This window comes from Agrobacterium cavarae, assembly GCF_004310285.1.
GTDB classification, from domain to species: domain Bacteria; phylum Pseudomonadota; class Alphaproteobacteria; order Rhizobiales; family Rhizobiaceae; genus Agrobacterium; species Agrobacterium cavarae.
In genome coordinates, this window is the sequence record NZ_SISF01000032.1 from 172,279 (window position 1) to 229,949 (window position 57,671).

A 57,671-nucleotide genomic window follows, 5' to 3' on the forward strand; every position below is an offset into this window, starting at 1 on the left:
TTGTTTCGGGCCGGATACCGGAGGGTTCCCTTCTCCCCAACGATGCCGAACTCTCGCTTCGCTTCGGCGTATCGAGGACCGTTCTCAGAGAGACGATGAAAACGCTGGCCGCAAAGCGGCTGGTGGAAGCCAAAGCGAAAGTCGGGACACGCGTTCTCGACAAATCGAGCTGGAACTTCTTTGACCCGGATGTGCTGGGATGGCGTTGCGAGGCAGGGCTCGATCCGGAGTTCATCGAGCATCTGGCCGAAATTCGCCTGGCGCTTGAGCCGGCTGCTGCGGCAGCGGCTGCTCGGCATGCGTCCAGCGAAGATATTGTCGCGCTCTACGCGATCGCGGCGAAATTCGACAACCCTGCCCATACCGCCGAAAGCATTGCCAAGATCGATCTGGAATTCCATCTGGCCGTTGCCAGCATTTCCGGCAATCCCTTCATGCGTTCGGCAAGTGGTCTGATCGAGGCGGCACTAGCCATCTCCTTCAAGCTCTCGTCGCCTGCCTCGGCTCCAGCCACCATCGCGGAGATTGCCGCCAACCATTTGCGCATTGTGCACGCCATTGCCGCGCGAGATGAGGCCGCCGCCGTAAAGGCGATGCGGCACGTGATTGAAGTCGGCAAGGATCGGATCAAGAACGCGGCGCTTTAAGTGCTCAGCAGGGTACGGTCTTTTGCTTTTGGTCGCTCGTGATCTTGGAGGGCAGACAGTGATCAGCACCGAGCGCCTGATCCTGCGAAATTGGCGGGATGATCATTTCCAACATTTTTTTGCCATGCATATGGATCCGCGTGTCATGGCTGATCTCGGAGGACCGATGACCGAGTATCAGAGCCAACAAAAATTTGAGCGCTATCGGACGGCGGAAATTGAACACGGCATCTCCCGTTGGGCCGTAGAAGACCGGGAGGGAAAATTCCTCGGCTACGCAGGTGTTATGCCTCGGATGACGACGAACCATCCACTGGGTTCCCACTATGAGGTTGGCTGGAGATTCAATCGAAACGCTTGGGGATGCGGTTATGCTACAGAAAGTGCTAAAGCGGCCCTGGTACATGCCAAAAGTCATTTAGATGCGACTGAGATCGTGTCCTATACGAGCGCCGAAAATCTTCGGTCTCAAGCCGTTATGGGGCGGGTCGGGCTCATTCGGAGGCGTTCTTTAGATTTTCTGCTGCCCGTAGAGAATGATAAATTTTGGCGAGGACTGGTTTGGGTCGCGCTTTGAGGTGATATTTCCCCTCTCCAGCAAATAAGCCCAGTTAATCGCGCGGTGTGATGGCAACCCGGTTCGCGCTGTAGCTGTGCCCTTAAACTCAATGGAAGTTGCGGCCCTTGACCGTGATGTGATCGTCATCGCTCTCCTGAAGAGCTGATCTTGGAGGTAACCCGCGTCTGTCACGCGTCGTCGGTATCCCATGGTGAAACTCATCGCCGCGACCATGCGGCAGCGGAAACGGCTTATCCCTTTCGCCGACACTTCTCAGAACATCCGACAGATCGGTGATGCGGTGAGCAACCACATGCACGACCTCGCCTTCACGCTGAAGCTTGCCGTAAATTCCCACCATCCCCGCCGACAGGATGACACGGCGGTATTTCTCGAAGGTCTTCACCCAGACGACGGCATTGGCAATGCCGGTCTCGTCTTCAAGCGTCATGAAGATGACGCCCTTTGCCGAGCCGGGGCGCTGCCGCACGAGCACCAGACCGGCAACTTCCAGCCAGCGGCCGTCATTCGTCTTAAGCGTCTCAGCGCATGTCACGATCCGACGTCGCGCGAGATCCTGGCGTAGGAAGCTCATGGGGTGGTCTCGCAGCGTCAGGCCCACATGACCATAGTCCTGCACAACCTCTCCGCCTGCGGTCATGGGCAGCAGGTTGACTTCCGGCTCCTGCATCTCCTCGATCAACGCGTTCTCCCGAGCAGCTGCGGCGGCAAAAAGCGGCAAGGGTTCATCGCGCAGGCCCTTGATCGCCCACAATGCCTCACGACGTGAAAGACCGAGGGACGGCAAAAAAGCATCCGCTTCGGCAAGACACACCAGCGCGGAAACCGGTACCCCTGCCCGCCTCCATAAATCATCGATAGATTGAAAGGGACGCTCCTCCCGGCACGCGATAATATTGCCCGCATGATGGTTGGACAGCCCCTTCACCAGCCGCATGCCAAGGCGAACGGCGTTGCGGTCCGGACCGACCTTCTCCTCCAGCACGCAATCCCAGCGGCTCGCATTGACGCAAACGGGCCGAACAACAACGCCGTGGTCGCGTGCATCGCGAACAAGCTGTGCAGGAGCATAGAACCCCATGGGCTGGGAGTTCAAAAGCGCCGCACAGAAGATATCGGGATGGTGGCACTTCACCCATGCCGATGCATAGGCGATCAAGGCGAAGGAGGCTGCATGGCTTTCGGGAAAGCCATAGCTGCCGAAACCTTGAATCTGAGCGAAGAGTCTTTTGGCAAACTCTTCGCTAAAGCCATTTTCAATAAGCCCGCCGATGAGCCGTTTTTCGAAATTCGCGATAGTCCCAACATTTTTGAATGTGGCCATCGCCCGTCTCAGCTTATCCGCTTCACTGGGGGTAAAGCCGGCACAGTCGATGGCAATGCGCATGGCATGTTCCTGAAACAGCGGAACGCCAAGCGTCTTCTCAAGAACCTTTTCAAGGGTGGGATGCTCGTAAACGATCTTCTTACCCTCTGCTATTTCCTGACGCCGCTTCAGATAGGGATGGACCATATTGCCCTGTATCGGACCCGGCCGCACGATTGCGACCTGAATGACCAGATCGTAAAGCTCCCTCGGTCTCAGCCTTGGCAACATCGACATCTGCGCCCGGCTTTCGATCTGGAACGTGCCGATCGTATCGGCCTTGCAGATCATGTCGTAGGTCGGATCGTCGTTGTTATTGATGCTGGTCAGTCCAAACTCTTCACCCTTGCGAACCGTCAGCATTTCGAAGGCTCTGCGCATGCAGGACAGCATGCCGAGCGCCAGGCAATCCATCTTCATGAATTTGACGATCTCGATATCGTCCTTGTCCCATTCGATGATCCGCCTGTCCTTCATGGATGCTGGAAGAATGGGAACGAGTTCGTCCAGACGGTCATGGGTCAACACGAAACCGCCGGGATGCTGGCTGTAATGGCGGGGCGTTCCGATCAACTGGCGCGCGAGATCGAAGGCGAGCCTGACGCGCCGATCTTCCAGATTGATATTCAGTTCCCTGGCGTGCTTCTCTCCGGTCCCTTCCGTCCACCACCATATCTGCGAGGACATGAGTTTGGTCAGATCTTCGGGAAGGCCCAGTACCTTGCCGACATCGCGGATGGCGCCCTTGCCGCGATAGCAGGTCACCACAGCACAAAGCGCCGCCTTATCGAACCCATAGTGATCATAAATCCACTGGATGATTTCCTCGCGCCGCTGGTGCTCGAAATCAACATCGATATCCGGCGGTTCGTCACGGTCCTCGGAAACGAAACGCTCGAACAGAAGGTCGCTTTCATCCGGATCGATTGCGGTGATGCCGAGGACATAACAGACGGCCGAATTGGCCGCAGATCCACGTCCCTGGCAGAGAATCTTCATCTCCCGTGCCTTCCTGACGATGGTATTGACGGTCAAAAAGTAGGGCGCATATTCCTTCTTGGCGATGATGGTCAATTCGTGCCGAAGCGCCTTCCTCACCTTTTCTGGCACGCCATTGGGATATCGCTTCGGTGCCTCATCCCAGACGAATTTTTCCAGCGCTTCCTGCGCCGTCAGGCCTGGTACCTGCCGCTCATCGGGATATTGATATTCCAACTCCGAGAGCGAAAACCTGCACTTCTTCACGATCTTTAGCGTATTTTCCAAGGCATCCGGATAGGCAGAAAAAAGCCGGTACATTTCCTCCGGCGGCTTCAGATAGCGATCGGCATGACGCTCGCGGCGAAAGCCGGCATCGTCGATGGTGCAGTTATGGCGAATGCAGGTGACGACATCCTGAAGCATGCGACGACCGGGCTCATGAAAAAGGACGTCATTGGTGACGACCGTTGCCACACCGGCGCGCACTGCCATCTGCGAAAGCTCATGCAGGCGGAATGCATCGTTCGGTCGGCGACGCAGGCTCATCGCCACATAGGCGCGGTCGCCGAAATCAGCCCTTATCCGTCGCAGATGGCTGGAAAGCCCTTCATGCGTCTCATCCGGCAGGAGAATCACGATCAGCCCTTCGCCATAGGTGACCAGATCACTCCAGGTGAGCGAGCACTTGCCAGCCTTGCCATCTCTCTTGCCGAATGTCAGCAGGCGGCATAGGCGGGCATAGGCCTCCCTGTCCACCGGATAGACCAGCACGGAAACATCCTGCGCTAGGTCCAGTCGACAACCGACTACCAGCCGCATACCAAGCTCTTCGGCAATCTTGTGCGCGCGGGGAATGGCGGCGAGACTGTTGCGATCGACAATGCCCAACGCCTCTATGCCAAGCGCTTTGGCCTGGGCGAACAATTCCTCACAGGAGCTGGCGCCACGCAGAAACGAAAAATGCGAGGTAACCTGCAGTTCGGCATAACGAACACCCGTACTCATGCGAAAAATCCATGCATGAACCACTCCAGAGAGCCGGTCTCGGTGTGCTCGCCATCGCCGGAGCGGAATATCCAGAAGCGCTCGCCGCTCTCATTTTCCACGCGGAAATAATCGCGCACCGCCGAGAGTTCTCGATCGCGCTTCCACCATTCGCCAAAGACGCGCTCCGGCCCGTCGGCTCGCTTGACGATGTGACGCACCCCGCGCCATGTGAAGTTTCGGGGAGGATGATCGGGCAAGAGTGCCACCGTCTGGATTGGCTCCGGCTTGAACAGAAGCCTCACCGGTCGCGGCCAATGTTCCGGCCAGCCAGGTGCATCTTCCGTGGCCTCGGCTGGAATCTTTTGAACGGAACGCTCCGGCACATCGCTTTGAACGGCGGCATAGCGATAGACCTTGTGGCCACGATTGAGGATGATATCGACAGCCTCGCCAATATCGCCTCCCGCCTCATCCAGAAGAACGGAGCGCGTCTGCCCGGCAACAAGCGGCTCGGCATGGGTCGCCGTCAGCGTCATCTTCTCGATGCCGAAACCCGGATCGATCGTCTCGATACGATCGGTCAGAAGGCGCGACAATTGCTTGCTATCGCGTGCGGGTTTGGAGGTTCCGGCCCGAATGGCCTGCACACCACTATCGACACGATGGAAAACGAGATCGACACGACGCGCACCTAAACCCCGCTTCTCCAAATCCAGACAGAGGTCGGACACAAGCTTTCGAGTGTATTTTGCAATGGTTTCTGCGGCACCAATCGGTTCGGGAAAGAAGCGGCGCACGGTTACCAGTTCCGCCACGCGGACCGGCTCTATCGGTTCCGACAGGATACCGTGAGCCTGATCCAGCCTGCGACCCACTTCCGGGCCGAACCGCAAAGTGATCGGCGCGCGCGGCGCGGCTGCCAATTCTCCAATACGGCGAAAGCCAAGGACCTTCAGCTCATTGAGCAGATGTGCATCCAGCCGCAGGGCGGCAAGCGGGAGAGGTGCGAGCGCTTCTCGCACGCCACCTTCAGGTAAAATGGTGACGGCTTCGCGCCCGAAACGGGCAAGCGCGTGGGCCGCGCCCCAGCTTTCGGCAATTGCCGCACGCGCCGTAAAACCCAGCGCATGCAGGCGATTGATCATGCCTGTCAGCATCAGTCTTTCATTGCCATGCAGGTGATCGGCCCCGGTCGTATCGAGCACCAGCCCATCGGGCGTATCCGGCGCGACGATGGGGGCATAGATGCGCAAAAACCAGAAGGCCAGATCCTCAAGGGCTTTTGCATCCTCCACCGGCTTCAAGTCTTCGACAATCAGGCCCGGTAGAATGGCCTGCGCCTTGCTGGCCGGCATGCCGGGCCGCAAGCCCGCTTTCAGCGCGGCACTATTCAGAGCAGCCACGAGCCGGCGGCTTCCCTGGCGGGCGATCATGACGACCGGAGTTTCAACCGGCGGCGCTTCGTCCCCAAGCATCCTGCGGTATCGATCCGTCTGCCATGTCGGCAGGTATAGCGAGACGACCCTCTGCATCACAGGCTTCCACTTCCAGTTCAAAAGGTTCGCCGCCCCGGACACGCAGCAATTCTACAAACCAGCGTGACCGCCCTACCCCACGTACCGGCAGCGGGGTGGAGGGACGCATGGAAATGCGCCACCGGGTGACGGCGGCGGTCGGCTGACCAAAATCGGCAACACCGCTCATATGACGCCAGCGGCGAAGCGCTATGGCTGCCACGCCCGAAGCTTCTGCCGTCAGTTGCAAACGCCGCGACATGTTCATCGGCAGCTTCGACACTTCACCGATCACGGCACCAAAGCCGTTGCAGCGAAGCCCCTCCTCGAAACAATCCAGCACGCCCTTTTCGTCGCGGCATTCGACGATGATCAGCCGGTTATGCGAGAGCCCTGCCTGTGTGAGAGCAGGCATGAAAAGATCGGGACGGGTCACGCACCAAAGGATCTTGCCCTTCAACCGGGCAGCGATGCCCGCACAAAAGAGCGCTGACGCTGCGCCATCCACGGCACCATTTCCGCCGCCGCTCACCTCATGCAAGCTGCCAAGCTTCAGGCCTTGACCGGGGAGACGCTCATCCATGGCTGGAATATTGAAGGGCAGAGTCTCCTGCTGTCTGGCAGGACCTTGGGTGATCCTCTCCAGCCTTTCTCGCAATTCCTCCACGACAAGCTGTTCTGCGCGCTTCTGCATGACACGAAACTTCTCAGAGCATTCCACGCTAAAAAACTAATGTTCACTTTTTGTTCTAGATTCACAAAAGAGTCAACATGAGTCCGCCGGACTCCTGTGGAGAGATGGATGATTCCTTTATCTCCCGGCCAATGGCCGTACCGCGATACCTGCCAAAAAGGGCGATGTGACCACAGGCGTGCGCCGCGGCAGGCAGAGTTTGCCAGCCGCGTAGAACAGCAGGAACGAGCCGATCTGGTATGCGAAAATAATGTCGATCTCGACGAAAGAGCGGACGACAAAGAGGGCGCAGAGCGAAAACAGGATCAGCGCCTGCGGATCCTGATTGCGCATGAGGATTGATCGCAAGTGACCCAAAAGCGTGCCGTAGAGCAGGATGACAAGCAGAATGAGACCGACGAAGCCGTTTTCCACCACCACCTCGATATAGGTGTTGTGGAAATGAAAGCCGCTGCGACCGGAAATGAAGAAATCGTCCCAGAGCCGTTCGGCATCGGAAAAGCCCGGCACCCAGAAACCCTGATAACCGACACCGAAAATTGGCGCCCGCTTGGCCGCCTCGATGCCCTGCTGCCAGAGATAGGTGCGTCCTGTCAGTGTCGTGTCCTTGCCGAAGACACCGAGGATCGCGTCGAAGAGGCCGAACTGTAGCGCGGCCACGACAAACAGACCGCCCAAGCCAACGGCTGCAAAAAACAGCATCTTCCTATTGCCAGGGGACAAGGCCCAGAGCGGCAGAAGACCCGCCATCATGATGACGACGGCTGCAGTGGTGATCGCGGATGTTGCCGATTGCGATGCAAGCAGGCTGTATGCCGAGATCAGACCAGCAACGCCCGCGATCGGCAGCCACAAACCTCTTTGGCGCAGCACAAGCACAGAAGCTACGGCAAAGAGGACGCCAAGCGAGGCATAGAAGCCCAACTGGTTCTTGGAAGAGAATGCGCCGACGAAGCTGGTCGTGCCATCCAGCGCATCGAAAAGATAGGTTCCAAACAGCAGTGAATAGAGAAGAACGATGGTAATGCCGATCAGCGCTCCGCGCGTCAGCGTCTTGATCGATATGACGCGCATGGCAATCAGCGCGCAAACGATGTGCGTCATGTACTGAATGGAGGCGCGCAGGCTGACGGACATGGCGTCCGACCAGAAGCTCGACAGCACGGCCAGAATGCCGAAGGCGAAGATCCACAAGTAGCGGGTGTAATTGCCGAGCACCCGGCGATAATCCACCACGACCAGAGGCAGCCAGACGGCGTAATAGGCAAGGATCGAGATCTGGCCGAACTTCGACGAATAGGCGAAGACGAAGAAGGACAGCGCCACGGCCGCCGTTCCGTAGAGCCCATTTCTGTCAGGATCGATCAATGCCGATTTCGCAATCCGCATGGCAGCCTCACTGCATCAGCACTTCCGAGGAAACCTTGATAACGTCGCCAGGCTCAAGCGCCGTGGTTTCGTCAACCTTGATTTCCTTCGATTTTCCTTCGTCCTCACGCACAACGACATAGGAAATCGAGGCCGACTTGCCGGAAGGATCGAAGCGCAGAGCTTCCGCCGATTGCGCCAAGGCCTCCGACATGAGTTCGCGGCTGGTGGAAAGCTGCAGGTTCAGCTTCTGCAATTCGGCCTGCGTATCCTGCAATTCCTTGGAGCGCTGCGCGTCCCAGTCGTTTCGCAGGTTGATCTCATCCTGGATCGCCTTGTTAATATCCTGCTTGGCGCGCAAAGCATTCGTATCGATGTCGAGAAGCGTCGCCTCAACCTCGGCTGCGCGTTCTTCCGCCGAGATACGACGCTGAGCAAGCGCAAGACCCTGCTCGTTCAAGCGATTGACCTTTTCCCGGTCTTCATTTGCCAATTGCAACTGACGCTGCTGGCTCTCTGCCTTCTTGCGCAGAGATTCCACTTCCGCATCCAGCAGTTCACGCAAATCCTTCAACGCTTTCAATTGAAGCGTATAGCGCTCGGTGCGAGACTTCATCAGCGCACTTTCGCTTTCCAGGAGCGCATCGATATTGACGACCTTTTCCATTTCAGGCGTCTTCTTGATCTCCTGATCGCCGCTCACTTCGGCAACCAACCTTGCCTGACGCGCGAGAAGACGGCCGCGCTGGTCGTCATAGACGGCGGCGTCGCCACGGGCATTGATAAAATCACGGGCAAAACGCTGCCCCGCATCGGAGCGGCGCAAACCGCCCGCGAGGCTGACAGCCTTCAGAACCGTCATATTGGGCGCATAGGGATATTCGCCGGGCGTTTGCACATCCCCCGTCAGAAAGACCGGACGGAACTGGGCAACTTCGACGGAGGCTGATGGAAGGTTGCGCAGAGCAAACTTGCTTTGAAGCTGCGCCCCGATCGCCTCTCCCACCTCGCCTGCAGTCTTTCCGGCAACATTCAACTGGCCGATAAAGGGAAGCGCCAGCGTGCCTGACGGGCCGACCGAGTAATCGCCATTGATCACATCCCAGTTGCGGATGGTGCCGTCTGCCGGCTGCCATTCGGCAACGCGGATGCGAAGCTTGTCAGCGGTTCCAAGGCGGTAGTGGCCATCCTGCGCAAGCGCGCTGAGCGGACTGGTGAAGAGTAGCGCCGCGGCAACCGTCAGAGCAGCACCTTTGCACCATGTTTGGGTGCGCCGTTTTTTAGGGAGGGCTTCGTCGGCAATGCCAACCATGTAAAACTCCATGTTGATGCCTTGAAAAGTGAATGTGCGACCGGCTCAGGTCCGGTCGCAGCCGCAAGGCATGGCACAGGTGGGAGGGCCTGCGTTCACGCCGAGTATCTAATCTGGCTTCAATAGCTGCCGCGGGACATGCAGACAGCTGGCACGGTTTTCATGATGATGGAAATGTCTCTCATCATCGACCAGTTCTGAACATATTGCGTGTCGTAATCAACGCGCTCCTTGTAGGAGACGTCGTTGCGACCGCTGATCTGCCAGAGACCGGTAAGACCAGGACGCGTGCTGAGATAGTAGCGCGCGGCACTTTCATAGTAGTTGAGCTCTTCGTCCACGACAGGACGAGGACCCACAACACTCATTTCACCACGAATGATGTTGATGAGCTGTGGCAGTTCATCAAGGCTCAGCTTGCGAAGAACGCTACCGACAGCTGTGACACGCGGATCGTTCTTCAATTTTCTCGTCTGGCGCCATTCTTCCGCAGCTTGCGGGTCAGACGTCAGATATTGTTTCAGCACCTCATCTCCGTTCACGACCATCGTGCGGAATTTCAGGCAATGAAACGTGCGGCCATTATGGCCGATACGGCGGTGGCCGTAAAAAGCGGGTCCCTTGTCGGAGAGTTTGACCAAGACCACGATCATGAGAAAGATCGGGCTGAGGACAAGAAGGGCGAGCAGTGCCGAGGAAACATCGAAACTGCGTTTCACGATGCCCCCGATAGGAAAGCTCACATCAGACTCTTCAGAACCACTAAGCGGCGAAACAGCCGATCGAGTCGCGGACTTCATAGAGAGAACTCCATTTATGTTTTGCGATAGGTCGGTACCCGTTGGGCGCGTCATGCAGTCACCATGAGACATGAAGTCTGTGGTCGGAATTTGGTGCTTTTGAATTTTTTGTGAGGCAGCGTTACCCGGCTGCCTAAAACCGGCCGCCCCAAATTCCTCACATCATGTTGGCTGAGACTATTGATGAACGCCTATAAAAGGAACAAAGACAGGCACGCGTCATGCAGTTGATGCATGGTGACCATCTCTATGTATTGTGCAGCCATTTATATTAAAACTGTTCTTCTGGTTTACTGGTCTTGCCGGTAAGATGGAGCTCTTCTGTAAGGCTCGATTAAATAAGAGACATGTAATATTTCTTATGTGCAGCGCAGCAAAATTATGGCGCCGCACATATAAAATAATTAAAAATAAACCGTTTTTGTTGGGAAAAATTAATTTCAACCGCTTTCTGAAACGTTTCCGAGACGAAAGAGTGGCTTAAATAAGGCAATAATGTGGCAAAATATCCGCCTCACGGAGTGTTGCCTGTCCCGACTCGCGATTTGAAGGCACGTGCACTGGCGCCTCCTTCCTCATATTCGCTTCATATCGCCGCGCCCAAAAGAAAAGCTGGCGCACCCATGGTGCACCAGCCCTTCATCGATCTTGAAGCTATGAAAAATAGCTTATGCTGCCTTACGTTCGTGACGGCCTTCTTCGACCTCTTCGACGATCTTTGCAACGAAAGCTTCCAGGTCGTCGGGGTTGCGGGAGGTGACGATGCCCTTATCGCAAACGACCTTTTCGTCCTTCCAAATGCCGCCGGCATTCTTCACGTCGGTTTTGATAGAGCCGTAAGACGTCACTTCACGGCCGCGAACCGCATCGGCTTCGACCAGAAGCCATGGTGCGTGGCAGATGGCAGCCACAACCTTACCGGACTTCACGAATTCCTTGACCACGCGCATTGCGTCGTCATTGGCGCGCAGGACATCCGGATTGATCTGGCCGCCAGGAAGGACGAGAGCGTCGAAATCTTCGATCCGCACGTCCTTGGCAAGCAGGTCGACTTTCACGCTGTCGCCCCAATCTTTCTCGTCCCAGCTCTTGATCTCGCCATCCTTGATCGAGGCGATCTTAACGTCTGCGCCCTTGCGCTGCAGCTCTTCGTACGGCACGCGAAGCTCCGAGCGCTCATATCCGTCGGTCGCGAGAATGACGATCTTGGCAGAATTGATAGCAGTCATGACTGTTTCCTTCCTGGTCTATATTCTGTTGGGGTGGGCTCGTTAGGATTCTACGTCTGAGTTGACAGACGGTAGAAAAAATTCGACATCAGCGATCCGTGCCTTGTCGAGGGTTGCGATGCGCTCTTGCCAGAAGCGCTCGGCTTCTTCCGGCTCATGGTCGTATTGACGAACAAATGTCTTGTTGTCGTCGATCATGACCTGGCGGGTGCCGCCAAGGAGCATGTATTCTTCCGCAAGCTTTCGCGTTTCGGTCTTTTCCACGTCAAAACCTCCTTGGCAGCCAAATTGTCTTGGCAGATTGGGCGGAGACGGCCGGATGGATAAGAAGCTCGTCTGCCTTTTCGTTGGCCATCGAGAGAAAACGGAAAAATCCCGATGTTCTCCGGCACCATCACGTCCGTTTGACACGGCGCGTCTCCTGCCAATCGAACGTGCCCCTCAGGCATTGGTTCCTGAAAAATTAACGGCGCAAAGGCCGGAACAACTCGGGGAGAAGACAAAACGGGATGCGCGAGGCCGGCGCTCAGGCTTTGACACGCGGGCGCGACGTCTAGCAAAATAGTCGCAGCATGGACCTAAGCGCGTCGCAATCTTTCAGATTTGCTCTTTACGCTTCTCGTCTTGTTTTGCCGCGTAGCATGATCGCAAAACCGAGACACACGCTTAAAGATCGAAAAAAAGGGGGGTAATCTTACACCCGTCTGCGCTTATTCAACGATCTTCGGATTGCGGAAAGCTTCCGCAAGGAAATTGCTCATCGGCAGACCAAGGTTGATGTTGAGCCCCGGCATGGATTCCTCGAACCAGCGCTTGTAAATCTCTTTGGCAGTCTCTGACTTGTAAATCTCGCTCAGTGCTTCGTTCACTGCCCCGACGAACGCCTTGTCGTTCACGCGCATCATAAAACCAAAGGGCTGGGCATCTGTCACCTGCTCCTCGGAAAGCACATAGTCGGACGGGTTTTGCGTGCGGGCAATCATCGTTTTCAGCAAAACCTCGTCCATGGCAAAGGCCGCAACACGACCTTCAGTGACCATGTCGAACGCAGCCTGAAGACTTTCAACAGGAACGGCTGAGATATTCAGTTTCCGTCTGCGGCTGCTCTCATTGATTTCATTGACATTGACGGTGCCGAGAGCCACGCTCACCGAACGCCCCTTCAGATCATCCAATGTCTTGAAACCGCTTTTCCGCAGGGAAACGTACCGTGTCACGGTGAAAAAGTGCGGGTAGGCGAAGGCTGCGCTTTTGCGCCGCTCTGCCGTGTTGGTGCTTGCGTTGCACTCGATGTCTATCGTTCCATCATTGAGAAGCTGCACGCGGTTGCTCGGCGTGCGCGGCACGAACTCGACATCGATGGATTGCACCTTCAGGCGCTGCTTCAGTTTTTCCACCACAGCACGGCAAAGGTCGATCGAGTAGCCAAGAACCTGGCCGTCCGCATTGAGAAAGGAGAAGGGTGCTGTCGAACCATAGCCGATCCTGATCTTGCCCGTTTGGGCAATTCGATCGAGGGTGGGCGTGTCGAAAACCTTTTCCTCCGCCTTGGCTTCAATCGAGCCGAGCGCGCAGAATGCAAGCAGGAGGCAATGAAAGATGTACATTCTCATTGCAGGTACTCCTTGGGCTCCTTGAAGGCGGCTTGCAGCTCAGGAGATAACGGAAGGTTGAAATTGCGCCCGTCCGGCGGCAAGGGCGACATGAACCACTTGTTGTAGATCGTCTCGATTTCGCCGTCCGTAAACATCTTGTAGAGAGCTTCATTCACCAACGTCTTGAACGCATCATCCCCCTTCGGCAGAAGAATACCATAGGGTTCAGGCGGCCCGAACGTTTCTTTCGAGATCATATAGTCTCCAGGTGCATTTGAAAAAGCCACGTGGGCAGCCAGAAGAACATCATCCATCACGAAGGCGGAGGCGCGATTGTTTTCGACCATGGCGAAAGCTTCGGAATTCACCTTGCTGATCAGCACAGAGATGTTCAGCTTTTGCTCTCTGTTGACGTTTTGCAATTGCGCGATGTTGATGGTCCCCGTGGTCGAAGCCACCGTTCGTCCGGCCAGATCCTTGATACTGTTCAACCCACTCGATTTTTTCGTCACGAAGCGGGTGGCTGTGATGAAGTGGGGATAGGAGAATGCCACCTGCTCTCGCCGCTCGGCATTGTTGGTCGTCGCGCTGCATTCCATGTCGATCTTGCCGGACTTCACCAACAGGAAACGGGTTGCGGGCGTCGCCACCACATAATCGGTCTTCAGGGTATCGAGCTTAAGCGCGTCTCGAACGTGATCCGCAATCCTTTGACATATATCGATGGAGTAACCGCGCACGACGCCATCCGGCGTCACATAGGAAAACGGCAGTTCGTCCTGACGGTGCCCGAACGTGATCGTCTTGGTACGCGCAATCTTGTCGAGGGTCGGGCTCTTCAACTCCTCAGCCCCAGCAGAAAGCGTGAGAAACGGCGAAGAGACGAGCGCGGCGAACAAAGTGGGAATGACCGAGCGGCGCATCAGCCCACGGAGGGTAAGAGAAATACGCTTCATGTCTCTACTCCTAGCGGTGCACCATCTTTGCGGGTGCGGAACGATAATGGCTCTCGATATCGGCAAGTGGCATGGGGCGGCCAAGGTAATAGCCCTGCAACAGGTCGCATCCGGCAGCACGAAGCAGCGAAAGCTGTTCTGGCGTTTCCACGCCCTCCGCCGTCGTTTTCAATCCAAGTCCTGCGGCGATGTGGATTACACCTTGAATGATTGCCAGGCTCTGCGTGCTGGTCATCACGTCGGCAATGAAGCTGCGGTCGATCTTGATCTTGCTGATCGGCAGTTTGGTCAGATAGGCAAGGCTCGAATAGCCGGTTCCGAAATCATCAAGCGCGATCCTGACCCCGAGCGCCTGAATGTCTTGCAGACATGTGATGGCCTCCGAGCCGGAGAGCAGAACCGTTTCCGTCAACTCGATCTCAAGCCGAGATGGCGGCAAGCCGCTGTCATTCAGCGCCCTTTGCACCTTCTCGACAAGATCGCCCTGCTGTAGCTCGATCGCCGAAATGTTGACGGCCACTGTGGCCTCGTTCGGCAATCGCATGGCCTCCTGGCAGGCCCGCTTCAACACCCAGTCGCCGATCGCACAGATCTGGCCGGTCTTTTCGGCCAGCGGAATGAAGTCGTCGGGTGTTACCCAGCCGCGAACCGGGTGCTGCCAGCGCACCAGCGCTTCATAGCCAACAGGCTCGGGATTGGAGAAGCAGAAAATCGGCTGGTAGTGCAGCACGAATTCGTCCCGCTGGACCGCGAGGTCCAGGTCCTGCTGCAGTTCGTGGTCCTGTTCTTTCGACATTTCCATGCCGTGTTCGAAGAACTGGAAATTCCCGCGGCCGCCTGACTTGGCGCAGTACAGCGCCACATCGGCGTGTTTGAGCAGCTCGGACATGTCGTGACCGTGAAGGGGCGCTATCGAAATACCGACGCTGGCCCCGACGGAGGCCTCTTTGCCCAGCAACATGAAAGGGTGCGATGCGGAGGTGATGATGCCCTTCGCCAGGCGACTTGCCTCACGCACCGCATTTTTACGAAAGATCTGCAGGATTGCGAACTCGTCACCGCCTAGTCGAGCCACCATGTCCTGCGGCCCGATCAGTTGCAGCAGGCGCTCTGCGAAGGATACGAGAAGAGCATCGCCGCTTGCGTGGCCCAACACGTCATTGACCGCCTTGAAGCGATCAAGATCGAGAAGCATGACATTGAACCGTCGACCATTCGCCAGTTCCCCAATCTCGCTCTCCAGCCGCTTGCTGAAGAAGGCTCGGTTTGGCAGTCCGGTCAGCGGATCGTGATGGGCAAGATGCTCCATCTGTTTCGCCACGTCGCGGATCTGGCGCAGGTTCTCCCGCTCGACCACGGCTTCGCGCACCTTCTCGATCGCGACCGCCACGCGGCCGATCTCGTCCTTGCGATGTTGAAACGGCGTCACCGAGGCCGTGTCGTCATGGGCGATTTTGGTGAGTGCTTCGATCAGCGCCGGCACTGGCATGAAGACCTTGCGCATCAGAAGTGCAACGACCCCGCCGGTCACGAGCAAAATGGTGATCAGAAGCGCAAGCGAATTCTGTAAAAGCTTCGTTTGTGTTTCGAGAAGCTCGGAAGCCTCGCCAATCGTCGTGACCACACTGCCCTGCAGCTTTCCATTCTGATCGACCACCGGAACGAAAGCAATGAAGTGCCGCACCGTACCAAGCTCGGCAAAGCCCACGTAGAACGCATCCATCGCCGTGCCTTCTGGCAAAGTCAGCGAGATGTTCTCCACCTCCCCCAGCGCGTCGGCGGAACTGGTAAAGGTCTGACCAGTGGGGTCCTTTTGAAAAATCCAGACATTGTTCTTGGTTTGCGCAGCGGCAAGCGCCAGAACGTCCCCGGGATTGAAGCCCGTATCCAAAATGGAGGCATCGTCACCCAGCGGTCGCTCGCTGGTGATCTTGACGATCTGGCCGCTGCTATCACTGTCGATGGAGATGAAGGTGTAGATGGTGCGGATCGCAGAACTCGTCACCTGCGCGTTCAGTTCTGCCTCGCGACGCCATTGGTCAAGCGAGTCCCGCTGCACCATCACCCAGCCAACAGCAGCGCCAACGAGATAGGCAAGCACGACACTGGACACGAGCGAAACGGTGATCTTCCAGAACAACGACTGATACCAGACAATTCTGGCCGGCCGTGCTGGCGCTTCTGCCTCAAAATGATCCGCACTTTCCGTGCTCAAGAGCATCTGGCTCTCACTTTGGCCTCTTATGAAAGAGAAATCAGGTCAAAATTATCTTCTAGCGTCTCGTTACGTCGCAGTTTGAAACACCACTGTTCAGCAAGAGAGTAAAAATATCCTCACATGGTTCGGCAGGATTCGATGCAATGGATAAAAAAGAGCAAATAAATCGATCCGGGTAACCGCACGGCTGTCCAGTTTTAGGTCTGGATTGAAGATCGCTGCGGCTATAAATATCGCGCTTGGCATGCGGAAAGAAAATCGGCTTATGGCAATACTGAAGTTTACCGATCGGACGAAGAACAAGAGCGCGCATGCCGCGAAAGATATGAGTTCTCTCCTCAATCCGTATTCCATCGAGGTGACGCCGAAGACCGCTGCGAAGATCAGTGACTTTTCCAGGCTCCTGCCGCCTGGAACACGAGTCTATATTGCCCACATCACCGGGACATCGATCCAGGACATGGTCGCGACGGCGAAAAGGCTGCGCCGGGACGGGTTCGCCGTCATGCCGCATTTTCCCGCACGCAGCATTCCCGACATCGCCACTCTGGGGAGTTGGATAGAACTTTATCGCAATGAGGCTGACGTGACCGAGGCCCTGTTGCTGGGCGGCGGAGAGACGCGTCCGGTCGGCACGATCGAAAGCTCGATCCACTTGCTGGAAAGCGGTCTCTTCGACCGGCATGGTTTCAAACGGCTGCATGTGGCGGGCCACCCGGAAGGGAGCCGTGACATCGATCCGGACGGCACGACCAGCAATGTCGATAGCGCTTTGAAGTGGAAAACGGACTTCTCTCGAATGACCGATGCCGAGATGGCGATCGTCACGCAGTTCGGTTTCGAGCCCGGGGTGATCACAACTTGGGCGGAGCGAATTGCAGAGTCGGGCGTCAGTCTTCCAATCCATGTGGGGATCGCGGGCCCGGCCAAACTGCAGACCCTCATCAAGTTCGCCATTTCCTGCGGCGTCGGCCCCTCATTGAAGGTGCTGCAAAAGCGGGCTTTGGACGTGACGCGATTGCTCATGCCCTATGAGCCGACCGAGATGGTGAACGCGCTGACGGCTTATGTCGAGAACAATCCGGCGTCGCTGATATCGCAACTCCACCTCTTTCCTCTGGGTGGAATTGAGCCGGCAGCGCGCTGGGTTGGAGACAACACCGTAACCCAGCCTCAAACTGCCACTGGCACGTCGTAATATAGAGCAGAAGGCGTTGGCGCGACCGAGCCTCTACCGACTCGAAGCGAATGCCAGTCCCAGCACGGCCGCCCCGACGAGACCGGGCTCAATGGCACACTCAGCCTTGACCACGAGCGGCCTTTGGAATTTGCGGAGAATTCTTGCTCTCACGGCGTGATCGAGCGCCTCGATCAGCGGCAGCGAGTTGGATAGGCCTCCGCCAACCGGAACGATTGTCGCACCGGTCATGTTGATGACGAGCGACAGGGGTCCTGCGAGAATGTCGATATAGATATCGATCGTGCGCGCAGCTTTTTCATCGCCGTCCTGCCAGGCAGCAAGGATCTCTTCCGCCCTCATCTCGGTGCCGGTCAGGTGACGGTGAAGCTTCTCCATGCCGCGAGCGCTGCCAATGGCATCGACACACCCATCGAGGCCGCAGCCGCAGGCAAAGCGCGGCAGTTCCACAGCGGGATTGCCGGCGCGCGTGGCAGCAACGGGGCCATGGCCCCACTCCCCGGCAAAACCGCCGGCGCTGTTGATCAGCTTGCCATCCACAACGAGACCACCACCGACACCCGTGCCGAGAATGGCCCCGAAGACGACGCGATGTCCGCGCCCTGCGCCTGCGCCATATTCCGCAAGCGCGCAGCAATCCGCATCATTGGCAATCAGCACGGGAATCCCAAGCGCTGCCTCGAGGTCTGCTTCCAACAGGCGTCCATGAGCGCAGGGGATATTGGCAATGTTGGCACGGTCGGTATCGGGATCGATGACGCCTGCAATCGACAGCGCGACGCAGTCCGGCCTCTCTCCGATCTCGTCGATCACGGATCTCAACACATCGACAAAGGCATCGAAATCATGGATCGGCGTTTGCCGGCGTGCAACCGGGCGGATGTCGTCGACAGCCCAGGCGCCAGCGCCCTTGATGGCGGTGCCGCCAATATCGAAACAGACGATCAAGCCGCAGCCCCTTTTGAAAAATCTTCGCCGAAGACGCAAGCGCCGGCGATGAAGGTCGCCATCAAAGATAGATCCGGCTTCAGTACCAGCAGATCGGCATCCATCCCGGCGGCGAGACTGCCCTTGGTGGCGCAGCCAATCGCCTCGGCCGGATACAGCGAAGCCATATTCAACGCTTCCGTCAAAGGCAGTCCGATATGCTCATGGGCAAAGCGCACGCAAGAGAGCATATCGATATCGGCGCCCGCAAGCGTACCATCAGCAAGCGTCAACCGTCCGCCACGGCGGAACACTTCACGATCATTAAGGAGGAAACCCTGCTGATCGGTGCCGATGGTCGACATGGCGTCGGTGACCAGGAATATCCGCCCCGGTCCCTGCTTGGCAGCGAGCGCCACCTGAATGACAATCGGATCAACATGAAAGCCATCCGCAATCAGGCCACAGGACAAGCGGCCATTGGCCAGCGCCACACCAACCAGACCCGGTTCGCGATTTTCCATCTGGCTCATCGCATTGAAGAGATGCGTGACCATGGAGGCGCCAGCCGAAACGTAAGGCAAAATGTCCCGCGCCTTGGCATTGGTGTGACCAAGGCTCACAACATATCCCGCCTCAACAAGTTTGGTGACGTCGGCGGGCGAGACGCTTTCGGGCGCCAGCGTGATAAGAGCCTCGCCGAAGTGACCGGCTTTTTCCACGAGGAATTGCAGATCGTCACTTTCAAGCGGGCGGATCAGCGAAGGATCGTGGGTTCCCTTGCGGGCGACCGAGAGATGCGGGCCCTCCAGATGGAGACCGAGATAGCCTGGCACCTTTTCCGCAAAGGCGGCAATACCCGCTGCAACGGCCTTGCTCCGGATATCGACCGTATCGGTAATCAGGGTGGGCATAAGGGCGGTCGTGCCATAGGCAGCATGCGCCGAGCAGATCGTGCGAATGCCGTCGAGATCAGGCTGGTTGTTCAGCAATACACCGCCGCCGCCATTCACCTGAAGATCGATGAATCCTGGAACGATGAGGCCACCCGCCACATCACGACGCTCGATGGAAGACGATAGATCTGCCACCGGCAAAATGGCCTTGATCCGGCCGTTTTCGACAACAAGCGCGTGGCCATCCAGAAAGACAGCCCCGTCGAAAATCCGGCCACCACACAGCGCGAATGAGCCAATCATCGTGTTTCCGTCACCTTCTTGAGGGCTGCAGGCTTGTCAGGATCAAAGCCCCGCGCGCGCGACAGCATTTCGACCATGCCATAGTAAGGAACGATCAGGGCCAGAGCATCGGTCAGCGGGTGACCCGTCTCTACAAAGGGAAGAATGGTGGCGCCCCTGCCCTTGTCGGACGTCATATAGACATTGGCATTCTTGCCGACGAGACCCGATGCGGTTTCGGCAATCGAGGCTTCCGCCTTGTCACGCGCAGCAAAGGCGATCACCGGGAAGCTTTCGGCAACCAGCGAAACCGGACCATGCAGCACCTCAGCGGATGAATAGGCTTCGGCGTGCAACTCGCAGGTTTCCTTGCACTTCAGCGCCGCCTCCGTCGCAATGGCAAGTGCCGGCCCACGGCCGAGCATGTAGAGAGATTCGGCCCTAGCCAGCGGCTCCACCAACACACTCCAGTCGAGCGCAAGCGCCTTATCGAGCTGGTCTGGGAGCGCTGCCACAGCTTTCTTCAAGGAGTCCGAGCCGCTCCATTGGGAAAGAACCGCCAGTCCTGCGACGATCGAATTGACGTAGGACTTGGTGGCTGCCACCGCAATTTCCGGTCCGGCCTGGATATTGAGCGCAATCGAGGCGGTGTCGGCGAGAGGGGATGGCGTCGTATTAACGAGGGATAGGGTCAACGCGCCCCCCGCCTTCGCACCTTCCAACATCGAGACGATATCCGGGCTTGCACCCGACTGGGAGACCGCAAAGGCCGCAGCCCGCTCCAAGCGCAGTGGCGCCTTGTAGATCGAGGCCAATGACGGGCCGAGAGACGCGACCGGAAGGCCGAGTTCAAGCTCTATCGCATACTTCAGGAAATAGGCCGCATGGTCGGAAGAGCCGCGAGCGACGGTGACCACAACGGCCGGATCATGGGCCGCAAGAGCGCGTCCTGCCCGCGAAATATCGTCTTTCCCAGCATCCAGAAGCCGGGCCACGGCCTGGGGGATTTCGTCGATTTCGCGTCGCATCATTGTCGTCATGAGTATGGCCTCTAAGGTTTTGATCAGGCGCCGATCGTGAGTTCTGCGACGAGATCGTAGGCGTCGCTGCGATAAAGCGCAGTGGAGACTTCCATCACGCGCCCGGTATTGAGATAGGCGATACGCTGCACGGAAAGCGCTGCGGAGCCGGGTGGAACCTCCAGCAGCTCGCTTTCGTCATCGCGCAGTAGCACCGCGGAGATTCTCTGATTGGCGCGCACCGGGCGAATGTCGCGGGCGGCAAGCGCGAGATAGAGCGAGTCTTCGACCGTCTCAGGTTCGGGCAAAATATCGTCCGGAAGGCTGGTCCGCTCGAGCGCAATAGGCATATCGTCGGCGGTGCGCAAACGAAGGATCCGTGAAACGCGAGCCCCGCCCGAAAGGCCGAGCATCATGGTTTCCTCAGCTGTGGGAAATTTAAGCCCGCGCTCGATCCAACGCGATCCTGCCACCATTCCACGACGACGCATATCTTCGGTAAAGGACGTCAATCGTGTCAGAGGCTGCTGCATCTTCGGCACCGGCTTGGCGACGAAGGTTCCAGAACCGCGGCGCCGGACCAGAATGCCCTGCTCGACCAGCTCGTCGATCGCCTTTCGCACGGTCACCCGGCTGATCGCTGCGGCATCGGCGATGTCCCGTTCGGCTGGCAGGGCATCGCCGTGCTTCAATCGCCCATTGGATACGGCATCCTCGATCAAGCGGCGCAACTTCTGGTAAAGCGGCCCGCCCCGTAATGCCTGCAATTCACCAAACGGCAAAACACCGTCCATTGCGCCTCTCCGATCTTTGCCTGGGGAGATGGTCCGCCACCTACGGCAGAAATCGTCTCTCAGACACCATACCAAAACTGATACCAATACAACGCCACATTGGCAATATGCAGGACCAATCAATCGATAAATGCCAAAATATCAGTGATTTCAACGCCGAACATATATTCCTCTGCGGCTTCGAAACAAATTTTTGTTCCACTGTAGACAGAAGGTATTTTTTTGGTATTAGTTATTAACAACGACGACCGGCCTGCGGAAAACCGAAAGTGGCTGGCGAGGGGAAATACCCAAGACTCCAGTGTTTAGACGTTTATCCTCCACGCCCAAAAAGCGGGAGACAAAGAAGAACATTCAGCGCGTGAAAATTATTTTCATAGCCACACTCAATTGCGGTTTTTCCGGTTGACCATACCGGAAATTTGCAACAGGCTACGAAAATAAATTACGAAAAGGGGAGCTGCAAAGCCATGAAAGTCGCAATAATCGGACTCGGATTCCGCCTTGGCTATCTTGGCCAGGTCTTTACGGAAATCGATCCTGATTTTGAGATCGTCGCCCATGTCGACCCCGAGCCAGCGGGCATGAAGCAGCTGGAGGCAGAGAATATTTCGGCCGGACGCGCTTACGAAACCCCTGAGGAGATGATCGCGAAGGAAACCTTCGATCTGCTCATGATCGGCTCCCCCAATACTTTCCATCTTGAGCATATCCGCATCGGTCTGGAAGCAGGCCTGACGGTGTTCACCGAAAAGCCGATCGTCACCACCATCGAAGAAAGCTTCGAACTCGCGCGGCTCCTAAACCAGTACGGCCAGGACCGTCTGATGGTCGGTCTCGTGCTTCGTTATTCACCGCTTTACCGCGATCTGCGGCAGGCGCAGGCTCAGGGACTTCTCGGCGATATCGCCTCGATCGAAGCCTCCGAGCATATTGCCCCCTATCATGGCGCCTTCTTCATGCGCGACTGGCGCCGTTACGACAAATATGCCGGCGGCTTCATGCTGGAAAAGTGCTGCCACGACCTCGACCTTTATAACGGCGTCATGGGCGTGCGCCCGCGCTATGTGTCGAGCTTCGGCGGACGCCGCAGTTTCGTGCCGAAGAATGCCCCACAGAATACCGGCGTCAATGATCTTGATATCTATTTCCGCAAGCCAAGCGGCTGGATGGGTGCAGACAAGGTGTTCGACAGCGATGGCGACATCATCGACTTCCAGACCGCCATCGTCGAATATGAAAACGGTGCGTCGCTGGCCTTCCACACGAACCTCAACGTGCCTGACGAGTTCCGCCGCTTCTGCGTCGTCGGCGCGAAAGGCATGGCGGAAGGCGATTTCGTCCGTGGCTTCCTCGACGTTCATCGCGCCCATGACAGCGCCAAGCTGATCGGCAACACCTATCAGGCACCATCGGTAAAATCGCACCATTACGGCGCGGACGAGCAGATGGCCGCCGATGTCTTTGCCCATGTCACGACGGGCGCTGCCCTACCGGTTTCGGCGCTCGACGCCATCGAAGCCGGCATCCTGGCGATTGCCATGGACGAAGCGCGTGCTGCCCGCAAGGTGGTCGATCTGGCACCAGTCTGGGCAAAGTACGACGCTTGCCTTCACGGCACCGAAGACGCGCAAAAGCGCTCCGCCTGATGAAAGGGTGATCATGGACACCAGACGAAGCGCCGTTTTCTTCGCATGGCTGCTTTTGGCGCCAGCCCTTCTCTACGTTCTTGCGGTTGTCGCCTACCCGCTTGTCGATACGTTCATTCTGTCCTTCACCGACGCGTCGCTGAAGAAGACAACCAACTGGGTGGGCTGGGCCAACTACGACAAGATATTCAACGCTTCCTTTGCTGAAGTCATCATCCGTACCTTCATCTGGACGTTCTTTTCCGTCGCGCTCAAGATGATCATCGGCACCTTCGGCGCGACCATGCTGAATGCCGCCGTGCCAGGCCGGACGCTCTTCAGAGTACTGACAATGCCGCCCTGGATCGTTCCCATGGCGATCGGCATCTTTATGTGGGGCTGGATGTATAATGGCCAGTTCGGCATGATTTCCGGCCTGCTGCAACGCGCCGGTTTGGTCGATGGACCGGTTGCCTTTCTCGCGCAGGGCTCCACGGCATTCTGGGCGACCGTCGTCACCGATGTGTGGATCGGCGTTCCCATGGTTACGTTGTATTTTCTTGCGGCCATGCAGTCGATCCCCCAGGATCTCTATGAGGCTGCGTGGGTGGATGGCGCCGGACGCTTCTATCGTTTCCGCCGCATCACGCTGCCGCTTCTCGTGCCGTCTATGATCACCATGTCGATGCTGTCGCTGATCTCGACCTTCAACTCCTTCGACATCATCTGGATTTTGACCCGCGGTGGCCCGAATGGCGAAACCACGACGATGATCATCGATACCTACAAGACCGCCATCGGCTCTTACAAGTATGGTGAGGGTGCTGCCCGCGCCGTGTTGATCTGCATCTTCCTGTCCCTCTTCTGCATTGCCTACTTCCGCATTGTCAGCAAGCTTTCCCCCGGAGAGAAGCGATGACACCTCCTCCCGCACTGATCAACCGCTACAAGTGGTACGAAGTCCTTGCGATCTATTGCGGCATTGCGCTGTTCCTGATCTTCGTGCTGTCGCCCTTTGTCGAAGGCTTCCTGGTGTCGCTGAAGCCTCTTAGCCAGCTCTTTTCGTCACCCTATCGCTTCTGGCCGCAAAACGGCTCCTTCGAAGCCTATAGGACGATGTGGGTCAGCGTACCGGGCTTTGCCCGCTACATCTTCAACTCGTTCCTCATTTCTGGCAGCATCACGCTGATCGTCCTGATCTTCGTGATCCCAGCGGCATATGCCTTTGCGAGATTTGACTTCAAGGGCATGAATGTGTTGCTCGGTGGCTTCCTGGCGGTGAAGATGTTCTCGGGCGCAGTGCTGCTGATCCCGCTCTTCCGGCTGATGCGCTCGATCGGTGTGCTCAACACCTATATGGCGATGATCATACCAGGCGTGGCCTTCATCATCCCGACCGGAATATGGCTGCTCGTCACCTATATCAAGCGTATCCCGCGCGAGTTGGATGAGGCAGCCTATGTCGATGGTGCCGGCTACTTCTACACACTGCGCCGGGTCATCATTCCGGTGGCAATGCCTGGAATTATGGTGGTGGCGATCTCGTCCTTCATCGAAGCCTATGCGCAACAGTTCATCTACGCGCTGACCTTCAACTCAAAAACGGAATACATGCCTCTGCCGGTCGGCCTGTTTGCCTATTTCGGCCGCCAGGAGGTCATCTGGAACGAACTCATGGCCGCAAGTTTCGTCGGCATTGCCCCGGCGATGATCGTGATCTTCTTCCTGCAACGCTATCTCGTCAGCGGACTGACCGCAGGCGCGGTGAAACAATAAGATAACCACCAGAGAATGGGAGACTGACCGTGAATACCAAATTCAAGTTTACCCTCTACGCGCTGAGCCTTGCTGCTTCGACAGCACTGGGCGCCATGTCCGCACACGCCGCCGACAAGGAAATTTCCTGGATCTATTGCGGCGACAAGATCGACCCGATCCATGAAAAATACATCAAGGAATGGGAAGGCAAGAACGCAGGCTGGACCGTCAAGCCGGAAGTCGTTGGCTGGGAACAGTGCCAGGACAAGGCAACGACGCTTGCTGCATCCGGCTCTCCAGCCGCCATGGCCTATGTCGGCTCGCGCACGCTGAAGCAGTTCTCCGAAAACGACATGATCGTTCCCGTTCCGATGACGGACGAGGAAAAGAAGTCCTACTATCCGCACATCGTCGATACGGTCACCATTGATGATCAACAGTGGGGCGTTCCGGTCGCTTTCTCCACCAAGGCTCTCTACTGGAACAAGGATCTGTTCAAGAAGGCCGGTCTCGATCCTGAAACGCCACCAAAGACCTGGGCGGAAGAAATCGCCTTTGCCAAACAGATCAAGGAAAAGACCGGTATTGCCGGTTATGGCCTGCCTGCCAAGACCTTCGACAACACCATGCACCAGTTCATGCACTGGGTTTACACCAACAACGGCAAGGTCATCGATGGCGACAAGATCGTCATGGACAGTCCTGAAGTGCTGGCTGCTCTGAAGGCTTACAAGGACATCACCCCCTACTCCGTTGAAGGCGCAACTGCTTACGAGCAGAACGAAATCCGCGCGATCTTCCTCGACGGCAAGGTCGGCATGATCCAGGCTGGCTCGGGTGCCGCCTCGCGTCTGCAGAAGACCGGCATCAACTGGGGTATCGCAACGCTCCCGCTTGGCCCATCGGCCAAAGGTCCGGGTACGCTGCTCATCACCGACAGCCTTGCCATCTTCAAGGGTTCGGGCGTTGAGGAGAAGGCGATCGAATTTGCCAAGTTCATCACTTCTCCCGGTCCGCAGGGCGAGTATGAGCTTCAGGGCGATGCCGGCCTGACGCCTCTGCGTCCTTCCGCGAAGGTCGATGAATTCGTTGCAAAGGATCCCTACTGGAAGCCTCTGATCGAGGGCATCACCTATGGTGGTCCTGAGCCGCTCTTCACCGACTACAAGGGCTTCCAGAACACCATGATCGAGATGGTCCAGTCTGTCGTCACCGGCAAGGCTGAGCCTGAAGCCGCGCTGAAGAAGGCGTCGGCCGACCTCGAGCAGTACAAGTAATATCGAACCGAAGGGGGCGTTCTCTCAAACGTCCCCTTCGACACCACCGCATGTGACGAAAAGCCTTGCGGTACACCAAACAGCGCTGCCGAATGCACCGGGTGCAAACGGCCCTCTGGAGACGATCGTGGGTCAGCTTCATCTCAACAACGTTCAAAAATTCTACGGCGACTTTGAAGTCCTCAAAGGCGTGCAACTCAATGTTCCGCACGGAGAATTCGTCGTTTTCGTCGGCCCATCCGGCTGCGGAAAATCAACGCTGCTGCGCATGATTGCAGGCCTGGAATCGATCAGCGACGGCGATATCGTCATTGATGGTATCCGCGTCAACGACAAGCCGCCGGTCGAGCGTGGCATCGCCATGGTCTTCCAGTCCTACGCACTTTACCCTCACATGACCGTCTTCGAGAACATCGCCTTCCCGCTGCGCGTCGAGAAGATGGCGGAAGACAAGCTCCGCGAAAAGGTCCACGCGGTCGCCAAGATCCTGCAGCTTGAGCATCGCCTCGAGCAGCGCCCCGGCATGCTGTCTGGTGGCCAGCGCCAGCGCGTTGCTATTGGCCGCGCGATCGTGCGCGAACCGAAAATCTTCCTGTTCGACGAGCCCCTGTCCAACCTTGATGCAGCACTTCGCTCCGACATGCGCATCGAACTCACCAAGCTTCACCGGCAGCTGAAAGCGACGATGATTTACGTGACCCACGACCAGGTGGAAGCCATGACCATGGCCGACCGTATCGTGGTTCTCAATGCCGGCAGCATCGCGCAGGTCGGCTCGCCGCTGCAGCTTTACCACAAGCCGGACAATCTCTTCGTCGCAGGCTTCATCGGCAACCCCAAGATGAACTTCCTGCCCGTGACCTGTGTGGAAGCTTCCGACACCGGCGTGACCATCGCCTACGAAGGCAAGCAACTGACCGTGCCTGTCGCGCGTGGAAACGTGCGTGCAGGCGATACGCTGACCCTCGGCATACGTCCGGAACATTTGAGCCTCGGCACCGGCGACATGACCATCACGACAGTGCCAAGCGTTATCGAGCGTCTCGGCATCAACACCATTTCCTATTCGACGCTTTCTACGGGCCAGCAGTGGTGCGCTCTTCTTTCGGGCTCGGCGCCTGTTGCAGTCGAGCAGCCCGTCTCGGTTGCCATCAACGGCGCGGACTGCCACCTCTTCGATGGCGATGGCAATGCGCTGGAACGTCGTATCGATTGGAAGACACAGGAGCTGCCCGTTCTGGCCTGACCTCCGTTACGAGGCGGCTTGAAGCGCAGATAAAGTTTAAGGGCGTTTCCTCGGTTGAAGGAAGCGCCCTTATACTATGTGCTCATTCGATAGATGCCGAGAGAGCATCCGCGAGCTCTCACGACCATCGGTGACCGTTCACGCCGCCTTATGTCCATGCGGGTCCTGCACGATCGGCCAGATATCCCGCCTGACGCGGCGATAAGGATTGGTTGCCGGATCGTTGGGATAGGGTTTTCCAGCTGAGCAATAGAGGATCTGCGAGGCGATTTTGGAAAAGGCGGCATAGAAGTGGTTGGTCGATTTGATCAACAGGATCTTCCTCGACAGCGGATCGATGCCTAGGGCCGTGAAGAGAGACGGGTCATAGCTTTGAACCCGCACCGTCCCCAAAATCACGTCAATCCCGTCGAAGTGGATATGGGCAGCATCGCCGAATGGCGCGATGCTGTCTCCAAACTTCATCTCGGCGTTGGGTACGACCCTGACGACCTTGACCAGGGCATCGATGGGATCGCCGGTATTGGGTGCGGACTTTGCTCCAAAGCGCAACGGGATTTCAGCCCCTTCGCCTGCTGCCATGCAGATTTGCACCGCAATCGGATCCCAGACAAGACCGGCAGCGACGCTTGTGGCGCCCTGGGCCATCAGTTCACGCAACAGCACCGTTGCATCGCCCGCCGTACCGCCGCCTGGATTGTCCCACACGTCTGCGATCACCACCGGACCGGTTGAGGCATCCGCTTTCATCGCAAGCGACACAGCCTCGGCCTCACCGATCTGCGGCATCATGAAGGTACCCCGCTTGTCGAAGAGCTCAAGCCCGATCGAACGCGCCAGCGCCACGCCCTTGGCCGCATTGCCATCGGTCACCGCGATGGTCTTCGTTCCCATTTCGGGCACATCGCCCGCCATGAAGCCATGGATGACGGACAACGACAGCACCTCCGGGTCCTGCTTCTCTGTCGCCATCATCCGATCGACGATGCTGCGCATCGGCTCGCGGGACGTCGGAAACACGTCGATCATGCGGCAATCGAAAACGGACATGACCGGTTTGACGCGCCCCTCCAGCGTATCCACCGCGATCCGCCACAGATCCTCAGCGCGGTCGACGAAGTCCGTGTGGGGAAACTCCTTGAAGACGACGAAGAAGTTCACGGCATCGACGCGCTTGCTCGTCAGGTGGCTGTGTGGATCGAGCTCGGCGCAGACCAGAATATCAGGCCCGACGATCTCCCGGACGCGCGCCAAAAGATCGCCTTCCGGGTCGAGGTATCCATCCGCAACCATGGCGCCATGGAGGCCAAGCACCACTGCATCGACGGGCATTGCCACGCGCAACTGATCGAGAATTTCATCCCGCAGGCTTTCGAAGGCCTGACGGTTGATGAGGCCCGCCGGGTCCGCCCATGCCGCCGTTCCTTCGATCAGTGTCCAGCCTTTGGCGGCACAGACTGCGCGACCGACAGTGATCGGAGCAGTGCAGAGCGTGGGTGTGACGGGATGCTGGCCCGGCGGTGCATAGAGCGATTCCTCGAAAGCTCGCCTGTCGATGCAGATCGGCGCGAAAGTATTGGTCTCTGTGGCGAGAGCCGCGGTAAAGATGCGCAAGGGCTTGGGCCTTTTTTGCTGAAGGGCAGGACGTTTACTGGCCCATTGGATTCGGCAGATAACCGGTGAAGCCGGAAATCTTCCAGCGACCTTCATGCAGGCGGCAATAATAGAGTGTCTGCCACTTCATCACATCGGTCGAGCCATCAGCCTTCTTGATGCTGCCGTCGAATTTCTTGCGCACCAACGCCGTTTCGCCAGAAATCTCGATCTCCTCCAGGGTCGTCGTGGTGAAAATCGCCGTCCGTGGGTCTTCGCCGTAACTGCCTTCTGCAAATTCGCGTGCCTGTTTCAGCCACTCGTCGCGGTAGGCGGGAAGATTGGGGAAGGCCAGCGTCCACTTGTCGGGATTCGGTTCGCGATTGCCGCTGATGCCGATGAAACCGTCTTCCACGAAGTCATCTGCCACCATTGACCAGTCCGCGGCCAGAAATGCATCGATATCGCGCGGAACCAACATCTCCCAAATGGCGTGTCGCGCCGCATCCGAGGCAGGAAACGGGTTTCTGAAGGGATCACGCATCGAGGGCTCCATATCTAAATTATTTTCATGATGACCAAAAATCTCTGGCAAAAATCCGTTTTCTATGGTCACTTGTCAATGAATAACGAAAATAATTTGCAAGGCCCATCCCATGAGCATCAAACGATATGGCGCTGAAAAATCCGGCGCAGGCGGACAGACACTTCCTTTTGCACGCGCAGTCGAGGCCGATGGCTGGCTGCACGTTTCCGGTCAGGTGGCCATGGAAAATGGCGAGATCATCTCCGGCGGCATCATCGAACAGACTCACAAGACCATCGAGAACGTGATCGCTATTTTGCACGAAGCAGGCTACGGCGTCGAGCATATCGTGCGCTGCGGCGTGTGGCTGGATGATCCGCGTGATTTCTGGACGTTCAATCGCATCTACCAGAGCTATTTCGGCGAACATCCGCCGGCGCGCGCCTGCGTTCAGGCCTCGATGATGGTGGACTGCAAGGTCGAGATCGACTGCATCGCCTATAAACCCAAGTCCTGAAAGCAGGCCGATGGATATCTTTGCGACCATTCAGGATGAAAGAGCGCAGTTTTCGCCATCCGAACAGCGCATCGCGGAGATATTGCTGAACGAGTTCGACTTCGCCGTCGGCGCCTCGATCATCGAACTGGCGGAAAAGGCGGATGTCTCTCCGCCGACGGTGACCCGCTTCTGCCGCCGGCTCGGCTGCCAGAACTTCGCCGACTTCAAGGTCCGTCTCGCCAAGACCGCTTTCGTCGGCGTCCGTTACCTCAACCCGCAAGCCAAGAGCACGTCGGCGGAGGATGTCGCCGAAGACATCATCACCAAAGCCCAGAACGCACTCTTCATGGTTCACCGCGCGCTTGATCCGCAGGCACTCGATACCGTGGCCGAGCGGATTGCTGCGGCCTCCATGGTCTATGCCTTCGGCTCCGGCGGCAATTCCTCAATGGTGGCGCTCGAATTGCAGAACCGGCTGTTTCGCCTGGGCACCCGCATCACCGCCAGCAATGACCACAATATGCAACTCATGCTGACGGCGGCAGCGCAAGAGGGCGACGTGATCATCGGCTCGTCCTTTTCAGGCCGCAATCAGGAACTGATGCGCTGCTTCAAACTCGCAAGAGAAAACGGCATTCGCACCATCGCGCTCACCCAAGTGAAGAGCCCGGTGGCAAGGCTCGCAGATCATGTCATCGGCATCGACCTTCCGGAAGGCGACAACATTTATCGCCCCACCTCGACGCGCTTTGCCTATCTCGCGGTGATCGACGTGATTGCCAGCCTCGTGGCCTACAAGAACCGCAAACACTCCACCATCACGCTGCGCCAGATCAAGCAGCAGTTGCTGGAGCATCGCGATGGCGGCGACGACCGCCAGATATTGGGAGACTGACGACATGACGACCCATAAGCGCATCGCCGTGGTGACGGGCGCTGCCGGCGATATCGGGCGCGCAATCGCTGCCCGTCTCGCAGCGAGTCACGACATTATAGTCCTTGTCGATATTGATGCGGGCGCTCTGGAAAGCGCGGTTGCCGCGCTTGGCGGTGGAGCCGCTTACGTGACCATGGTCGCCGATGTCACCAGTGCCGATAGCCTCAAATCCATGACGGACCAATTAGAGGCGCGCGGTAAGGTCGTAACCCTCGTCAACAATGCCGGTGCAGCACGCGCCGTTTCACTACACGACACGACGCCGGAGATCTGGCGCATGGATTCGAGCCTCAATCTGGAGGCTGCATTCCTGACCTTCCGCGCGTTCGAGCGCGACCTCAAGGAAATGCAAGGATCCGTCGTCAACATTGCCTCCGTCAACGGCATGGCTGTCTTCGGTCATCCGGCCTATAGCGCCGCCAAGGCGGGGTTGATCCATTTGACCAAGCTGATCGCGGTCGAATACGGAAAGTTCGGCATCAGAGCCAACGCCGTGGCGCCCGGAACCGTGCGCACCCAAGCCTGGGAAGCGCGCGCCGAAGCCAATCCGAATGTGTTTGAAGAGGTGAAACGCTGGTATGCACTGCGCCGTATCGCCACCACGCACGACGTCGCCAATGCCGTCCATTTTCTGGCAAGCGATCAGGCAGCGGCGATCACCGGTGTCTGCCTGCCCGTCGATTGCGGGCTGACGGCAGGCCAAGCCGAACTCGCCCACACCTTCTCTCAATCCGAACATTACTGAACACGCATAAAAATCAAGGGAACGACGATGAGCAAGACCGGATTCCGCCTCGAAAACGCATGGCATCCCATTGAGGGCGACCCGTCAGGCGGGTTTGTCTTTACCCTCGTCAACCTCACCGACACGCCGATCAGCGACTTCAAACTCGCCTATACGGCGCTGACGCGCGTCATGGATAACCCAGCTTGCGAGAACGCGACGTTCCTGCTGCGCAACGCCAATTTCCACCAATACGCGCCGCCTGCCGGCTTCGTTCTGGAGCCCGGCGCCAGCTGGCGCTTTACCGTGCGCGGCCTCTGGCGGCCTGCCAAGCATAGAACCGATGGCGCGAAATCCGCCTATCTGACATTCTCCGATGGTACCCATCACACCATCGACGTTGCCGATCTGATGCTGGAAGGCAGGGTCAGCGAGCCGCAAAAGCCGCTCCTGCCGGAAGGACGCGTCACCGAGCCTTTCTCGCTTCTGCCCTGGCCGAAACAGGCGAAGTTGCAAGCGGGTGAAACACCCGTCGTGCTATACCCGGCAGCGGGCAGCACTCTGGCTGACGTGAAGGCGATGGACACGGTCCTCAGTCTTCATCGCCGCCTGTTTTCTGCAGCCCATCAGCCATTTTCGCTGATCGCGGTCGAACAGGGTAAGGCTATTCGTTTTCAACAGAGCGGTTCGCTGGCGGCGGAAGCATATGAGCTGACATTCGCCGAAGATGAGATCGTGCTTGCCTATGGCGGCGATGCGGGCCGTCAATACGGCCTGACAGCACTCGCACAGCTTCATGATGGCGCGCGCAGAAACGCGGCGCTTTTCCGCTTCCCCGGTTCGGGCACGATCACGGACGAACCGCGTTACGGATGGCGAGGATGCCACCTCGATGTGTCCCGCCAGTTTGCTCCGGCACCAGACGTGCTTCGTCTCATCGATATTCTCGCCTGGTACAAGATGAATGTGTTCCACTGGCACCTGACCGATGACGAGGCGTGGCGCTTCGAAGTTCGTGCCTATCCGCAATTGACCACCGTGGGCGTTATGCGCGGCCCCGATGAGCCAATGCTTCCACAGCTTGGCAATGCCGCAGAGCCGGTCGGGGGCTTCTACACCCAGGCGGATGTCGCTGCGATTATCGCCCATGCGAGCGAGCTGAATGTCGAAGTCGTGCCGGAAGTCGATATACCTGGTCACAGCACTGCGATCTTGGCCGCTCTTCCCGAACTGGTCGATGGTCAGGAAGCGCCCGACAGCTATCGCTCGGTTCAAGGCTTCCCGAACAACGCCCTTAATCCCGCCATCGAAGAGACCTACGTGTTCCTCGGCAAGGTCTTCGATGAAATGGTCGAGCTCTTCCCGTCAAAGCTCATCCACATCGGTGGCGACGAAGTCGCCGATAACACCTGGATGGCCTCGCCGCTGGCGCGCAAGCTGATGGAGAAGGAGGGGCTGGATGGCACCTTCGGGCTCCAGAGCCACTTCATGAAGCGGATTCAGAAAATGCTGGCCGAGAGAGGCCGCAGCATGGCGGGCTGGGATGAAGTCTCCCACGGCGGCGGCGTCGATCCGGACGGCACACTGCTGATGGCATGGCGCGCGCCCGAAGTCGGCGTCGAGCTGGCGAAAGAAGGTTACGACGTCGTAATGACGCCTGGGCAGGCCTATTATCTCGACATGGTGCAGGACGAAGCCTGGCAGGAGCCGGGCGCCAGCTGGGCCGGCACCGTGCCGCCACATCACACCTATCACTATGAGGCAGTGGGTGATTTTCCCGAGGACCTGAAGCCGCGTCTTCGTGGCGTGCAGGCCTGCATCTGGACCGAACATTTTCTCAACCGCAACTACTTCAACCATCTGGTCTTCCCGCGTCTTCCCGCCGTGGCAGAAGCCGCTTGGACGCCGCGTGAGCGCAAGGATTGGGATCGCTTCTCGGCGCTCGTGCGCCTCAGCCCCACGCTTTGATCGGAGACAGTGCCATGGTGTTACGCATTGCAGTTGGCGGCATTCATACGGAGTGCTCCACCTATTCGCCTGTTCTCATGCAGCCAGAAGATTTTCGCTTGTCGCGCGGTAACGATCTGACGGGCGCTGAGTATTTCAGCTTCCTGCCGACCGAGGGTGTGGAAATCTTTCCGCTCCTTCACGCCCGCGCCATTCCAGGTGGGCCGGTCTCCCGTGCCACCTATGAAGGATTCAAGCAAGAATTCTCCGACAAGCTGCGGGCAACGCTTCCGCTCGACGGTCTTTATCTTGCCATGCACGGCGCAATGAATGTCGAAGGCATGGACGATGCCGAAGGCGACTGGATTGCTAATGCCCGCTCGATCATCGGTCCGGATATTCCGCTGGCAGTCAGTTACGATCTGCACGGCAACGTGACCCAGAAGATCGTCGATCAGATCGACATCTTCGCCGCCTATCGCACCGCGCCCCATATCGATGTGCGCGAGACCATGGTGCGGACTTGGTCGATGCTGATCAGGACGCTGAAGACGGGCGAAAAGCCAGGTGTCGCCTGGGCTCCGGTTCCGGTTCTGCTGCCGGGCGAGAAAACCTCGACGGAAGATGAGCCTGCCAAATCGCTCTACCACCGCCTGCCGGAGCATGATCGGATCGACGGCGTCTGGGATGCCAATCTGATGGTCGGCTATGTCTGGGCAGATGAGCCGCGAGCAACCGCCTGCGCTGTGGTGACGGGGTCAAATCCCGAAGCGGCGAAATGCGCCGCGGAAGAGATTGCACTGTCCTATTGGCAAGCGAGAGAAGAGTTTCGCTTTGGTCCCGTCAGCGGCGATCTCGAAGATATGCTCGACCTGGCCGAGAAGGCCGAAACGCAGCCGGTCATTCTTGCCGATTCCGGCGACAATCCCACGGGTGGTGGCGTGGGCGATCGTGCGGACGTGTTGAAGGCGCTGATCCTGCGCGGCTTCGAAGGTGCCGTCATTGGCGGCATTACCGACCGTCCGGCGGTGGAAGCGTGTTTCGCCGCTGGCATCGGCAAGACGCTCAGCCTCAAGATCGGCGGTTCACTCGATCCCGCCAGCCCCTTCGTCGAAGTCGGTGCCGAGATTGTCAGTCTTGATGATCCAGGCCCAGCGGATGAACGACAGGCTGTCGTCAAGATCGGCGGCATCACGCTCATTCTGGCAGCCCGCCGTCGCCCCTACCACAATATCGCAGACTTCACCCGTCATGGCATCGACCCCGCCAAAGTAAGATTGCTGGTGGTGAAATCCGGTTATCTCTCGCCAGAGCTTCAGCCGCTGTCCAATCCCAACCTGATGGCGCTGACGGATGGCGTAATCAACCAGGACATCGAGACGTTGCCATCGAAGCGGCGGGTGCAACCGATATTTCCTTTCGTAAAGGACTTCGACTATACCCCGTCTGCGAAACCATCCGCACGATGGCGTTGAGGCTTTCAGCCAAGCCGCTGACTGCTGAATTACTCGCGGGCGCTCGGGATACCTTCCGAGCGCCCCTTCAACTTTCCCATCCTGCGTGATCGCAGGCTGTTTCTCCTGGAGCGTAGCGCGATCTTTCAGATTCGCTCATACGCTTCAGGTCCTGTTTTTACCGCATGTCGTCATTGCAAAATCACTCCACACTTTTGCTTGGACCATGCTTTAAGTGGACGATCCATGCTGTCGGCGCTGCCCTTTGTTTATCGACATGACCAGCTGCGGCTTTCGGCTGCCGGTATTTTCGTCTTCGGTTTCACCGGTGCCGCGACCGCGCCCTATATGTCGCTGATTGGCATTCGCGAACTCGGCCTGACAGATGCCGGTTTCTCGATCCTGAGTTTCGTCGCAGCGCTGGTCAACGTGTCGGCCAGCATCAGCATGGGCATCCTCTCGGACCGGCTCGGCCACTATAAGCTTCCCATTCTCGGCGCCTGCATATCCGGGGCGTTGGGCTATGGCGTGGTTTATGCCTTTCCGACCATCTGGACCTTCGCACTTGCGCTGCTCATTCCCGTTCCGGTTTACGGAGCGCTCAACTCGCTGATTTTTGCTTATGTCCGCGCAAGCTGTGCCGGCATGCCGCCGCGTGATCTCATCGCCGTCAACTCCGCGGTTCGTGCCGCGATCTCGCTCTCCTGGGTCCTTGTGCCCGGCATTGTCGGTTACGCGCTTGCGGGCCGAACGAGCATGCTCCCGGCGTTTCTGCTGGCGGCGATCGCCTGCGCCTTCTGTTTCATTCTCTTTGCCCGCTTCATGCGTGAAGAAACCATTGCCCATGCCGAACGGGAGCCGGCTTATGCGTTCCTGGCATCCATTCGCCATCTCGGCTCACGCCAGATCTGGCCCTTCGTGCTTGCCATTGCGCTGATCTCATGCACCCTGCATGTCAACGGCATCGTGTTGCCGCTCGTGGTAACCGGAAAGGCGGGCGGGCAACCGGCCGATGTCGGCGCGATCGTCGGCATCGTCGCTCTTCTCGAGATCGTCTTCATCTTCTTCTGGGGATGGGTGGAAACCAAGACATCGGCCGCCGTCGCCATCGCCGCAAGTGCGCTGATCTATTGCGCTTACATGCTCGGTCTCGGCTTGGCGAAAGACCCGATGACAGTCTACCTGCTGACACCTCTTTCGGGTCTCGGCGCAGCCGGCATCATTTCCCTGCCCATCACCTATCTGCAAAACCTGATCGCCAGGCGCGCAGGTCTTGGAAGCTCGCTCATCGCCGTCAACATCTTCTTGGGCGGCGGCCTGAGCTCCCTGCTCTTCTCGGTCGGCACGGCTGTCAGTGATTATTCCCACACGGCAATGCTCGGCGCATTTGCAGGTCTCTGCGGTGTGGCATTGCTCGGCTTCCTTCACAAGCGGCCGGCTGTTAAGGACGATCTCCACACCCAACAAGGAAGCGAACATCATGGCTGATCATACCGGGCGGTTGCTGGAGATTTGCGTCGACAGCGCAGAGGGTCTCGCCGCAGCGATCGAGGGCGGGGCAGACCGCATCGAGCTTTGCTCCGCACTGGGCGTCGGTGGATTGATGCCGTCCTACGGCCTGATGCAGCACGCGAAACGAACGAGCCCAATCCCCGTCTACCCGCTCATCCGCCCAAGAGCCGGAAACTTCATCTATGACGAGGCCGATGTCGCCATCATGGAGGCGGATATTGCGCAGGCACGGGAGCTTGGGCTACCCGGCGTCGTCATCGGCGCGACGACCACAGACGGACGCCTTGACCGACAGGTTTTGACGAGGTTGATTGAAGCTGCGTCCGGCCTGGACATCAGCCTTCACCGCGCCTTTGATATGGTCAGCGACCCGATCGAAGCCCTCGAGACCGCGATCGATCTCGGCATCTCCCGCATTCTAACCTCCGGCTGCGCAAAGAACGTATCGCTTGGAATGGAGACGCTGAAGCGCCTGGCGCATCAGGCGAATCGCCGTATCAGCATCATGCCGGGCGGTGGCGTAACGGCCGATCTCGTGCCCGAGCTTCTGGCCGCAACTGGCATCCACGAAATCCATGCCTCGGGCAGCGCCTCTTCGAAAGAGGACCCTTCTCTTGTGGAATTCGGTTTTGCGCCCGAGCAGCGCAGACAGACCAGCCCGCAGGTTATTCGCGCGTTGAAGACGATTGTTCTTGGGGTCTGATTTGGTCAACGCGCAAGGCAGCGTCGCTAATGATCAAGAGGAGGACGCCGCCAGATCAACTTCGCCTCTGAATGGATTGGCTCCACCGCGGTTGAGACGTTTTGCAATATAGAGCGCCTCGTCTGCACGTCTGAAGACGGGATCTGGCGAGGTCTCCTCTGCCAGGACCCTGCTCATTCCATAGGACGCGCCAACCGCCATGATCGTGCCGTTCACTTCATAAGGCTTGGAAATCACCGCAGCCAGTTGACGGCACCGCGCCTCCGCCTCCTCTTCGGAAACCTTCGGCATCATCACCGCAAATTCGTCGCCTCCAAGACGGAAGCAAACATCTTCCGCGGCGCATCCGGCACGCAACCGCTCGGCAACCTGCTTCAGAAGATCGTCTCCATCGGCGTGACCGAAGCGATCGTTGATTGCCTTGAACCCATCGAGATCGATGCAGACAACCGTCAGCGGCCCCTGCTCCGACAGCTGCGTAAACCTGGTCGATACCAGTGTTCTGTTGGCAAGCCCCGTGAGGAAATCATGTGTTGCCGCATGCCGCATGTGCTTTTCCGCATCGACAAGCATCCTGAGCGCCTGACGCGACGTTGAGATTGCGAGGACACAGCTCGCGATGAAGATGCAGAGCGTGGCTGCGGCGAAGGGCAGTGACTGCCGCAGCAGATCATGGGCTGGCGCGTTCGCCTGCCACGACAAAACCTGTACCTGCCCATGCGGGGCAGCGGCAATGTCCACAGACGCGCGACCTGGCTTGACCTGCTCAGACGGCTCGACGGCTGCATCGTCAAGCATGAAGCGTTCACCGAAAAACGCCTGAAGGCTGCCTGCGATTGGAATGGCCGAAACAAGGATTGGCGCGCGGTCGGTATTGGGGACGACTGTCCCGATATCGGCCTGGAAGAGGCTCGCCGTCAGCAAGAGAGCATCGTTTCCCACCACTTCGATTTTGCTTGATGAGATCCTGTCCGGAATGCCGCTCTTCTTCGGCTGGTGCTCACGCGCTCGCACCGAGTCGATCAATGGTTTGGCTGCCGCGACAAGCGCGCTCGGTTCCTGTTTAAGGAACGAATGGTTGGCGAAATCATCCGCCGTCTTGGCGTAGATAATCTTGTCGTTGCTGTCGATTACTGCGAGCGAGCGCACGTCCGACGTGCCGATGATAGACTGGCCGAGATTTCGCTCGGCCCAGCTCAGATCAAAATTGTTGTTGAGCTTATCGATCGCCTCGTCCCAGATCGTCCAGGATGTCAAAACGACTTCCATGTCCGAAATCCAGATCGCGACATTGCGCTTGACCAACGTCTCCTGGCGCACTTTCGCCTCTTCGTCCAAGCGGGCAGCACCAAAGAACAGTACGGCGGCCAGCCCAAGCAACAAAAGCCCGACAATGACGGCAACAGGGCCAACAAGCTTGAAGTGATTAAGGCGCGCCGTCATGGTGAGTTCCGTTGGCAATACGCAGATACTTTACATCGGCAACAAGGCAGATGCAGTTATCAGCGCAAACAATTACCTTGGCAAGGTTAATGGTTTTCTCAAGAGTGAAGACGCCGCATCGGCCACCTTATCTCAAGCGGCAAACAGCAACATCAGAGCTCTTGACCCCCAGCATGACCCCACGCGGTCAAAACTAAATCGTCACAAACGAGCGAGACCTTGAATTGATGCTTCGGCCCGAAATCCAAATCGATTTTCAGGCCGAAGCTACAGATCTATTCGCACTACTTCCGATTTTAACGGGAAGCCTTGTCTTTGCCCGGCAAGATATCCGCCATATCGGCCACGATGGCAGCCGCCTCAGTCTGAAGCACATCTTTCGCGTTTTTCCGGGCATTCTCCAGAGCAAGGTTGGCACTGAGGCTTCGCTCATTGGCCTGCAACCCGTCATCGAGTTCTGGAACGACGACGCCGGCTTCCTGGCGCGCCTTGAGTTTCGCAGCCACCGCGGCCATTTCCTTGCGACGCTCTGCCTCGTTGAGGGAGATCGTCTTCTTTTCGCGCTGGGCCTTCAGCTCTGCGGCATCTTCAACGAAGCGCTGATAGTCCTTGTCGTCTTTGATGCGCGCTTCATGACGGCTTTCCAATTCAGGCACAAGTGCCGTCATATCGCCCTGCTTCTTGTATTTGGCGGGCTTGATCGTCGTCCACGGCAATGCATTGTCATAGCTGGACTCCCCGAGCGTTTTGGGGTCCTGAACGCTTGGCGTGTTGATGTCGGGCGTGACACCGCGCAGCTGCGTCGTGCCGCCGTCGATCCTGAAGAACTGGGCAATCGTCAACTTGAGCTGGCCGAGTTCCGGCTCCTGCTTGCCGGCCACCCTGTCCAGATCGACGACCGTCTGCACGGTGCCCTTGCCGAAGCTTGGGTCACCGACGATTACGCCGCGGCCATAATCCTGAATGGCGGCCGCAAAAATCTCCGACGCCGAAGCGGAGCCGCGATTGATGAGAACGCCGAGCGGACCATCCCAGGCCGGCGTGGAGCGATCATCATTCTCGACTTCAACCTTGCCAGCTGCATTGCGCTGTTGAACCACAGGTCCCTTGCCAGTGAAGAGACCGGTGAGATCGATGGCCTCGGCCAGCGAGCCGCCACCATTGTCACGCAGATCGATGACGACACCGTCGACCTTCTCCTGCTTCAATTCGCCAAGAAGTTTTTCGACGTCGCGGCTGGCGCTTCTATAGTTCTTGTCGCCAGCGCGGCGCGCCTCAAAATCCTCGTAGAAGGTCGGCAGCGCAATGACGCCAATCTTCAATGTCTGGTCGCCAAGCTTGACGGGCACGACGGACTTCTTGGCCGCCTGCTTTTCGAGGCTGACCTTATCGCGCACCAGGTTGATCACCCGGTGACCGCTGGCATTTCCGGCATCGGCCGGCAGAATGTCCAGGCGCACCACAGATCCCGCTTCGCCGCGGATCATCTGCACAACCTCGTCGAGACGCGTCCCGACAACTTCCTTGATCGGGCCTTCTTCGCCCTGACCGACACCAATGATGCGGTCGCCGACGGCGAGTTTGTTCGAGAGCTGCGCCGGTCCACCGGCCACAAGCTCGCGGATCGTCGTGTACCCGTCGCGCTCCTGCAGCACGGCACCAATGCCGACCAGAGAAAGCTTCATCGAGATATCGAATTCAGCCGAAGCCTTGGCGCTGAAGTAGTCAGTATGGGGATCGACCGCCGTGGTAAAAGCCGCCATGAAGGATTGGAAAACGTCGTCGGCCTTATAGGTTTCGACACGGTCCAGAATGTTCTTGTAGCGCTTGTCGAGCGTATCGCGGATCTTTGCTTCGTCCTGATCGGCGAGCTTCAGTCTGAGCCAGTCGCTCTTCACGCGCTTGCGCCAGAGTTCGTTGGCCTGCTCTTCCGTCTTGGCCCAAGGCGCATCCTCGCGCGACAGCGGATAGTCTTCCTGCACCGTAAAATCGAAGCCGTTCTTCAACAGGCTGCGCGCATAGGTCATCCGCTCGACCACACGCTGGTTGTAGATCTTGAACATTGAGAAAGGGATGTCGAGGTTCTTGTTCTGGATCGCGTCGTCGATCTTTTTGCTGTCCTTGGCAAAGCCGTCAATATCGCTCTGCGTGAACAGCATCCGGTCGGGGTCGAGCGACTTGATATACTTGTTCATGACCTTGACGGAGAGTGCATCGTCCAACGGCACAGGACGGTATGCATAACGCTCCAGGAACTGTGCGCTGAGAGCGGCCGCTTCTGCCTCGGGTGCAGTGGCTTCCAGCACCGGCATCTGCGCGGGCTCGCGCGCCTGCGCGACGGTGGCAATTCCGATGACAAGGCTGAAGAAAAGGGGCTTCAAGCGCATCCCGACATGTTCCTTATTACTCAATATCTCCGTCTTATCTTATTCTTGGGCGAAATTGCGATAGTTTAAAAGCGATCAAGATATATTGATCCTTTGAATTGGAGACGGACGGCCCACGCCTTACATCAGACCTGCTGGACTTCCTGCAGCAGTAAGCGAGGGCCAACCGGCACGCACCAGCTAAAGCGCTGTGCGTCCTGTTGGACGCACAAAGCATGCTTTGCCTCTTCTAAATCGACGCATCGTACTTTCCGAAAATCGATTCCGATTTTCCCGTCAATGCTGTAGAGACGCTCCTGCAAATCAGGAGTAAAACATGCAAAATATCAGAAGCTTGGTCGTGGCCATCATCGTCGGCATCGCTGTCGGAGCGGCTTTCATGATGTTGGACAAGTCGCGAGGCGCGGAATGGGCCGTCTCGCCTCAGCAGATCGAACAGGCGAAAGCGGAAGGCAAAGCCGGATACGAATCCTCTCCCGGCACCGTGACCGTTCTGCCGATCCGCAGCGAAACCGCGGATGCTCTTCCCTTCAAATGGACGATGTATGGCCTGGTGGCTGCTGTCGTGACCTTCGTCACCCTGCGCCGCAAACAAAAACGCTGAAAACGAAAAAGCCTGCCGCGGGAGGAGGTGCGGCAGGCTTTCGAAAAGAACCGAACAGCAACTGGGAGGAGGAGTGTTGCTGTTCTAACAAATGCCCTTTGGGAGGAGGATAAGGACATTTGCAACTCGAAGCTTTGCGGGAGGAGGTGCATCGCTTCGATGATTAGAAACTACCCGTAATTCTCGACACAATAAATGACCTTTATCGCAGGTGAGATATGCATAGACGCATAGCTCCGCGTCTTGAAGTAGGGAGAACCAGAGACGGTGCTGTGGAAATAGGCACGGGTGTGTTTTGTCTTCTAGAAGCTCATCTTCAGCGGTTAATCCTTTCTAACTCAACCGCGTCATCAACTCAGCTGCCGATCGATCGACGAAAGAACCTCGCCCATGTCTGAATCCTCAGCTCCCCACGACCTCCAGCTCTTCGTCGATGGTTCATATGACCCGATCAAGCGCATCGGCGGGTGGGGCGTGGTCGCGCTTCGGCACAATGTCGAAGTGGCGTCGCGGTCCGGCAGTATAGGCTGCACTGATAGCAGCGCGCCGGAACTCCTTGCCCTTCTTGAAGCCCTCCGTTGGCTGGACGAGAATACGCCTGGCGAAGCTGCGACGATCTGGTCCGATTCCACCTACGCAGTGACGGGATGCAACAGGTGGCGCCACATCTGGAGAACAAATCATTGGCGGAAGCGCGCGCCGAACGGCAGGGGTCGTAGCCGAGACGTTCCCAATGTCGATCACTGGAAGGCGCTCGACACGTGCCTGACACGCTGCGATAGGATCGAGATTGCCTGGTGCAAGGGCCATGTCGGTCTGCCATGGAATGAACTAGCGGACGCCTTGGCGAGGCAGGCAATCCAGCGCGCAACAGTTGCCACAGCAGTTTGCTAAGGTTGGTCTCCTACGCCACGGAACGGGAACCTCAGACACCTACGATGCGCAAAATCCTCAGGCGCCCGCTAAAACTTACAGGGAACTGCAACTGCTAAACCGTGTTTGGGCTTCGTAACAATTGTGGAGCACAAACATGGATGCCGATATTCGCCGCCCTTCCCCGCCCTATCCTGAACAGCAGCAGGCGCCACCAGGCACCACCGGTCAGATGGAGCCAAAGCCGGATCACGGCGAAAAGTCCTATAAGGGCAGCGGCCTTCTAAGCGGCAAGGTTGCTCTGATCACCGGCGCGGATTCCGGCATCGGCAAGGCCGTTGCAATTGCGTTTGCACGTGAAGGCGCCGACCTCGTCATCTCCTATCTCGATGAGGATGAGGACGCGCGCGATACCGTCAAATGGGTAGAGGAAGCCGGTCGCAAGGTGGTCGCCGTTCCTGGCGACATCACCTCGGAAGAACACTGCAAGGCACTGGTACAGCGCACCGTCGACGAATTCGGCAAGATCGATATCCTCGTCAACAACGCCGCTTTCCAGCGCACCTATGCGGACATCGGCGACATCGAGTCAGCCGAGTGGGATCAGACCTTCAAGACCAATATTTATGCGCCGTTTTTCCTGTCAAAAGCTGCCGTGCCCCACATGCAATCCGGAAGCTCGATCATCAACACCGCCTCGATCCAGTCGAAGCAGCCCTCGCCACACCTGCTCGCCTATGCCTCCACCAAAGGTGCGATCCTTAACTTTACGGCCGGGCTCGCCGGGATGGTCGCCGAAAAAGGTATCCGCGTAAACGCGGTCGCGCCTGGCCCGATCTGGACACCGCTCATTCCGTCTACCATGGGCGTGGAGAAGACCAAAAAGTTCGGTGAGCAGACATTGATGGGTCGCGCTGGACAGCCGGCCGAGCTTGCCGGCGCCTATGTTCTGTTGGCGTCGGACCGCGGCAGCTACATGACCGCTGCCGTCATTCCCGTCACCGGTGGCGAAATCATGATCTGAGACCGACGGTCAAAAGAGGAAATGTGGGCGGGGCCGTACGGAACCGCCTTGCCCATCTGCGGTTCGGTCAGGAGAGTAGGGAGGAGATTCCCATGGCCGGCCCGCAACGCACATATGGCTTCAACGAGACCACTTCCGTCATCCGACCCCAGCCATCCGAAAGCCTGAACATCTTTAAGCTGGTTTCCTGTGGCAGATGCAGACGCGACCCGCGCTGGGGCGAGAATGCTCGATCCAGGTGGTAGGGCAATGCACGTATCGTCGCGGCGGAGGCGCAGCCCGACTTCCTCGTGGCAAATGCGCTGCCGGCCGAGGACGCCTCCACCCGCTTCGGCTCTCCACCATTATCGCGGTGGAGCATGACCGCTCGCACCCGCAACGCAGCGTCATCTCGAGCCCGCCGTAATCCATCATCGATCGAACCGGAACCCTCCCGCGTCTGAGAAGTTGAGACGACGAACCCTTACGGAGACAAAACCATGTCCGACAAAAATTCTATGTCACCTGCCGTTGCCTCACTGCATGACGAGCAGGCAAGACAGCGCACCGGAAAAGAAGATCTTCAGACGGGGCTCGAAGACACGTTCCCTGCCTCCGACCCTGTTTCTCAAACGAGTCCGACGACAGCAACCGCGACAACTGAACCCGCGGAGGAACATGAAACGGAGGACACACCAAAGGTGGATGAGGCTCTTGCGGCTGTCAGAGCACGCCACGACGATCCGGAAACCGGTCGCGCGATGGAAGAGATCAGAGCGCTGCGCTCTGAACTTGGGCGTATTACGGGATCTGCTCAGGAGATGATTTCCGGATCGGCACGCGTCGCGAAGAGTGAAATTGATTCCGTTCAGAACACGGTAATCCGGCAAGTCCGAAAGCACCCTCTTCAGGCTGTAGGACTGGCGGCATTGCTTGGCTACGTCTGGGGCATGACGCGCTAGATGGCGCACGTTGTTTGGGGCGCATGAGAGACGCGTTTCGCCCATTGAACCGACGCATCGCACCGGTCCGAAGATCGGTTCCGATTTTCGGACCGGTGCGATAGTCTTAAACCTCACTGCATTTGCAGATGAATGCGTGCAATATTGCTCATCCACAGTAGAATGAAAACTATGTGACAGGCGGAGCCATATGACATCCGTCTGTCATGAAAGCGTTATAGTTGCGATAGAAACCTAAACGCCGGGCAGATCCGGATGTGTGGAGTTGCACATGGACATCGCTCTCGCCGTTCTCGCCCTCGCGCTGATTTTCGTCCACCTGTTGAGCATAGCTCTCACCGCGATCCGTGTGAAACCAACGACGAGGCGCGGCTCAGAGCCACAAACTCAACCGCCCGTCTCCCTCGTTATTCCGCTTCGAGGTGTGGAGAATTTTACAGCCCTGACGATTCCTCGTGCCTTTCAGCTGGACTGGCCAAACTACGAGATCATCTTTTGTGTGGCGGATAGCACAGATGCTGTGATCCCGCACGTCAGATCCAACATCGCCGCCTTCCCTCACATTCGGGCAAGCTTGCTGGTGGGTGATGATCGGATCAGCGCCAATCCCAAACTGAACAATTGCGTCAAGGGCTGGCGTGCGGCGACCAGCGAATGGGTGATCCTCGCCGATTCCAACGTGCTGATGCCCGATCATTATATTGCGACGCTGATGAGCGCATGGCGTAAGGATAGCGGCCTCGTCTGCTCGCCGCCGCTTGGCTCACGCCCCGCCGATCTTGGATCGGAGCTTGAATGCACCTTCCTCAACACATTTCAGTGCCGCTACCAATATGCCGCAGAAACGTTGGGCCAGGGCTTTGCGCAGGGCAAGACAATGCTATGGAACAAGCCGCTTCTTGACTCCCTCGGCGGTATAGAAGCTCTTGGAGCGGAAATTGCGGAGGATGCCGCCGCGACGAAGCTCGTTCGTGCAAGTGGACGCCACGTTCACCTTGCGCCGGCCCCTTTCGAACAGCCGCTCGGCACGCGCAGCTTTGCCGAGGTCTGGTCGCGGCAGGCCCGATGGGCCCGGTTGCGACGGGTGACCTTCCCTCAATTCTTCGCGCCTGAAATCCTTGTCGGCGGAATTCCACCTCTGTTTCTGGCCCTCGCCGCAGCCCTGCTCGCCGGCGCAGACGGCAAGACGCTGGTAGCGGTTATGGTCGCCGTCCTCGGGCTCTACTACCTTCCAGAACTGGCACTCGCAAAACTCAAAGGCTGGCATGTCTCATGGACCAGCTTTCCAGCCATGATCATGCGCGATGCGCTGCTCCCGCTTATCTGGGCAAGAAGCTGGATGGGGTCCTCTGTTTCGTGGCGCGGCAACATGATGACCGTCGGAACGCAGGAAAGCACGCTCAGCGGCTAAAGCATGGTCTGAGCAAAGGTGTGGAGCGGCTTTGCGATAACGACATCTGGCAAAACAAAGACTTAAAGCGTAGGCACCGAGCCTGAAAGATTGCGACGCGCTTCCAGGATGGCGGGAGAGCAAGTGCCATGGAACCAGAGAACTACGCTTTTCTGTAATCCTCTCAAACTTGGCACTGACTCATGTTTCCTCAGGCCTTCTGCTCTTCGTGTTCCGCCAGAAGCAGTGCGAGTTCATCGCCGGCGATCAGCACATCGTGCCCTCCGCGGTGAACATGCAGTTCAACGCGGCTCGGTCGAAACGCGGTGTTTCGAACAAATTCAATGGCACTCCAAAGGGAGTCGAACATCTCCCTGTGAGAGACCTCGAAACGCTGCCATAAAACAACAGTTGTATGGCTCTCTCCAAACCGGCTCATTGCCTCGCTCGCATCGAAAACCAACTCAGCGCTCCTCACCATTGCATTTGAAAAGCAACGTTTAAAGACGCTGATCGTTCAACCGGCATGCCTTATTATGACGCGCGTATGTCATTTGGGGCTCAGCATCGCGCTTGCGTCGATCGGTTCCTGTTTCAGGCCGGTTCTGTAACGCTACGCAAATCCCCGTAGGTCTGATGTCAGTTACGCTTTAGGACGGAGAGGTAAAGCGAGGCTGTCTGCTCGCAGATGGTCGTCCAGTTATAGCGCGCCATGATCTTGCTGCCCATCTCGCCCACATCGACGGAGGCTAGTGCAGGTGTCTTGCGGTCCGAGAGCTTTTTCTGCATTGCCTGGGAAAGCGCCGGGACATCGCCTAAGGGGAAATAGGATTCGGCATCCAGTTCCAGCGCCAGGTTCGCCTCGATGTTGCTTGCTAATATTGGAAGGCCGTAAGCCAGCGCCTCGAGAAGCGCTATAGGCATCCCCTCATGACTGGAAGGCAGAACGAAAAGTCCGGCATTGGCAAACAGCCCACCAAGCCTTGCGCCCGATTGCGATCCTGTCAGCACGATGTTCGAATGCGATTTCGCCCGTGCTCTCAATTTTTCCGCATAGTCGCTTCGGGCGTCCCCGCCGCCGACCAGAACCAGTTTGGTGTCCGGCATATCCGCATGCAGAAAGGCCTCGATCAAATCCATCTGGCGCTTCTCGACGACAAGGCGTGCCACCAGCAGCACGTAGCGACCTTTGGTCAGCCCGAATTCATCGAGGACGGTATCATCTGCGGCTTCGATATCGATCTGCACGCCATTGGGGATGAAATGGACGTTGCGATTGAACTTTGCCTGCATGGCATCGGCAATATGTTTGGCAACGACGATACGGCCGTGGGCGAAGCGCATGCCTGCCCATTCGCCAAGACGCAGAACCTTCTTCTCCAGCGTGTTCCACTTTTCGCGGTCGTAATCATAGCCGTGATGGGTGAAGACGACCTTCATCCCCATCAGGCGCGCCAAGGGTGCCACCAGCGAGGGACCGACCGCGTGAATGTGGACGATGTCAGGTTTTAGCCTTCTGGCTTTGAAGAGTGCGAGAAGCGTGTGGACGATGGCTTCCAGTCGCGTGTTGCTCGGCGCCCATGTCGGATGAACGGTGACGCCGCGCCAGACATAAGGAACTTCGCCGGCGACGTAATTCTGACGCGCATAGACGTGAACGTCGGCGCCTCTTTCGGCCAGCCCTGGAACAAGTTGCTCAACGTGGGTTTCGATACCGCCCGGTACACCCGGTACACCGCGCAACCCAATCACACAAATGCGAACCGCATCAAGATCGGGAAAGTGGACCTCGTCGGCATTCCTGCGCGCCCGAAGTGCCGTCGTCTGTTTCGACGCCGTATAGTCCACTACTCGCTTCCTCCCGGGCATCCTACCCACTCCTACGGTACAGTCATGATACCAGCAACCGGCGGACAGCTTTCACGCCGCCTCGCCTACTCTGCACCGTAGCGCCATTTTATTGACGAAACCCTTCACATAACAGGTAAATTATAATTATCTAAAATACGATAGACCTACCCGAGAGACGGAATCCCTAAACCTCGATAAAGGTCCAGCGTCCTTTCGAAAAAAGCGCCGCGAGAGAATTCTTGGTTAACCCAGGCGCGACCACGCTCGCCCATCTTCTTGCGCTCGCTTGCAGAGAATTGGTTCATCGCGTTGAGTGCTCCTGCGAGATCATCCGGATCGCCGGGTGCAGCGATAAGCCCTGTCTCTCCTGGTTTTATCAGTTCCGGAATACCCCCTATATCCGTTCCGATCACCGGACGACCCAAGGCATAGGCCTCCAGAATACTGACCGGCGCATTTTCATACCACTCGGAGGGAAGAACGAGCGCCTTGGCACCGGCCACCGTTTCATGGAGCGCTTGGCCGCTGAGATAGCCGAGGAACTCGACATCGGCATTTTCTCTCTGCGCCAGCGCCCGAAGCTCTGCTTCTTCCGGTCCCGTGCCCGCAACACGCAGACGTTGCCCCGACCGTGCAGCCGCCCGGATCAAGGTATCGAGGCCTTTTTCGGGCGCGAGACGCCCCGCGAACAAAAAGTAGTCGCCCTCCTCAACGGCAAAGCGTTGTTCGCTGATCGCATGGTCGACGAAGTTTGGAATATAGACCAGCTTGTCGCCCGGCCATCCCCATTCGATCAGCTTTTGCCTGTAGAACCGGCTTGGAACCACGAGCTTGTCGATATGATCGCGATAGAGCCGGAGCGCACGATGCACGGCGGTCTCCACCATGACCAGACCGCTCAGAGCAATCGATCCCTTCATGCAGCGGTGAAGAAGCACATTATAGATGCGCCCGCCCTTGCATCTTTCGCAAACGCCATCCGGCGCCAGCATCTTGTAGGAGGGACAGGCGAGCTTCAGGTCATGCACCGTCATAACGGTGGGTATTCCCTTTTTCTTCAAGAGCGGGAAGATCGCCGGAGAAATGTGGTGATAAACATTGTGGGCGTGCGCCACATCAGGCCGCACTTGATCGATCAACGCAGCCAGGCTCTGTCGCGCCTTGCGGGAATAGATGATCTCCAGCCCGTGACCGATCTTCGCCATCAGACCGCCTTGGCGACCGAACTCGATTTCAGGAACGAAATAGGGCGACCACTCCGATGGCAGATTGTCTGGATGCTGCATGGAAAAGGGCACGGCGTTCCACCCGGAGCGGGCAAACATATCCATCTGATCGAGAAAGATCGCGTCCGCGCCACCGCGGCGGTAATGGTAATTGTTGATTGCCAGAAGCGTCCCGCTCATTGCGTCACCTCAACTCTCCACATGTTGAAGAGCATCCCGAACCGGCAGAACGAGGCAACCGCTCGAAATAGCGTAGCGCACCAATGTGGAGAATGTCGAAGGTGTGCATCCATAGGGTGTCGGCGTGTCGCTGACATCGTGGGTGAAGAACACCAGCCAGCCTGGCTCCCGTACCACGTCGTCGATCTGCCGAACCAATGCGAGGGCGTCCTGTTCCGGCTGGCGGATCTCCATTCCCCAGAGGAAGCCGCGGTTGACCTTCCCACGGTTGATGCGATCCCCACCTCCGCGCGCCGTCTCATAACGGTCGGCAAAGAGTTGCCGATGCCGTAGCGACCCCTGATTATAGGGATAGGCAAAGTTTCGTTTCGTCACCGGCGGCTCAAAGCTATCGAGCAAGGCGCCGTTACGGGTGAGATTTTCACGCAAGGCCCGGCCCGACAGCGTGTGGACGATCTCATGCCCGAACGTATGGCAGCCGAGTTCATGGCCAGCTGCGGCAAGCTCGCGACAGCCCTCCTCCGAGATGATGTTGCGGTCCGGCTCCACCCGATTGAGGAGCCCTCCGGCAATGTAAAACGTGCCACGGACCCCGTTCTCCTCGAGAATCTTCGCACCGGCGCTTAACGCCGTGCAGGGCACATCATCGAAAGTGAAGGACACAACGGGGCGACGACAGGCGACGTTCAGCGTCGATGCGGGCAGAGCGCGCACAGCCCGTTCGGCAACACGTTCTCGCAGATAATCAAGCTTACCGCTGACTTTGGATAAGAGCGCCATGGCTTTCCTTCCTGGTCACAATCGGTTCTTTGACGAGGCTCATCCTGGACTGCAGGACCAAGCCGAAAATGGAGATGAGGAAGATGAAAAACACCGGGCTGCCATTCTGGAAGAAAATAGCCTCGAGACAGGCAGAGTAGAGCACGCAAAGCCATGTGCGCTGGAACAGGCGCGTCAATGCCGGATCATTTGGTGGTGCTCGGTCCAGTCGAGCGATCGCCCGCATTGGCACCAGAATGACCAGCGTCAGCGCCAGCAGCAACCCCGGGATGCCTGTCGTCAGCAGGGTATCCACATAAGCGTTATGACCGTTAAAAGCCCGCACCGCCCAAGTCTCCAGACCTGCCGGGCTTTGCATCAGGTCAGGCGTTTGCCAGAAGCCCTGGAAGCCATAGCCGAGGATTGGCGATTGGGCGATCGCATCAAAGGCGATCTTCCAGATGTCCGAGCGGTTGGTGAAGGTCGGATCAATGCCGACCGAGACGACCAGGCTTCGGAAATCCGATGATAGGGTGGCGCCAAGGATCAGAGTGTTAAAGGCGACGATACCGCCCACCGCGATAAACCACCGCGTCCAGCGAAATTTCTCGAACATCCATTGTAGAATAAGGATCATGGGCAACATCGCGGTCGAGGATTTACCGCCCGTATGCATGAGGAAGAAGACGGCCAGAACAGCAATGGCGATGCCGCTTTTCTTCCATCCTGCACTGCGGAAGTAGAGCCCGAAAAATGTGATCTGCAGCATCACCGCAGCCGTGAGGTTCTTGTGTGCGTAGTGGCCTCTCCAGTAACCCGCATTCATCGGCTCGACGATTTCAGCCGCCTGATGGATAGAAAGCCGCGGCAGAAAAATTACCCCGAGGTAAGCCACGCTGAGCGTGATGGCTGTGCCATAGAGCATCAGTCGGGCGAATTGCTCCTCCGAGCGGGGAAGAAGCAGGAACATGCCTGCGTTGAAGAAGGTCAGAGTAGCCAGGATCGTCCGCTTGATTGCGTCGATGGGATAGTTCGAAAGCGCGGACGAGATGAAAAACCACCCTAGAAGGGCGATGATCAAAACTCTCGGCTGGGCGATCTGCGAGCGCATGGGATGGTTCACGGCCGCATAGATGGTCAGAGACGTGATCAGCAAGAACGTCATCTGATTGAGAAAATTTGACCCTGATACGATTTCCGTTCCGGCGGATTGCAGTTTCACAAGGTCGATAAATGGATTCGTGGTGATGAAGTAGAACAGGAAGACCGCCATGAAGGTCGCTACTCTAACCTTCATGTGCTGTCCGTTTGGCTGCGCTGGCGAGATTGTGGTTGCCTGCATCACACGAGCCGCTCGAACCGCCAGTCGTTGCGCCTGAGTTCAATCAGTGTCCGACCTGCGATGACAAAAAATACACCAAGCAAGAGCCCTGCAATCAAGCCGCCGATCGCAAGCAATGATGTCGGCGGGGGGAAGTTGCGCCTTTCAGGCGGCACCGGCTCGGTGACGATCCGGAGATTGGAAACGTTGAGCTGTTCCTGCTCTCCGGTTTCACCAGCGCGCTTCAGGAACGTGTCGTAGAGCGCTGCTTTAGCCTCGGCATTTCTCTGCAAATCCTGTAGCTCGACTTGCGCCGCATCGTCATTCGACACACGGCCTTGCGCTGTGTTGATCTGACTGCGAAGACTATCGACCGCACTTTGCGCCTGATCCATCTCGATCTTGACACTTTGCAAGACGCGGTCCGTCTCGCGGGCGATTTCGCTTCTAAGCGTCGCCAGCTGCGCCCTGGACGCAGCAAGCTTCGGATAGCGTTCTCCGTAGGTCAGTGCCAGCTCGTCATATTGCTGTTTGAGAACCGAATATTGCGAGCGCAACGTATCGAGCAGCGGTGACGACAGCGAACTGGTACCGGCAACACCATTTGCTGACGTTTGGCTCAGCTTTTTGTAGCGCTCTCGGACGTCCTGGAGTCTGGAGTTGGCATCGTTCAACCGCGTGTTCAGCTGCGAAAGGCTTTGAATATTGACGGAGCCCACACTACCGAGATCCTGGAGATTGTTTTTCTGCCGGAATTCCACAACCGCATTGGCTGCTTCTGTCGCGGCACCCCTCAACTCTTCAAGGCGGGTTGCTAGCGCTGCGCTCGCATTCTTTGCAAGATCGCTGCGCCCTGCCTCAAGCTCTTGCCTGAAGGACTCGGCAAGTGTCGCCAGTATCTTCACCGACCGCTCGGGATCGCGTGTCCAGAGGGTGATGTTGACCAGATAGGTCCCACCTTGGCGGCTAACCTTGATGCGCTTGTCGAGAATTCGCATCGCGGTCAAGGTTTGATCGCCTGGAGGCTTAGGGCTGGAGAGACCCAGCGCTTCCATCAGATTGAAGCCAGGTTCAAGCGAAGGGTTGAACTCCGGAAGCTGCTGCAACTGCTCGCGCTCGACCGTCCGTCGCAAAACGTTGCCGGAATTGAGCAGCAGAATTTTGCTGGACATGTCCAGGATTTGAGCTTCGCTCTGAAGGGCGGGAACCGTCAATTCATTTGGAAGGACTTGACCGGACGGCGGCGGCAGTAGGATATCCATTGAGGCCGTGTAGCGCGGCTTGACGAGAACGCCGAAGGCGACGCCGGCAGCAGCGCCGACAATAGCAAACAGCAAAATGACGAAGAGCCCGCGGCGCAACCAAAGAAAGATATTGCCGGGAGTGATGATGGGGCCCGAAGGTGCGAGCTGTTTTGCATCGAGGGTTGGACGCGGCAAAGGCTCCGGCGTTGGGCGCTCGACGCGCTTCTGCTTTGGATACTCGTACATGCGCGACCGGACCTTTGTGTCAATCGAAACGAAACATTTTCAGCTTATAGCTCCCATAAACCACACAGACCGCTGAGAAATGGTTTACGCCCCTCCTCTTTCTCGGCATGGAATGAAACATGGCAAGAAACGCACCAGGAAATACATCCAGATTGCTTGGAATGCTCTTGTCCTATAGCGCATCCTCGGCAAGTCTTCTGATTGCCAATGCCGCGCAACTCATCACATTTGCGATACTCGCGCGAACTTTCGGTGCTGACGAATTCGGTCGCTACGTTTCCTTGATCGCCGTCACCAACATTGCCGTCCATCTTTGCGGCATGGGCGCGTCGGAATCCCTTGTTCGCCGCGTTCCGCAAGACCCATCCTGCTTTCCGCGCATCTTCGGCCACAGCATTATCCTGAGCGGCATCAGCGGAGCGGTGCTGATCTTTCTCGGAATAATCGTGTTGCCGCACTTCATGCGCTTTGCCGAGGCGCCAGCTGAGAACCTCTGGATAACCTTTCAGCTGCTTTTGACCAACATCGTCCTGGTCCGCCTGATCATGCTGGGCGAGACCATCTTTCTGGCACACCGCCGAAACGCTGCCGCCAATGCCTCGATCATGGGATTTGCGCTGATCCGAACGTTGACTGCGGCTCTTGCCTGCATCGCCTTCGACGTCAATACGGTCGAAAGCTGGGCAACATGGCAGATGGTGTCATTCATACTGACGCTTGCGCTTTACGGGTTTCTCGCCTTTCGCATCGCGCGGCCGGACTACAGGCTGGACCGCCCGGAAATCCGCCTAGGGGTTCTTTTCGCCACCCCATTCATCTTTCGCGCCTTCCGTCAGAACGTCGATCTCCTTATTCTCGGCTTGGTGGCGAACCCCGAAATGGTCGGCAGTTACGGCGTCGCCAGGCGCATTACCGATAGCAGCTACATGGCGGTCGATGCGCTGAACCGGCTTATTTACCCTCACCTTGCCGTGGCCAGCGTGAACGGCATCCACCATGCCTTCAAGCTGACAATGCGTATTCTCGCAATCGCGATCGGCCTTGGATTGGCGGCAGCCCTCTTCATCTTCTTCGCAGCCTCCCTCATGCCGCTGATCTTCGGAACGGAATATGTGTCCCTGCCGACATTCGTCAGGATCCTGGCCCCGCTGATCCTCTTTATCGCGATCTGGTCGGTTGCGGTCGATCTGCTGGGAGCGGCTGGTGAACATGGAGCGCGCGCCTGGGTACTCAACCTCGCAAACGGCATCGGCGCGCTCGTGATCGGCGTGGCTGCATGGCTCTGGCCGCCCTACGGAATTTTCATCTCAGCATATATTATCGAATTTAGCATCGTGATCGCTTCATGGCTCGTGGTTCGTGCGTATGTCGCCCGCTCCATCGCAGCAAGCAAGGACGTTCAATTATGACGACAAAAAACACTTCAAAGCTTCGCCCCGCAGAACTGGCCGATATTCCCCAGATGAGCGAACTTTTTACGGCGGTGTTCCGATCCCGTTCGAAGCCGAAGACGAAAGCGCTGGGAGCGCACCTGTCTGAGATCCTCTTTACGCATCCCAATTACACACCCGAAAATGGGAGCCTCGTGTCAGTCGATGACACTGGCGCGTTGAAAACGCTCCTGAACATCATACCGCTCACCTATCGTATCGGTGAGGAGACCGTGATTGCGAGGCTGACCTGCGGCTTCGCGACGACGCCCGATGCCAATCCCCGCGCCGCTGCAGCGGTGTTTTTAAGCACCCGACCGAAATCCGACAGCATCCTCTTTACAGACAGCGGCGCCCCGATCGGCATTGCCCATTTCAAGGCGATCGGCGGCATCGAACTCCAGGTTCAGGCTCTGCGGTGGTACAAGATGTTCAAACCAGTCCCGGCGCTTATCAATTTCCTGAGAATGAAGCTGTTCGACCGCTTTCCACGCCTCATCAGCCGCGGTCAGCTTCCTGACAATCGTCTTGCTAACAACGTGACGACGGCGGACGGATACAGTGTGGTGGAGGCAACACCTGCTGTCTTTGCCGAATATGCGAATCGTTATCTGGCACGGTATGTGGTCGCGCCGGTCTATGACGAGCGCTACGTCACCTGGGCCGTCAACGCCTCGGAGGGAGAGGACGGACGCGGCAAGCTGATGCTGGCTCAGGTCAAGGATAAGAACGGCAATGTCGTTGGCGTCTTCTCATGTGTAGGTGAAATGGGTGGCTCTGCGCATATCCTTGATCTTCTTTACGAAGACAAGGCTCAGGATGCCGTTGTCGATGCCACCCTGCTCGCACTCCAACGGTCCGGCTTCACCTATGCCTGCTCCCAGGCCAGACCCGAGATGATTAGGTCTCTCTCCCGCTACAGCCGCATCTGGTATCGCTACTTCACCGGCATCTCCGCAACCTCCCGCTCTGCCTTGTTCAAGGAGGCGATGGAAAATGGTCGGGCCTATTTCGGCGGTCTCGGTGGCGAAGGCTGGACACGTCTGACACGCGACTTTTACTAGAGCGTCCTTTGAGACGCACAAAGAGCGCGATAACGCTTTAAATTGGCGCATCGTGCTTTCCGAAAATAGACGCCGATTTTTTCAGGTCCATGCTTTAGTTTTGCGACCATAACCGGCGCGACAATAGTCCCCTGATGCGCACGGAGCAGATCTCAAAGATCGTCGCGCCTTTATTCGGTCCGTTCCACCAGGAAGTAGGTGGTCGGACCATCGGGCGTGTCATTCGAGAGACGCACAATGTTACCGCGCTTGACGGTTGCGACTGGCGCACGGACACGGCCGTCCAGCCCGACAGGAGAAATCTTGAAGGTGCCGGGGGTCTCGAAGCGGAGACCGACCTCCATGCGCCTGATGAGAACCGGCAGATGGCCGAAATCTTCGATGACGCGCTGATCCGCGTCGCGAAAGCGCATTCCGGAATTGCGGGCGTCCGACGCCAGGATCAAGAGCTGCCGCTTGCTGTCTTTCAACGGCACTCCGTCCAGCGACGACAGCGATAGCAATCCCCGTCCATCCGCCTGCTTCACGCTGAAAGCACCAAGCTCGACGCCGTCCCCGACCTTGTTGAAAGCGAGCGCCTGGGTCATCGGCGTTCTCAAGGCCAGGGCCTTGGCTCCGGCGTCCAGTTGCAGTTCGCCGGTCTGGCTCACGACTTTACCACTATCAAGATCCGCTGGCGCAGACGGATCGACGCGACCAGCATCTTTCAGCTTGGCCACGATCGCCATCGGGGTCTCCCCCTCACGCTGCGGTGCGACCGCAACCACACCAGGCTTGGCATCGGTCACAGATTGGAGGCCGATTGCCCCGACAAGACCGAGGCGTGTGAGAAGCTCAGGCTCCATGTCGTTGACGCCTTGCGGCAGACCCTTTTCCCCATCGACGAGAAAAGGGATATCGAGCGACGTGCTCTTGGCATCGCCACGGCGAAAGACGAGCGCAGCCAGCGTTTCGCCCGCGCGTGCTACCGGGTCGAGTGCGATCGCGTAGGGCAGAATCTGCTTCTTGAACCGGAAATCCTCGCCATAGGCCAAAACGATCGGGCCGTGCGCATGTCGGCACAAAACGTCCCATCCCTGCAGGGCCGCAAAGGCGGGTGCCGCAAGACCTGCCTCGTAGCGATAAGGGTTCCAGAAGAGATGATCATATTCCGTGATGACGAAGGGGCGACTAAGCCAGCGTGCAGCACCCACGGTTCTTAAGTAGCGCAGCCCGTCTTCCAGCGAGCTCTTCCCCTCGATGCTGGTGCCCGGCTCATAGGAACCAACCCAGTCATGATAGGTGTTCATCGCCACCGCATCCTGGATGCTGCGGCTAATACCAGTCTGGATCGTCGGCCAGTTGTTGTAGGGCAAGACGATACCGCGGAAGCCAAGATCGCGAAGCGCCTTGGTCATGCGCCGGGTGGCGTTCTGCTCCACGTCGATGAAGAAGGATTGCAGGTCGCGCATCCGTTCGCTGCGCTCATTGCGGTTGGTTGGCAAAGCAACAGAACGATCCTCAAGACTGCCTTCCTTCGTCCACCAACCCCATTTCTGCTTCAAGGCTTCGTCGCTGCCGTATTTCTTCAAAAGCCAGTTGTTGAAGAGCGGCTGAAGCTGCTTTTGAAAAACGCTGCCTCGCACCCCCTCTTGCACCATGGCATCGAATTCCAGGCCGTTTTCGTTGAAGGGAACGATGGCGACGAGTGCCGGATCGCGAATGGGCGCAATGCCGGTATAGGGATTGACCTTGCTGAGGAAGGCTTGCTGAAATTTCAGCCAGTGATCAAAGCCTGCATCCGTAATCTGCGCATCGACCTTGAGGTCGCCCTTGAGATCCCATCGGTCCTCATAGCCGCCATAGGCTCCGCGGGTGGAACTCAGTCCATCCATGATCCAGTAGATGCCGTTTCGCTTCAGCGCAGCCATGAAGTAATGGACGCGATCCAGCACCTGCGGGTCGAAGTCGAAATCCTTGGCGCGGTCCGCCATCAACGCGGCGTCGACATAATGGAAACGGGCGATGTTGTAGCCGTGCCTTTTGAGCTGCAGGGCATAGCGGTCGGCAGCATCGTGATCCGGAAACCCGCCAGACGCCGGGCTTAGCGCAAGAGACGCGCACAGGAAGCGCTGCGGCTTGGCGGCGTCATTGGCTATCGCGAGCTTGCCAGCGGTTGTAACGATGACCCGCGTATTCTCGTCGATCTTCGTCTCAGGAAGAATGTCGGAAAAATCGAGCGGGCTTCCCGCCTGAACTTCAAGCGACTTTTCCCTGACGGGGAGCCACTCTTCGGCATAAACTGGCCGGATCAATGCGAACGAAACGACCAGTGTCCAAATAAGGGCTGTTTTCATCAGGGCTTCAACAACGTACTTTCAATCCAACTTCCGGGATCTTTCCGTCGCGATAGGATACCGAACGGAAGTGCTGCCGCATGAAAGCACCAGGCCACGATGGCGTAAAGGCCAAGCTCCAGACTTTTTTTCTTGATCGACATCGCCACGACTGGCAGCACCAGCAGGGCGACAAAGGCAATCAG

At 57.7% G+C, this 57,671-nt stretch carries 50 protein-coding genes (2 of these 50 only partly in view); 22 read left to right on the forward strand and 28 right to left on the reverse strand.

The features are described 5' to 3' along the window. Nucleotides 1-647 carry the 3' portion of a FadR/GntR family transcriptional regulator gene (locus tag EYC79_RS16780; RefSeq protein ID WP_130978696.1) on the forward strand. Its footprint begins 82 nt before the window's first position, so the window shows 647 of its 729 coding nt (coding positions 83-729); its start codon lies off the left edge, out of view; it ends in the stop codon at nt 645-647. 58 nt (nt 648-705) lie between these two features. Then, nucleotides 706-1,224, forward strand: a complete 519-nt coding sequence (locus EYC79_RS16785; protein WP_165457059.1) for a GNAT family N-acetyltransferase — start codon at nt 706-708, stop codon at nt 1,222-1,224. A gap of 88 nt (nt 1,225-1,312) precedes the next feature. Here EYC79_RS16785 and EYC79_RS16790 read toward each other — a convergent pair whose 3' ends face one another. The 11 genes from EYC79_RS16790 to EYC79_RS16845 all read right to left on the reverse strand — a co-directional run bounded on the left by EYC79_RS16790 (nt 1,313) and on the right by EYC79_RS16845 (nt 16,250). Beyond that, nucleotides 1,313-4,579: an error-prone DNA polymerase gene (locus EYC79_RS16790; protein ID WP_130978698.1), complete on the reverse strand. Its 3,267-nt coding sequence runs from the start codon at nt 4,577-4,579 to the stop codon at nt 1,313-1,315. Continuing rightward, complete coding sequence (locus tag EYC79_RS16795) at nt 4,576-6,093, reverse strand: DUF6504 family protein (RefSeq protein ID WP_130978699.1); 1,518 nt, start codon at nt 6,091-6,093, stop codon at nt 4,576-4,578. The genes EYC79_RS16790 and EYC79_RS16795 overlap by 4 nt, the downstream gene beginning before the upstream one ends. Then, the gene (locus EYC79_RS16800) at nt 6,008-6,769 is read right to left on the reverse strand and encodes an ImuA family protein (RefSeq protein WP_130978700.1); all 762 of its coding nucleotides are present in this window, start codon (nt 6,767-6,769) and stop codon (nt 6,008-6,010) included. Before EYC79_RS16800 ends, EYC79_RS16795 begins: the two co-directional genes overlap by 86 nt. 117 nt (nt 6,770-6,886) lie before the next feature. Then, nucleotides 6,887-8,158, reverse strand: coding sequence for an O-antigen ligase family protein (locus EYC79_RS16805; protein WP_130978701.1), 1,272 nt, complete (start codon nt 8,156-8,158; stop codon nt 6,887-6,889). Between the two features lie 7 nt (nt 8,159-8,165). Continuing rightward, nucleotides 8,166-9,449, reverse strand: a complete 1,284-nt coding sequence (locus tag EYC79_RS16810) for a polysaccharide biosynthesis/export family protein (protein WP_130978702.1) — start codon at nt 9,447-9,449, stop codon at nt 8,166-8,168. A 119-nt stretch (nt 9,450-9,568) separates the two neighbouring features. Continuing rightward, complete coding sequence (locus tag EYC79_RS16815) at nt 9,569-10,249, reverse strand: sugar transferase (protein ID WP_062424139.1); 681 nt, start codon at nt 10,247-10,249, stop codon at nt 9,569-9,571. 668 nt (nt 10,250-10,917) lie between these two features. Beyond that, nucleotides 10,918-11,478 carry a DJ-1/PfpI/YhbO family deglycase/protease gene (locus tag EYC79_RS16820; RefSeq protein ID WP_062424138.1) on the reverse strand — a complete coding sequence of 187 codons (561 nt, stop codon included), beginning with the start codon at nt 11,476-11,478 and terminating at the stop codon, nt 10,918-10,920. 42 nt (nt 11,479-11,520) lie between these two features. Continuing rightward, complete coding sequence (locus tag EYC79_RS16825) at nt 11,521-11,742, reverse strand: hypothetical protein (RefSeq protein ID WP_062424591.1); 222 nt, start codon at nt 11,740-11,742, stop codon at nt 11,521-11,523. Nucleotides 11,743-12,188: 446 nt separating this feature from the next. Further along, nucleotides 12,189-13,091 carry an amino acid ABC transporter substrate-binding protein gene (locus EYC79_RS16835; protein WP_205654414.1) on the reverse strand — a complete coding sequence of 301 codons (903 nt, stop codon included), beginning with the start codon at nt 13,089-13,091 and terminating at the stop codon, nt 12,189-12,191. Continuing rightward, nucleotides 13,088-13,996, reverse strand: a complete 909-nt coding sequence (locus EYC79_RS16840; RefSeq protein WP_062424589.1) for an amino acid ABC transporter substrate-binding protein — start codon at nt 13,994-13,996, stop codon at nt 13,088-13,090. The genes EYC79_RS16835 and EYC79_RS16840 overlap by 4 nt, the downstream gene beginning before the upstream one ends. Before the next feature lie 43 nt (nt 13,997-14,039). Continuing rightward, nucleotides 14,040-16,250, reverse strand: a complete 2,211-nt coding sequence (locus EYC79_RS16845; protein WP_130978703.1) for a putative bifunctional diguanylate cyclase/phosphodiesterase — start codon at nt 16,248-16,250, stop codon at nt 14,040-14,042. Between the two features lie 262 nt (nt 16,251-16,512). On the opposite strand from EYC79_RS16845, the gene EYC79_RS16850 reads away from it, so the two are divergent. After that, a complete protein-coding gene (locus tag EYC79_RS16850) occupies nt 16,513-17,445 on the forward strand; it encodes a methylenetetrahydrofolate reductase (protein ID WP_130978704.1) in 933 nt (310 codons plus the stop codon). Between the two features lie 33 nt (nt 17,446-17,478). Here the strand turns inward: EYC79_RS16850 and EYC79_RS16855 are convergent, their stop codons facing one another. Genes EYC79_RS16855 through EYC79_RS16870 form a run of 4 tightly spaced genes read right to left on the reverse strand, consistent with a single transcriptional unit; the run spans nt 17,479 to nt 21,363 of the window. Further along, the gene (locus EYC79_RS16855) at nt 17,479-18,393 is read right to left on the reverse strand and encodes an ROK family protein (protein ID WP_130978705.1); all 915 of its coding nucleotides are present in this window, start codon (nt 18,391-18,393) and stop codon (nt 17,479-17,481) included. Next, entirely contained in the window at nt 18,390-19,571 is a 1,182-nt protein-coding gene (gene nagA, locus EYC79_RS16860) for an N-acetylglucosamine-6-phosphate deacetylase (protein WP_130978706.1), read from the reverse strand. The genes EYC79_RS16855 and nagA overlap by 4 nt, the downstream gene beginning before the upstream one ends. Further along, a complete protein-coding gene (locus EYC79_RS16865) occupies nt 19,568-20,590 on the reverse strand; it encodes an SIS domain-containing protein (protein ID WP_130978707.1) in 1,023 nt (340 codons plus the stop codon). The genes nagA and EYC79_RS16865 overlap by 4 nt, the downstream gene beginning before the upstream one ends. Before the next feature lie 23 nt (nt 20,591-20,613). Continuing rightward, entirely contained in the window at nt 20,614-21,363 is a 750-nt protein-coding gene (locus tag EYC79_RS16870) for a GntR family transcriptional regulator (RefSeq protein WP_062424132.1), read from the reverse strand. A 470-nt stretch (nt 21,364-21,833) separates the two neighbouring features. Between EYC79_RS16870 and EYC79_RS16875 the strand changes: the two genes are divergently transcribed. From EYC79_RS16875 to EYC79_RS16895, 5 genes are all read left to right on the forward strand, one after another. After that, nucleotides 21,834-23,012, forward strand: coding sequence for a Gfo/Idh/MocA family protein (locus EYC79_RS16875; protein ID WP_113260893.1), 1,179 nt, complete (start codon nt 21,834-21,836; stop codon nt 23,010-23,012). Nucleotides 23,013-23,025: 13 nt separating this feature from the next. Then, nucleotides 23,026-23,910 carry a carbohydrate ABC transporter permease gene (locus EYC79_RS16880; protein WP_062441711.1) on the forward strand — a complete coding sequence of 295 codons (885 nt, stop codon included), beginning with the start codon at nt 23,026-23,028 and terminating at the stop codon, nt 23,908-23,910. Next, on the forward strand, nt 23,907-24,767 hold the full coding sequence (locus EYC79_RS16885; protein WP_062441713.1) for a carbohydrate ABC transporter permease: 861 nt from the start codon (nt 23,907-23,909) through the stop codon (nt 24,765-24,767). The genes EYC79_RS16880 and EYC79_RS16885 overlap by 4 nt, the downstream gene beginning before the upstream one ends. A 95-nt stretch (nt 24,768-24,862) precedes the next feature. After that, nucleotides 24,863-26,026 (forward strand): ABC transporter substrate-binding protein, encoded by a 1,164-nt coding sequence (locus tag EYC79_RS16890; RefSeq protein WP_130978956.1) that lies wholly within the window; start codon nt 24,863-24,865, stop codon nt 26,024-26,026. 127 nt (nt 26,027-26,153) lie between these two features. Next, entirely contained in the window at nt 26,154-27,272 is a 1,119-nt protein-coding gene (locus EYC79_RS16895) for an ABC transporter ATP-binding protein (protein WP_112357888.1), read from the forward strand. A gap of 138 nt (nt 27,273-27,410) precedes the next feature. On the opposite strand, the gene EYC79_RS16900 is transcribed toward EYC79_RS16895, so the two are convergent. Then, nucleotides 27,411-28,886 (reverse strand): M81 family metallopeptidase, encoded by a 1,476-nt coding sequence (locus EYC79_RS16900; protein ID WP_130978708.1) that lies wholly within the window; start codon nt 28,884-28,886, stop codon nt 27,411-27,413. 34 nt (nt 28,887-28,920) lie between these two features. Then, complete coding sequence (locus EYC79_RS16905; RefSeq protein ID WP_113272562.1) at nt 28,921-29,409, reverse strand: hypothetical protein; 489 nt, start codon at nt 29,407-29,409, stop codon at nt 28,921-28,923. Between the two features lie 112 nt (nt 29,410-29,521). Here EYC79_RS16905 and EYC79_RS16910 point away from each other — a divergent pair, with 112 nt between their 5' ends. The 7 genes from EYC79_RS16910 to EYC79_RS16940 all read left to right on the forward strand — a co-directional run bounded on the left by EYC79_RS16910 (nt 29,522) and on the right by EYC79_RS16940 (nt 37,167). Beyond that, the gene (locus EYC79_RS16910; RefSeq protein ID WP_130978709.1) at nt 29,522-29,908 is read left to right on the forward strand and encodes a RidA family protein; all 387 of its coding nucleotides are present in this window, start codon (nt 29,522-29,524) and stop codon (nt 29,906-29,908) included. A 10-nt stretch (nt 29,909-29,918) separates the two neighbouring features. Beyond that, on the forward strand, nt 29,919-30,785 hold the full coding sequence (locus EYC79_RS16915) for a MurR/RpiR family transcriptional regulator (protein WP_130978710.1): 867 nt from the start codon (nt 29,919-29,921) through the stop codon (nt 30,783-30,785). 4 nt (nt 30,786-30,789) lie between these two features. Further along, nucleotides 30,790-31,572, forward strand: coding sequence for an SDR family oxidoreductase (locus EYC79_RS16920; RefSeq protein WP_130978711.1), 783 nt, complete (start codon nt 30,790-30,792; stop codon nt 31,570-31,572). A 27-nt stretch (nt 31,573-31,599) separates the two neighbouring features. After that, nucleotides 31,600-33,519: a beta-N-acetylhexosaminidase gene (locus EYC79_RS16925; protein ID WP_130978712.1), complete on the forward strand. Its 1,920-nt coding sequence runs from the start codon at nt 31,600-31,602 to the stop codon at nt 33,517-33,519. Nucleotides 33,520-33,533: 14 nt separating this feature from the next. Then, complete coding sequence (locus EYC79_RS16930) at nt 33,534-34,973, forward strand: M81 family metallopeptidase (protein ID WP_130978713.1); 1,440 nt, start codon at nt 33,534-33,536, stop codon at nt 34,971-34,973. 225 nt (nt 34,974-35,198) lie between these two features. Further along, the gene (locus EYC79_RS16935; RefSeq protein ID WP_130978714.1) at nt 35,199-36,440 is read left to right on the forward strand and encodes an MFS transporter; all 1,242 of its coding nucleotides are present in this window, start codon (nt 35,199-35,201) and stop codon (nt 36,438-36,440) included. Beyond that, nucleotides 36,433-37,167, forward strand: coding sequence for a copper homeostasis protein CutC (locus EYC79_RS16940; protein ID WP_130978715.1), 735 nt, complete (start codon nt 36,433-36,435; stop codon nt 37,165-37,167). Before EYC79_RS16935 ends, EYC79_RS16940 begins: the two co-directional genes overlap by 8 nt. Nucleotides 37,168-37,200: 33 nt before the next feature. Here the strand turns inward: EYC79_RS16940 and EYC79_RS16945 are convergent, their stop codons facing one another. Together EYC79_RS16945 and EYC79_RS16950 are read right to left on the reverse strand one after the other, a co-directional pair. Further along, a complete protein-coding gene (locus EYC79_RS16945; protein ID WP_130978716.1) occupies nt 37,201-38,610 on the reverse strand; it encodes a sensor domain-containing diguanylate cyclase in 1,410 nt (469 codons plus the stop codon). A 296-nt stretch (nt 38,611-38,906) separates the two neighbouring features. Then, a complete protein-coding gene (locus tag EYC79_RS16950) occupies nt 38,907-40,997 on the reverse strand; it encodes a carboxy terminal-processing peptidase (RefSeq protein ID WP_062600052.1) in 2,091 nt (696 codons plus the stop codon). 316 nt (nt 40,998-41,313) lie between these two features. Here EYC79_RS16950 and EYC79_RS16955 point away from each other — a divergent pair, with 316 nt between their 5' ends. The 3 genes from EYC79_RS16955 to EYC79_RS16965 all read left to right on the forward strand — a co-directional run bounded on the left by EYC79_RS16955 (nt 41,314) and on the right by EYC79_RS16965 (nt 43,498). Beyond that, on the forward strand, nt 41,314-41,601 hold the full coding sequence (locus tag EYC79_RS16955; RefSeq protein WP_062424116.1) for a hypothetical protein: 288 nt from the start codon (nt 41,314-41,316) through the stop codon (nt 41,599-41,601). A 390-nt stretch (nt 41,602-41,991) separates the two neighbouring features. Then, nucleotides 41,992-42,495, forward strand: coding sequence for an RNase H family protein (locus EYC79_RS16960; protein ID WP_130978717.1), 504 nt, complete (start codon nt 41,992-41,994; stop codon nt 42,493-42,495). Between the two features lie 136 nt (nt 42,496-42,631). Then, nucleotides 42,632-43,498 carry a glucose 1-dehydrogenase gene (locus EYC79_RS16965; RefSeq protein WP_165457061.1) on the forward strand — a complete coding sequence of 289 codons (867 nt, stop codon included), beginning with the start codon at nt 42,632-42,634 and terminating at the stop codon, nt 43,496-43,498. Nucleotides 43,499-43,565: 67 nt separating this feature from the next. On the opposite strand, the gene EYC79_RS16970 is transcribed toward EYC79_RS16965, so the two are convergent. Then, complete coding sequence (locus tag EYC79_RS16970) at nt 43,566-43,859, reverse strand: hypothetical protein (RefSeq protein WP_130978718.1); 294 nt, start codon at nt 43,857-43,859, stop codon at nt 43,566-43,568. Nucleotides 43,860-43,977: 118 nt separating this feature from the next. On the opposite strand from EYC79_RS16970, the gene EYC79_RS16975 reads away from it, so the two are divergent. Beyond that, a complete protein-coding gene (locus tag EYC79_RS16975; RefSeq protein ID WP_130978719.1) occupies nt 43,978-44,439 on the forward strand; it encodes a hypothetical protein in 462 nt (153 codons plus the stop codon). 271 nt (nt 44,440-44,710) lie between these two features. Next, nucleotides 44,711-45,850 carry a ceramide glucosyltransferase gene (locus tag EYC79_RS16980; protein WP_130978720.1) on the forward strand — a complete coding sequence of 380 codons (1,140 nt, stop codon included), beginning with the start codon at nt 44,711-44,713 and terminating at the stop codon, nt 45,848-45,850. Nucleotides 45,851-46,040: 190 nt separating this feature from the next. Here the strand turns inward: EYC79_RS16980 and EYC79_RS16985 are convergent, their stop codons facing one another. The 6 genes from EYC79_RS16985 to EYC79_RS17010 all read right to left on the reverse strand — a co-directional run bounded on the left by EYC79_RS16985 (nt 46,041) and on the right by EYC79_RS17010 (nt 52,656). Then, a complete protein-coding gene (locus EYC79_RS16985) occupies nt 46,041-46,292 on the reverse strand; it encodes a hypothetical protein (protein ID WP_130978721.1) in 252 nt (83 codons plus the stop codon). Nucleotides 46,293-46,468: 176 nt separating this feature from the next. Continuing rightward, nucleotides 46,469-47,677, reverse strand: coding sequence for a glycosyltransferase family 4 protein (locus EYC79_RS16990; RefSeq protein WP_245495309.1), 1,209 nt, complete (start codon nt 47,675-47,677; stop codon nt 46,469-46,471). A 167-nt stretch (nt 47,678-47,844) separates the two neighbouring features. Next, a complete protein-coding gene (locus tag EYC79_RS16995) occupies nt 47,845-49,086 on the reverse strand; it encodes a glycosyltransferase family 4 protein (RefSeq protein ID WP_130978722.1) in 1,242 nt (413 codons plus the stop codon). 9 nt (nt 49,087-49,095) lie between these two features. Then, nucleotides 49,096-49,866 carry a polysaccharide deacetylase family protein gene (locus EYC79_RS17000; protein ID WP_130978723.1) on the reverse strand — a complete coding sequence of 257 codons (771 nt, stop codon included), beginning with the start codon at nt 49,864-49,866 and terminating at the stop codon, nt 49,096-49,098. Then, nucleotides 49,838-51,142, reverse strand: coding sequence for an O-antigen ligase family protein (locus tag EYC79_RS17005; protein ID WP_165457062.1), 1,305 nt, complete (start codon nt 51,140-51,142; stop codon nt 49,838-49,840). Before EYC79_RS17005 ends, EYC79_RS17000 begins: the two co-directional genes overlap by 29 nt. 44 nt (nt 51,143-51,186) lie before the next feature. Further along, a complete protein-coding gene (locus tag EYC79_RS17010) occupies nt 51,187-52,656 on the reverse strand; it encodes a GumC family protein (RefSeq protein ID WP_130978725.1) in 1,470 nt (489 codons plus the stop codon). A gap of 161 nt (nt 52,657-52,817) precedes the next feature. Between EYC79_RS17010 and EYC79_RS17015 the strand changes: the two genes are divergently transcribed. Next, nucleotides 52,818-54,065, forward strand: coding sequence for a lipopolysaccharide biosynthesis protein (locus tag EYC79_RS17015; protein ID WP_418123248.1), 1,248 nt, complete (start codon nt 52,818-52,820; stop codon nt 54,063-54,065). Next, nucleotides 54,062-55,150: a hypothetical protein gene (locus EYC79_RS17020; protein WP_130978726.1), complete on the forward strand. Its 1,089-nt coding sequence runs from the start codon at nt 54,062-54,064 to the stop codon at nt 55,148-55,150. The genes EYC79_RS17015 and EYC79_RS17020 overlap by 4 nt, the downstream gene beginning before the upstream one ends. Nucleotides 55,151-55,320: 170 nt before the next feature. Here the strand turns inward: EYC79_RS17020 and EYC79_RS17025 are convergent, their stop codons facing one another. Together EYC79_RS17025 and EYC79_RS17030 are read right to left on the reverse strand one after the other, a co-directional pair. Continuing rightward, on the reverse strand, nt 55,321-57,486 hold the full coding sequence (locus tag EYC79_RS17025; protein ID WP_130978727.1) for a glycoside hydrolase: 2,166 nt from the start codon (nt 57,484-57,486) through the stop codon (nt 55,321-55,323). After that, a protein-coding gene (locus EYC79_RS17030) for a glycosyltransferase family 2 protein (RefSeq protein ID WP_130978728.1) crosses the window boundary here: on the reverse strand, nt 57,486-57,671 show its 3' portion. Its footprint extends 816 nt past the window's final position; the window shows 186 of its 1,002 coding nt (coding positions 817-1,002); its start codon lies beyond the right edge, outside the window — the gene reads right to left on this strand; it ends in the stop codon at nt 57,486-57,488. Before EYC79_RS17030 ends, EYC79_RS17025 begins: the two co-directional genes overlap by 1 nt.

Excerpts from the sequence above, each read along its gene's own strand:
- EYC79_RS16910 (WP_130978709.1), top strand. The coding sequence starts at position 29,522 with ATGAGCATCAAACGATATGGCGCTGAAAAATCCGGCGCAGGCGGACAG.
- EYC79_RS16815 (WP_062424139.1), bottom strand. The coding sequence starts at position 10,249 with ATGAAGTCCGCGACTCGATCGGCTGTTTCGCCGCTTAGTGGTTCTGAA.
- EYC79_RS16935 (WP_130978714.1), top strand. The coding sequence starts at position 35,199 with ATGCTGTCGGCGCTGCCCTTTGTTTATCGACATGACCAGCTGCGGCTT.
- EYC79_RS16790 (WP_130978698.1), bottom strand. The coding sequence starts at position 4,579 with ATGAGTACGGGTGTTCGTTATGCCGAACTGCAGGTTACCTCGCATTTT.
- EYC79_RS16940 (WP_130978715.1), top strand. The coding sequence starts at position 36,433 with ATGGCTGATCATACCGGGCGGTTGCTGGAGATTTGCGTCGACAGCGCA.
- EYC79_RS16835 (WP_205654414.1), bottom strand. The coding sequence starts at position 13,091 with ATGAGAATGTACATCTTTCATTGCCTCCTGCTTGCATTCTGCGCGCTC.
- EYC79_RS17005 (WP_165457062.1), bottom strand. The coding sequence starts at position 51,142 with ATGAAGGTTAGAGTAGCGACCTTCATGGCGGTCTTCCTGTTCTACTTC.
- EYC79_RS16960 (WP_130978717.1), top strand. The coding sequence starts at position 41,992 with ATGTCTGAATCCTCAGCTCCCCACGACCTCCAGCTCTTCGTCGATGGT.
- EYC79_RS16975 (WP_130978719.1), top strand. The coding sequence starts at position 43,978 with ATGTCCGACAAAAATTCTATGTCACCTGCCGTTGCCTCACTGCATGAC.
- EYC79_RS16840 (WP_062424589.1), bottom strand. The coding sequence starts at position 13,996 with ATGCGCCGCTCGGTCATTCCCACTTTGTTCGCCGCGCTCGTCTCTTCG.
- nagA (WP_130978706.1), bottom strand. The coding sequence starts at position 19,571 with ATGATTGGCTCATTCGCGCTGTGTGGTGGCCGGATTTTCGACGGGGCT.
- EYC79_RS16870 (WP_062424132.1), bottom strand. The coding sequence starts at position 21,363 with ATGGACGGTGTTTTGCCGTTTGGTGAATTGCAGGCATTACGGGGCGGG.
- EYC79_RS16930 (WP_130978713.1), top strand. The coding sequence starts at position 33,534 with ATGGTGTTACGCATTGCAGTTGGCGGCATTCATACGGAGTGCTCCACC.
- EYC79_RS17010 (WP_130978725.1), bottom strand. The coding sequence starts at position 52,656 with ATGTACGAGTATCCAAAGCAGAAGCGCGTCGAGCGCCCAACGCCGGAG.
- EYC79_RS16880 (WP_062441711.1), top strand. The coding sequence starts at position 23,026 with ATGGACACCAGACGAAGCGCCGTTTTCTTCGCATGGCTGCTTTTGGCG.
- EYC79_RS16820 (WP_062424138.1), bottom strand. The coding sequence starts at position 11,478 with ATGACTGCTATCAATTCTGCCAAGATCGTCATTCTCGCGACCGACGGA.
- EYC79_RS16810 (WP_130978702.1), bottom strand. The coding sequence starts at position 9,449 with ATGGTTGGCATTGCCGACGAAGCCCTCCCTAAAAAACGGCGCACCCAA.
- EYC79_RS16905 (WP_113272562.1), bottom strand. The coding sequence starts at position 29,409 with ATGCGTGATCCCTTCAGAAACCCGTTTCCTGCCTCGGATGCGGCGCGA.
- EYC79_RS16800 (WP_130978700.1), bottom strand. The coding sequence starts at position 6,769 with ATGCAGAAGCGCGCAGAACAGCTTGTCGTGGAGGAATTGCGAGAAAGG.
- EYC79_RS16925 (WP_130978712.1), top strand. The coding sequence starts at position 31,600 with ATGAGCAAGACCGGATTCCGCCTCGAAAACGCATGGCATCCCATTGAG.
- EYC79_RS16890 (WP_130978956.1), top strand. The coding sequence starts at position 24,863 with ATGTCCGCACACGCCGCCGACAAGGAAATTTCCTGGATCTATTGCGGC.
- EYC79_RS16965 (WP_165457061.1), top strand. The coding sequence starts at position 42,632 with ATGGATGCCGATATTCGCCGCCCTTCCCCGCCCTATCCTGAACAGCAG.
- EYC79_RS16805 (WP_130978701.1), bottom strand. The coding sequence starts at position 8,158 with ATGCGGATTGCGAAATCGGCATTGATCGATCCTGACAGAAATGGGCTC.
- EYC79_RS16845 (WP_130978703.1), bottom strand. The coding sequence starts at position 16,250 with ATGCTCTTGAGCACGGAAAGTGCGGATCATTTTGAGGCAGAAGCGCCA.
- EYC79_RS16980 (WP_130978720.1), top strand. The coding sequence starts at position 44,711 with ATGGACATCGCTCTCGCCGTTCTCGCCCTCGCGCTGATTTTCGTCCAC.
- EYC79_RS16875 (WP_113260893.1), top strand. The coding sequence starts at position 21,834 with ATGAAAGTCGCAATAATCGGACTCGGATTCCGCCTTGGCTATCTTGGC.
- EYC79_RS16915 (WP_130978710.1), top strand. The coding sequence starts at position 29,919 with ATGGATATCTTTGCGACCATTCAGGATGAAAGAGCGCAGTTTTCGCCA.
- EYC79_RS16950 (WP_062600052.1), bottom strand. The coding sequence starts at position 40,997 with ATGCGCTTGAAGCCCCTTTTCTTCAGCCTTGTCATCGGAATTGCCACC.
- EYC79_RS16995 (WP_130978722.1), bottom strand. The coding sequence starts at position 49,086 with ATGAGCGGGACGCTTCTGGCAATCAACAATTACCATTACCGCCGCGGT.
- EYC79_RS17000 (WP_130978723.1), bottom strand. The coding sequence starts at position 49,866 with ATGGCGCTCTTATCCAAAGTCAGCGGTAAGCTTGATTATCTGCGAGAA.
- EYC79_RS16970 (WP_130978718.1), bottom strand. The coding sequence starts at position 43,859 with ATGCTCCACCGCGATAATGGTGGAGAGCCGAAGCGGGTGGAGGCGTCC.
- EYC79_RS16850 (WP_130978704.1), top strand. The coding sequence starts at position 16,513 with ATGGCAATACTGAAGTTTACCGATCGGACGAAGAACAAGAGCGCGCAT.
- EYC79_RS17020 (WP_130978726.1), top strand. The coding sequence starts at position 54,062 with ATGACGACAAAAAACACTTCAAAGCTTCGCCCCGCAGAACTGGCCGAT.
- EYC79_RS17025 (WP_130978727.1), bottom strand. The coding sequence starts at position 57,486 with ATGAAAACAGCCCTTATTTGGACACTGGTCGTTTCGTTCGCATTGATC.
- EYC79_RS17015 (WP_418123248.1), top strand. The coding sequence starts at position 52,818 with ATGCTCTTGTCCTATAGCGCATCCTCGGCAAGTCTTCTGATTGCCAAT.
- EYC79_RS16920 (WP_130978711.1), top strand. The coding sequence starts at position 30,790 with ATGACGACCCATAAGCGCATCGCCGTGGTGACGGGCGCTGCCGGCGAT.
- EYC79_RS16885 (WP_062441713.1), top strand. The coding sequence starts at position 23,907 with ATGACACCTCCTCCCGCACTGATCAACCGCTACAAGTGGTACGAAGTC.
- EYC79_RS16865 (WP_130978707.1), bottom strand. The coding sequence starts at position 20,590 with ATGACGACAATGATGCGACGCGAAATCGACGAAATCCCCCAGGCCGTG.
- EYC79_RS16955 (WP_062424116.1), top strand. The coding sequence starts at position 41,314 with ATGCAAAATATCAGAAGCTTGGTCGTGGCCATCATCGTCGGCATCGCT.
- EYC79_RS16795 (WP_130978699.1), bottom strand. The coding sequence starts at position 6,093 with ATGCAGAGGGTCGTCTCGCTATACCTGCCGACATGGCAGACGGATCGA.
- EYC79_RS16945 (WP_130978716.1), bottom strand. The coding sequence starts at position 38,610 with ATGACGGCGCGCCTTAATCACTTCAAGCTTGTTGGCCCTGTTGCCGTC.